Raw genomic sequence first — 57,671 nt, forward strand, 5'->3', positions numbered from 1 at the left:
ATCCAGATCAATATTTAAAATTAGATAGTTGAAATCATTTAAACATACTACCACCCATTATTACCAGCCGTCAGCATAGTAAACTCAAATGTCAATATAATATTAAGGAATAACCCACCCCTTGTAACTGGTTGATTAATTTGTAATTAAATAACACTTACCACAAGAAAAATATAACTGACTGGCTTGATCGTTAATTAACAATAAACCTTAGAATTAGACAATTTATAATCTGACTATTTATTACTTAATAATAGCAAACCCTAATTAACATCAACCATTCCTAATAAAACAATAAAGTTGCGCAAGACAAAGCATTGACTATATTTATTTTAAAAATAAATAAAGGAGCAGAACGTGAATAGGAAAAATACTTATTTCATCTCGTTGATAGCCTTCTATGTCTACTTGCTGTTTGGTTCATTTAGCTTTGCGGCAGGTAATGAAAAAATTAAAGAAGGTGAAGCGCTTTATAATCAGAACTGTGTTTTTTGCCATCAGCCAGATGCGATTGGCAAACCGGGGTTTGCCCCATCTTTATCCAATCCTGAGTTACTTTCAATTTCCTCCGACAAGTTCCTAATGTCCACAATTCGTGATGGTCGAAAAGGGACAGCCATGGCCCCTTACGCTCATCTTAACCGTGACGGCATTAGCGCCATTGTTACCTATTTACGCAGCCATGAAACCCTGCCCAATCGTTCTGCCGCTGTTGAGGCACAAAGACCTGCACAGGGCGATCCTCGTAAGGGAGAATTATGGTTCAGAGATATCTGCGCGACCTGTCACGGCATTAAAGGGGATGGTTACCTTGCTGGTGGCTCTGGTTCAGCCATAGGGAAGATCGGCTTTTTAAGTAAGGCAAGCGATGGCTTTATTCGTGAAACCATCAAAAACGGTCGTTCCAATACCCGCATGTTGCCATTTTCTGGGCCGGACGGATTGGCAAATCTAAGTGAAACAGAAATCGAAGATATCATTAGTTATATGCGCACATTAGGTAAGTAAAGGAGTTATATACCATGAAGCGAAATAAAGTATCACGCCGAAACTTTTTGAAAGGTAGTGGATTTATTGCAAGTACCGCAGCAGGTGCTGGATTGTTTGTGGCACATAACCCTGAGCTAGAAGCTGCACCACTAACAGGGGAGCCCACCAAAAGAACTACAGCTTTAGCACAATGCCCATATTGTGGCGTTGGCTGTGGCACCATTATCCAGGTTGAAAATGGAAAGATTGTTTCCATGCGCCCAGATAAAGACCATCCAACAAACTATGGTTTGCAGTGTATCAAAGGGTTAACGGCAGCAGAGCCAATGTATGTTGACCGCATGGAAGGTGACCCGTATGTGCGCAAGGATGTGTGGGAGGAATGGAATAAACCGGATCACGGTGATATTGAATATATAAGTAAAACCAAAGGCTCGTTTGATGAAGAGCATTTTATCCGGGTACCCTACCATGATGCTTCCGATATGGTCGCTCGTAAGATCGCTCATTTTGCCAAGAAATACTCAGGAAACTCCATCTCCCTTTATGGTTCTGGTCAGCTAACAATGGAAGGCCAGTACCTAGAAAACCTGTTTATGAAAGGAGTACTGGGGTCAAACACCATTGAAGCGAATGCGCGCATGTGTATGACGTCAGCAGTAACGGGTTATTTTGCTACTTTAGGTTCAGATACCCCACCACTGGCTTACGATGATATCGAATTGGCCGACATGGTGATGCATTTTGGTCATAATGCCCGAGAGTCACACCCGATTATTTTCTGGCGTATTGCCGATCATAAAAAGAAGAAGGATATCCCAACTGTCGTTGTTGATCCCCGTGCCACCGGAACCAATAAAGGCTATGCCGACATCAACGACAAGAACAATGTTCATGTGCCTCTGCTCAATGGTGACATCAGTTTTTTGAATGCAATTGCTCATGTATTACTTAAAGAGCATAACGACGTTATCGACTGGAAGTTCCTCAAAGCGCATGTGACCGGCTGGCAAGAATATATTGATGGCGTTAAAAGGAATTATAGCCCAGAGCAGGTTCAAGATCGCATGGGTGGCGTCAACCATGATGTTTCACCAGAAAAAATCCGTCGCGTTGCCGCAATGTTTGCCGATGCAACTCGCAAGCGACTCGCACGCAGCAAGGGCAAGCAAGAGGGTGAAGGGTATGGCGGTGTCATCATCATGTGGGGTATCGGCTATAACCAACATATTCATGGTCAGCACAATGTTATCTCTATTATTAACTTGTTAACATTAACCGGTAATCTAGCCAAACCGGGGTGCGGTCCCTTCTCTATGACTGGCCAGCCGAATGCGATGGGTGAACGTTTTACCGGCGGGCTGACTGGACGCCTGCCCTTTAATGAAGGTTTAGGTAACCTCAAACATCGCGCCCATATGGCTAAAATGTGGCGGGTACCAGAGAAAAACCTAGATAACGCCGCCAGTTCACCCAACCCTGGTTATGCTGTGGGGATGATGGAACGTGCCCTCAAAGACGATCTTAAAGCCATGTTTCTGGTTTATGCGACCCACATTGACTTACCTGATCAATACAATCTGGTGCGCCCAGCACTGGCAAAAACCTTTAACGTCGTGCAGGAGATCTATCGCCATGCACCGAACAATCTTTATGCTGATGTGATCTTCCCTGCATGTACCTGGGGCGAAGTCAACGGCGTTTATATTAGCTCGGAGCGTCGGATCAATATTACAGAAAAAGCAGCGCAAGGGCCTAAAGGTTGCCGTCCTGATATGGATATGGTGATTGATAAAGGCAAGGAAATAGCAGAGTTACTGGGGATGGATGGCAATAAGATCTTTCCTTATAAACGAGGCAAAGACGGCGAATACGATGCCGAAGAAGTCTTCAGGGATGTTTGTCGTGCCTCTGTGGGAACGGATGCTGATCTCACTGGAATCCTGGATCGTGAAAAACTCGACGGCATCAGCCCATATGAGCAGCTTAAAACCCTCCGCGGTATACAGTGGCCGGCCCCTAGCTATGAAGCGGCGAAAAATGGCGGCACACAACGCCGTTACATGATGCAGGAAGGTCTATGGGAAAATCGCCCCTATGGCTACTTCCGAACTAAAGACGGCAAGGTGCATATGAAACTGTGCCAGCAGGATTATAGTCAACGTAAAGAGATCACCAAAAAATTGATGGAATTTGGTGTCAAGAAAGATCATTACACCATTGATAATCAAGATTTAATTATTAAAGCCCGAGATATGGCCTTAACACCGGATCTCCCTGATGAAGAATTCAGGGGCCAACCATGGCAAAACGTTCCTAAAGACAAATTCCCATACTGGATGGGTCTCGGCGTGGTTTATGAGCACTTCCATACTGCCAAATCAAACCGTAGCCCGACAACGCGACGACTGGTACCAGAGATGTATGTCGAAATGCATGCAGAAGATGCCAAAGATCTCGGGATTAAAGATGGTGAATGGGTGCGTGTTGTGAGCCGTAGAGGTTCGTTAGAAGCCAGAGCACAGGTCGGTGGTACGGATAGTTTAGTGAAACCCGCTCGAAATAGTGTGCCGCGCGGTTATATGTTTGGCCCTTGGAATCTGTCAGTGGCAGACAGTGCCGATCCCAAGAAAAACAAATGGCTAGCAAATGGCATCAGTAACCGTTGCTGGGATCCTGTATCCGGACAGGTCGACTTTAAAAAACTGGCTTGTCGGATAGAAAAAATATAATAGCAATGCTGTGGCAGAGTCTTTATCACTGTCACCGAGTTAGTCGTAAGGCATTAGTACTTTCATACCTGTAGTGGAATAGTGAATTTTGGTGCATGAGTACTAATGTCTTTGGGGAGTTTGTGGTTATTTATACCCAAGCACCTTGAGGCAACATGGGTATAGAGGTAGTCATTTGAATAGACGACGTTTTCTAAGGCAGCTTAGCTTATTAGCCTCCGCAGGTGTTTTCTTTAAAACGTCGTTGGTTAAGGCTGCTTTTAAAGCAAAACAGTTCACCCAACGTTATTTACGTCCCCCAGGGGCACTCAAAGAAGAAGATTTCATCAATCGCTGTATACGCTGCAATCAATGTGCAGAAATCTGTCCTAATAACTGTATCAAGTTTTTTGACTCCGAAAATGGACTTGAGTCTCATGGTACCCCCTATATTACACCACGAGAAAAGGCCTGCATTTTATGTATGAAATGTGGCGATGTTTGTCCAACAGGGGCGATTCAGCCGATAAAACGTCAATTGGAACCCATTGTACAACAAGTGAATATGGGGGTTGCTCGGGTCGATAAACAGCTGTGCTTATCTTGGCAGGGAAAATCTTGTGGGGTCTGTTACCGGGCCTGTCCACTATCAGATGTTGCGATAAAAGTTGGCTTCATGGAGCAACCTGAAGTACTCGACGCTTGTGTCGGGTGTGGCCTGTGCGAACGCAGTTGCATTCAGATTCCACAAGCAATTAAAGTCATACCAAGTCATACATTAGATGCCTTGAGGAGATCGTAATGTCGGATGAGATTGATCTTAAGCACCAAAGTCAATCGGCGGGAAAAATAAGCCAGCCATTTTTTCTTTGGCGTCATCTGAATAAATTACGCTGGTTATGTCTGGTCATTGTTTTTTTAATGTTGATTTTGATCCCGCTGCTTAGTCTTTACCAACATTTTGTTGCGGCACAGGGCTACAACCATTTAACTGGCTCAGAAAAATTTCTCTATGATTCCATGGCATTTATTACCGCCCCTTTAGTCAGCGATCCTGAGCATGAGCTTGATGCAATAAAGGGAACAACATGGTCTGGTCAGTTATTTGGCCTGAAGTTAACGGATCCATTGGCACTCGTCGGGCAAATTGCGGCTGGAATCGAAATTTACTGGCCATTTGCCCTTACGGCAATGATCCCGATTATCTTTACTCTGCTATTTGGACGATTTTTCTGCGGCTGGATTTGTCCTGCGACTTTTTTATATGAGCTAAACACCAATATGGCTGTTTGGCTTAACAAGATCGGCATACGAACGGGGAATCGGCGTTTTAACAGAATGTTTAAGTACCTGATACTGATCGTTGGCATCGTACTGTCAGCTCTGACAGGCAGCATTTTTTTTGCCAGTATTTATCCACCAGCTGTGATTGGTCGGGAATTATATTTTGCTATTGCTCTGTCGGGGTTTGGAGGCGGAACACTCTTTTTTATCCTTACCTTGTTGTTTGATTTACTCGTTGCTAAGCGGGGTTTTTGTCGATACCTATGCCCGGGTGGTGCGCTGTATTCACTACTTGGTCGTTATCGGGTATTTCGTATCAGGCGTATTGTTGAGAGGTGTAATGACTGCTCTAAATGTAATGCGATTTGTGAGTTTGGCCTCAACCCAATGGAGGATGACTTCGGGCAAGAATGCAATAATTGTTCAGCCTGCATCGCGGTCTGCCCTAAAGATGCGATGACGTTTGCTGTTGCGGTGAAAGATTATAAATATCAAGGGCATGGTCATCACAGTCGTCACTATCGCAAAAACCAGGGTGATAACAGGCTTGGTGATATCGAAGTAAAAAACCTCAACGATTGAGGATCGATCATGGACAGAAGAGCAATGGACAGACGATCATTTCTTTACCGCATATTTAAATCACTCTGGCTAACCGCCATTGCGGCTGTTCCCTATGGTATCGGCCGTATGCTCATGCCAGAAAAGAATCAGTTAGCCTCTTTGAATAAATCTCAGTTAAACCATGACAAATTAAGACCTCCCGGTGCATTAAATGATGACATTGCTTTTAAAAAGGCGTGCATCGGATGTAGCTTGTGCGCAGAAGTTTGTCCCCCTGCCTGTATTCAGTTTTACCACCTTGACGGTGCCAACAATGCCAATACTCCCTACATAGAACCCGCCCTAAGGGCGTGCATTTTATGTGGGAAATGTATGGAAGTTTGTCCAACGAATGCCCTAACTGTCACTGAAACAAGAAAAGTAAACATGGGCCGTGCTCAAATAGAACGTTTAGCCTGTTATCCCTGGGTTGACCGAGGTATTTGCGGCGCCTGTGTCTCAATTTGTCCTTTGGGTGAGACGGCTATTAGTTTTGAATTTGCCAATATGTACCGTCCTGTCGTTAATGATGGCTGTGTCGGTTGCGGTTTATGTGTTGAAGTCTGCCCACACCCGAGTTTACCAATACGTGTAATTAAAGAAGCCGATGCTATTGTATAAATAGGTGGTCAATGATGTTAAAGCACACTGTTAACTTATTATTTTGCTGTTATTTACTGATGCTCAGTATCCCGAGTTATAGTCACCATGTATTGGGACGTCCTTCATATAGCCTAAATGAAGACTCGAATACCCCGCCCAGTATGGCTGTTGAAACTCAGATCGGTAATTATTTCATCACCTACATGGTTTTTCCTGCCTTTCCCAAACCGAATGAACCGGGACGGGTTAACTTGTACGCCACCCGTATTGATAACGGCCAGACACTGAATACATCAATTACTTTTTCTGTTCGTGATGACCGTTGGTTTGGTAGCAAAGAACCCAATGAAACTATCGGTTTACAAGAAATAGATGATGGGGTTTACCGGCAAGGTTTTTTATTCAAAAAAGCGGGTGACTACGTTATTCGTGCTCATTTTGAAGCGGATGGGGAACCCTACGAAATAGACTTTCCACTTCAAGTTGGCTCTGGCAATTCTGTTGGCCCAATAGGGGCTGCTATTGGTTTTTTAATCTTTTTCTTGATCTGTATAAACATAGTGCAACGTAAACGTATTGCGCGTTCTAAAATTCAGCAGGGGAAGCAAACATCATGATTATGACCCATCCAGGCTTACCCATTGAGCTGGCCATCATCATTGGCATTAGTATGTTACTGTTAGGTTTATGGGCCTTAAAAAGTAAAGCGCCAAGTCACACTACCACTGCCAGCACATCATTAGCCCATGTCCCCATAGTAGGGACATTTTTTAAGTATATAAGCCAACACACCTGGCCGCTCTTGCTACTTAAAATAGTATTTGCGCTTCTATTTGTTTTGATTGTAGTTGCTGGGTTATGGGGCACCCCGATTGTTGAACGTAATCTTGCAACGACATTGACCTGGAATTTCTGGTGGACGGGTATCATTATCGCCATATTGTTCAGTGGGTCAGCCTGGTGCGCTATCTGCCCCTGGGATAATATCGCCAGCTGGCTGGTCAATCACAAATTATGGCATCGCTCCAACTCTAACAGCAGGCTGCAACTGAGAGTGCCCAACGTTCTGCGTAACATTTGGCCTGCCAGCCTATTATTTATTGGGTTTACCTGGCTTGAATTAGGCGTTGGTATTGTAGCCAGCCCTTATGCTACAGCATTACTGGCACTGGCGATGGTCATTTTGGCAACCACGACTCTGGCGCTGTTTAAAGGCAAAGCTTTTTGTCGCTATATGTGTCCGGTTGGCAGAACCGTCGGCGCCTATTCTCAGCTCGCACCTGTGGCATTGCGCCCCATAAATAGTGATACCTGCAGAAGCTGTAAGACATTAGAGTGTTATCACGGTTCAGAGAGCATTGCTCCTTGTCCAACCCAGCAGATCATGGGGCGTTTACAAGAAAATACCTATTGCACCTCCTGTGGGAATTGTACGCAAAGTTGTCCCTCTCACAATATTAGCTGGCAGATACGCTCACCAAGTAGCGAGGCGATCAACGATGCCCGTCCTCATACGGATGAGGCATTCTTCATGTTGATCCTTTTGGCTCTGACCCTTTTTCACGGCTTAACCATGCTTGACCACTGGCAAATCTATATTAGTCAGATAGCGCAAAATATTAATGACAGCGGCCAGCTCCTTTTGAGTTTTACCATTGGCCTGATAGCGTGCTTACTACTGCCCATTTTATTGTATGGTGTGAGCATCTGGTTAACGTCAAAGTTATGCGATGAAACTGCCGAGGTCAGTTTTAAAAAGTTATTCTCCGGCTTTGCTTTTGTCTCACTGCCGTTAGCCTTTTCCTACCATATTGCCCATAACCTGAATCACTTTATTCGTGAAAGCAGTAACTGGACAGAATTGCTTAGCAATCCACTGGGTATTGATACCCAGCCATTAAGCATGATGGAAAAACACATTCGTCATATGGCAATGATGATCCCTGAAAATATGTTATTCGCCTTGCAAGGTCTGTTAATGGCTGCTGGTTTCTTTATTGCCGTACAAGTCATTCGTCATCGGGGAAGTCATCTATTTGCAGCCCGAGGCATACAGTTACTGCCCATGCTGTTGTTCGCAACGTTAATTTCCGGCATTAATCTGTGGATGCTTGTACAACCGATGACCATGAGAATGTAGAAGGAATTGTATCGTGAATAAAGATAATCCAATAGATCGCCGGAGTTTCTTTAAACATAGCTTTGCAAAAATGGTTCAGACTGGCAACGATATTATCGAACAAAAAGCGATTGAAAAAGCGAAGGGCTGGATCCGACCTCCTTTTGCCGAGCAGGAGCTGGATTTGTTAATCAACTGCAGCCGTTGCGGCGATTGTATCAGTGCCTGTCCACACCAAGTCATTTTTCCTTTACCACTGAAACGTGGTGCTGACGTTGCTGGAACGCCAGCGATGGATATTATTAATAAAGGCTGTCACCTCTGTGCTGACTGGCCATGTGTAACGGCCTGTAATGAGAAAGCGCTGGTATTTCCGATAAATAAAATAGATGAAAAGGATAGTACGGGTGAAACAGAAAATTCTACGGAAACATCCGTAGGATCAGCAGAAGATAAAAAACGTCCGGATGCGCAGGATTGCCCTCCTATGGCCAAAGCCGCCGTCAACAGTGCTACATGTTTGCCCTACTCCGGACCTGAATGTGGAGCCTGTAAAGGCAGCTGCCCAATCCCCGACACTTTAGTCTGGCAGAATGAAAAACCCAGCATCATACATGAGAACTGTGTCGGTTGTGGATTATGTCGAGAAGCCTGTATTACCAGCCCTAAAGCCATTGAGATCAGCCCCATTGTAATTAACAGCAAAGAACAGCCGGATCGCAACCTGCGGACTCAAGAGAATGTTTAACCTTTGCAAAAGACTATTGCATCGTAAAATTGTTTTTGGCAGCACCTTTGGCGTCGCCCTTTTTTTTATGTTCATCGGTGTGGTGTGCTGGGGGGCATTCAACACGGCGCTTGAAGTAACTAACGATATGAATTTTTGTATTAGTTGCCATGAAATGGAGGAAAATGTTTATACAGAATATATCAACACCATACATTATAATAATCGTTCGGGAGTAAGAGCCACCTGTCCCGATTGTCATGTTCCAAAAGAGTGGCAACATATGTTGCTAAGAAAAATATTCGCCTCTCGGGAATTATTTCAAAAGCTTATCGGCACGATTGATACGCCTGAAAAATTTAACCTTAAGCGATTAGAATTGGCCCAGCATGTCTGGCAAAGCATGGAGCAAACCAATTCCCGTGAATGTCGTAATTGCCACAACTTCAATGCCATGGATATCGCATTTCAGGAAAGCCGTAGCGGCCTGGTTCACACCTACGCACAACAACGAAATAAAACCTGCATTGATTGCCACAAGGGTATAGCCCACCAACTTCCTGATGGCGTACTTCCCTACAAGGGAGGCAATGATGATGACCACCAGTATTATGAACAACAACAAATCGATTGTTATCAGTGTCATGAAGGGATGCCCAAACCCAATACCGATGATTGGGAGCTTTAATCCAAGCTCAACCAAAGCAAACATTCCGCCAATCAAAATGAAGCAGAAGCAAGAGCGTCTGAAGGTTATACCAAATCCATTAATTATCTGATCAATTCAGCGAGAGTTAATGGAATTAGTATTACATAAAAAATCCGGAATCAGTTACTGATTCCGGATTATGTCAGGCTCATAGGATCGTTCAACTGATCAGCATTACCCTAGGGTACTTTTTATTGTTAGAAAGCGACAGTTAAGATTTGTTACTGACCTTCCATCTCAAAGCCAGGTGTAAAGACTTCTACACGACGGTTTTGAGCACGACCATCTTCTGTATCGTTCGCTGCAACTGGCTCTAGTTCACCACGACCTTGCGCCTGAATTCGACTCTGTTCAATACCAAAGTGTGTTGCTAAATAACCAGCAACCACTGCTGCACGTTCTTCAGATAGATTTTGGTTATACGCTTCTGCACCACGGCTATCAGTGTGACCGATAACAAATAGTTCAGTTTCTGGGAAGTTAACCAGACGCTGCGCAATAGGTTGTAGCTGATCAATATCTTGCTGAGATAACGTATCGCTATCAAACGCAAACGGTAGTGCAACTGTAATTGGTTCTACTTGTACCATTGCTGGAACAGGTGCAGGCTCAGGTGCTGGTTCAACAACTGCAATCGGTGCAGGAGCGCCCCAACCATACACTAAGCTGATGCCATAGAAATGAGTGTCCCAGCTAGCATCAATGCCTGAATCTTTAAGTTCTACATCATGGTAATATTGGTATTCAAGGCGTGCCGATAAATTCTTATTAAAGAAGTATTCCGCACCTACGCCCGCCGTACCAATGATACCATCATCAGAAACGTCAATAGGGCCACTACTATCAGCGAAATAATAGAAACCACCCGCTTTAGCAAACAAATCAATAGAGTTAGTCACGTTCCATGTGAACTTACCAACAAGATCAATACCTTGCTGCTCAATTGATGTATTGGTCCCTTTAATGTCAGCTTCACCAAGGTAGGTATAACCACCTTCAACGGCAAACCACGGCACAATGTTATATCCTAAGAATACACCACCACCCCAATCCTCTTTATCAATTTGAGCTGGACCAAGACCAGAGAAATCACTGTAACTCGTACCACCGACTCGAGCACCTGCATACCACGGATTTTCTGTTGCAGCATTAACTACACCAGAAATGAGTAACGCAAGCGGAAGTATGTAATTCATTTTAGACATTTTTCAATCCTTTTATTATTTTAGTGCCACTACCATGTACACTTTTAGGCTCAGTTCTTATTCTTTACAAGCCGACTTTCTATTTCTTCCATATAGTTCAATTTTTCTTAAATCATTTCAGCACGATAGTTATTATTGTTCTATACTTTATCCTTGCATTTACCTGAAACTTATTAACTTAACTATCAATTACTTAAGGGGTTATAAGAAGCGCTTACAATTCAACGTATTCACCTACTTTATCTAAGTTTAATATTTGAACAACCATCAAATATCCCTAACGTTAATAAGTCATTAAAAACAAAAAAGTGAGTTTCACTGCACGTTTATTGGCTAATGCTGTTTTCTTAGCACTAAAAGTACATTTATTAACAATTAGAACTGTCGAAACAGTTTTAAACATGATTAATGCCAAGTAGAATACCCCTTAATATGACCATGTTTGATTTAATCACAGACAAGTAGAATATGAATGTAAATGTTTCTGATACACCTTTTGAAAACATCGATGACCCAATAAAAAATAAAATCACCGTTGGTGTTGTAGGAGGTGGAGTTGCTGGTTCAACCGTAGCACTTCGTTTAGCCGAACTTGGCATACCCGTGACTCTATTCGAAGAAGGTGCGACCTTAGTGAATGGTCCCCCTATTTGTCACTTACATGCTGGCGGTAATTTATATCGCGAGATATCAGACGAACAATGCGTCACATTGCTTCGCCAATCGATAGATACACTGCGCGTTTTCCCTCATACCGCAAACATCCGACCAACCGTTATCGCTGTACCATTACGCGATTCAGGTAATCCTGATACATTATTACCACGCTTAAAGTTACTTAAAAATGTATATAAAGAACTTATCGAGCAAGACAAAGGAAATGCTGTACTTGGTGATCCAAATGAGTACTTTAAAGTTTATCAACAACAAGATTTGATAAACCTGGCCGCTAAAAGTTTACCGTTAATGCCAATTTCACTGGATGACTGGATGATTCCAGTGGCTAAAAATTTGAATTTAAATGAGTTCAAATACCCCATTATCATGGTTCAAGAATACGGGTTAAGTATATTTAGAATAGCCGCAACGGCATCTTTAGCCTTTGAAAAATTACCAGCCTGTACGGTTTATACTAAAGCCAAAGTAACGAATATAGAAAAAAGTAATCGTGGGAACCAACAAACTTGGAACATTTCCTTTCAACGTTTTAATGAGCAACTTAATGATCATCAAACGGAGAATATAACCGTTAATTATCTCGTAAACGCTTGTGGTTATCGAACTGGATCATTAGATGATATGGCAGCCGTTACACGAAACCGCATGGTTGAATTTAAAGCCGCTTATGTCACTCAATGGCCAACATGTGAAGGTGTTTGGCCAGAGGTAATCTTTCATGGCGAACGTGGAACACCCAATGGTATGGCGCAATTAACACCCTACCCTAATGGATACTTCCAGCTTCATGGAATGACAGAAGACATAACCTTATTCAAAAAAGGGCTCGTCAGTTCAACTAAGCAAAGTGCTCAGCCAAAACTTGAAGAACACTTCATTAGTAAGCTTAAAACACAGTGGAAATCGTTTGAAGTAACAGCTCGAACGCAGCGAGCAATCAATCACATGGCACAATTTGTTCCAAATTTCGGTGATGCAATTGTAGGTGGAACCCCTCTTTTTGGTGCACAGCAAATTCCAGGGAATGACCCAACATTACGTGCAGCAGATGTTTCTTTCGAGGATCAACGTTACGCCCGCTCTGAAATTGTAAAAGCGTCGTCTGCTATATCTGCAGCAGATGCTATTTTAGACAAACTGGTAGAAGAAAGCCTGATTACTAAAGATATATTCGCTAGCTTATTGTCACGTGAAGAACAGTTTCAAGTTACGCATGCACTTAACACTACAGATGTCGTTCAAGTTGCTGAACAGTTAGCCGAAAGCAGACATTTCCCGAAAGCTTTAGCTCAGCCCGTTAATATCGCCAACAATCAAAAATAGTTTATAAGAACGACAATGACAGGAGCGTGTCAATCGCTTCTGCATTTTAAGCATCATAGATGAGTCATATTGTTCTGCCTTTATAACTTTACATTCAAATCATTTCATTAGCAGTGCTTCTTCATCAATACAATTTTGACCTACCCAGAATTGCGTTTTACCAATAGGCATACCACGGTAATGATTATTATCGATACGTTGGTATACTTTATTACCAACTAAACCAATAGTCAAAACAGAACATAATATCAATATAAAATGCTTTTCCGTTATCCTTGTTATGGCTACGTTGTTAACTTCACACCTCTTAAAATGCTGACAAGACGCCCAAAATAGTGCAATTGATATTGCACCAGTTAGCTGGCTTAGAGGTGAATCAACGACACCAGAAACTAAACTATATGCAAATCCAGATAACATAGAAAGGCCAGAAACTCTTATTAAACGGTGTTTAGTTAAATATATCGTTTTAAAAGCATAAAGAAGCAGTAACGAATAACTGATTGCTGAAATTACTCCCCAATTAACAAGTATAAGTAATATTGAGTTATGTGGACGACCAAAGGTCGTTGAGTTACATATGAAAGCATCACCACCATGCCCCAAAAATGACACCATTTGTAGCGCTTCGATCCAAACCGCTAGACGACCAGCATCTGTTGTTCGGATATTAGTCCAAGCATCAGGGCTTATGCCCAAAACTAAATATTCAGGTAGAGGTGACAGTAAAGCAAGTTTAATGATAAAGCCAGCGATAAGGGAATGAAAAAATACTGATAAAATCATTTTTCGTAATGATTTGTCGAACCACGCCCAAAGTAAAATTGCCGTGATACTACTAACTGCAATTCCTCTCCCATCAAGAGCTATAATAATTGCGAAGTTCAAAGCCAATGGTAATATAGCAAGTATATAAGTTTTAGACTGACGAATTGCAATTATTGTAAAGTACATTACTGGAATGATTATCCAAGATTGTACTTGATTAAGCATTCTAGGATTAGCAAAACTTATAATACTATGAAAAGACAATTCAATATCATATGCGACTGCTACCCAATGCCCTAAAATAACAGAAAAAAACAAAAGGTAGCTAATTAGCGTAAAATAGATAAAAATCCGAGTTCGGCCTTGATAGCAAACCATGGATATTACGGCACAAAACAACATTAGACCAATAAAATAAAAATAATCTTCTTGTGCTCTATAGAAATACAAGCCAAATAGATTCGCTATCGCTGCTGAAGAAAAAAATATTACAAATAAAACTTTAACTTTTTGACTCAGACTATTGAACTGGTGAATTATTTTATATCTAAATTCGTGATGTAATAAAACATGAATACTCATAACAATCAAAAGAAAACAAACAAATATCCTTTTATAATCATACAACCCTTTGATGTCATCTTTCAGTACAAATAAATTAAAGCTAAAGAATGCTATACCTATTAGGCTAGTCACAAAGAGTACAATGATTTTATTCGTGATTTTATTCATTGTATCCTCCATGATTTCATTACATAAAACCTATTCTAGACCAGATTTAGGAATATACCTCCATCGATATATTAATAGGTAGATACGAATGAAAACCATGAGAACTGCATTCACCTTTATCTGCGATATACACCCAATTTATCTCAACTGACTTGAGTATAGTTACCATTGTGATTTAGTTATGATTTAATCGATATCCCTTTTCAATATTACAGATAAGAGAAGTATCACTCTTACTTCACTTCTCTCACCCGCTTTAAGATCCAATGAAAATAATAACAATCATTGCGTTAAATCGGTATTAATCCAGTACTTAGAACCAGACACATTAGCATCAAGCAGCAAACCTTTTTCGCCTATTTGATAAATAGCCATTCCGCCATTATATTTCGCCGTTAACTCTGCACTCTCAGTACCCGCAACGGCACCCATTTCTGAGGTAGCTTCCCAACCATCTTTCACAAAACCATCAAATGTTTTTTGATCTTCGAAAAAGATAATTTGCTGATAGAACTTTCCGCCAAGCCCTGCAGCCAAGCCCGCACCAAACATTTTCATGTATGTACGTTTACTTGTCTTACGATTTACCGCGACACCTGCACCTTGGTTAGTATGCAACATCAATGAGAACTTTCGAGAATCAAAAACGGCATAACCATAAGCCGAATCAAACAATACTTTTGCCGAAGGTTGCTTATCAAATAATCGAGCTAGTGCAGTATCAGACATAGTATTCAATGCTTTTCGAGCTTCTTCTGGTGTCTCTGGTTCTAGCATTTCATCCAGTTTAGCTTCACCAGATTCCCATGTTTCTTTCGAAAAATCTGATACGCTATCCCATGCATCTTTGCTGGTATCACCGATAGCACTACCTAAATCCGATGCTGAATCTTTTATTTTGTCCCAGCTAGCATGAACAGGTAAAACAGATAAACCCAAAGCGATAATAATAGCTCTATATTTCACGATACTGCCCTCATATAAAAACGGTAGCCATAAGGCTACCGATTTGTAAATTAGTAAAGCTGAAGTCATTACTTCTGCTTAGGACGGAAAGGTTTAATCACTTCCTCATTGCATTCAAGGAATGGACCTTCCATCAAATCGATACAATAAGGTATAGCAGGGAATACCGCATCTAGACACTCGCGGATAGATTTTGGCTTACCCGGAAGATTGACAATCAAGCTATCGCCACGAAGACCAGCCGTTTGGCGTGATAAAATTGCAGTCGGTACAAACTTCAGCGATTCAGCACGCATTAGCTCGCCGAAACCAGGCATCATACGATCACACACAGCTTCTGTTGCTTCCGGTGTTACATCGCGCTTTGCAGGGCCTGTACCGCCAGTCGTTACAATAAGGCTACAATCTTGCTCGTCAGCCATCTTGATAAGCGTTGCTTCAATTACGTCTTGCTCATCAGGGATCACTTGGTATACAGGCTCCCAAGGCGATGTTAAGTAGTCGTTCAACGTATCGATAATTGCCTGGCCAGAAATATCTTCGTAAACACCTGCACTAGCACGGTCACTCACTGTCACAATACCGATTTTCGCTTTACTCATCTGTTATCCCTTAGACCTTAATAGATCTTATTTTGTTAGTTATTGGTGCATTGTAATCCATAATTGCCGCATAAAACGGATTACATTTATCACAATAACCAAATGAATGATTTGAAATGCAATATTAAGGAATAATCGCGTAAGGATAAAGAAAAAGAAGGTGTTTATACCCAAGCAACCTCAAGATTTAGATTCACAGTGTCTTCAATGAGAGTCTTGAAGTCATCTGGGTATACGTTAGAAACGATCATTCTTGCAATCAATGATTAATTAGCTAGAACATTCATAATGCAGATGCTAAAAATAAAACATCATTTTTTATTTCATGTCCATTCATAGACTGTGATTTAAGATTAACAGCATAAAAGAGGTCGTAATGAATACGCACAAATTGGCCAAACAATTAAAATACTCAGTTCTATTTGCTTTGGCTCTAAGTACACTTTCAGGCTGTGCACAGCTCGATGAATGGAGTAAACCCAATGTTAACGGACTACGTCAAGATCCTAGCTTCGATGTGAATGCGATTGAAAAAGGGGGCATCTCGAATATTACTATCACCTCTTCATTAAATTCCAATGAAATTACGCCTAGCGCTATTGCTCCACAATTGACTGCCGCCATTCGAGAGAAACGTTCCGACATTACAGTAAACACGAATGGACAATACAAAATTAATGCGGATGTGCTAACCAACGATATACGAAATAGTACTAACAGCAGCGATCAACTTTATAAAGTAACAACACGCTCAATAAAAGTGAACTACACCATTACAGATAAGAAGAGTAACCATACAGTCTGGACTGGAATAATAGAAACATCCCAAGATACATCGGCATCATATAAGCTTAAAAAAGATGATGGAAAAAATGAAAAGACGAGCGATAAAATATTAAATGCTTTAGTTGATAGTATGGTTGAACCTGCTGATCAGCCATTTCCCTCACCGCCAAACTTAAGTGATGTTATGCAATCAAATTTTGAAGGGTTTGCACTTAATCTGCCACAAGCTAAATAAAGTTTCACGAAATTATACCAAATATAACGTGTAGGCATTCAATCTTTACTTGATCTTAAAAACGGTAGCGATAAGGTTACCGTTTTTAAATATTCAAAATTAGCAATTAGCAATTAGCAATTAGCAATTAGCAATGGAAACATCATTTTGGGCTGCAAACTGCTTGGCCAATGCATGCTCAACCAACGCTTGTCTATAAGCAACCAGATCAGAGATTAAACCCAATTTAATATCATGCTGCTTCGAGAAAACATCTAAATCCAAACGTCGAGCCATTGTGCCATCATCATTCATTATCTCTACAATGACACTCGCAGGCTCATAACCAGCCAACATAGCGAGATCACAACCAGCTTCTGTATGTCCTTCTCTGACTAATACCCCACCGTCACGTGCCATTAGTGGAAAAATATGGCCAGGTTTCGTTAAATCAGCAGGCACAGCATCTGCTTTTACTGCCGTTTGTATAGTCAATGCACGATCATGCGCTGAGATACCGGTTGTAACACCTTTTGCAGCTTCAATCGAAACGGTGAAGTTTGTACCATAGGGATCAGAACTGTCTTGTACCATTAACGGTAATTCTAAATGCCGGCAACGCTCTTGAGTTAACGTTAAACAAATAAGACCTCGACCGTTTTTCGCCATAAAGTTGATATCACCAGAAGAAACACATTCCGCCGCCATAACAAGGTCCCCCTCATTTTCTCGACCTTCATCATCCATCAAGATAACCATCTTACCTTGGCGAATATCTTCTATGATGTGTTCAATTTTACTGATTGTCATTGTGACGTCCTTTCCCTATTTAATTACGCTGGTTTACAGTAACGAATGGATGAACGAGACCTTGCTCAAAACACCCCATATATAAACCAAATTGTCCGTGACCATCTTCATTAATGTAACGCGTTAGAATCTGATTAATTGCAGGATAAGTCAGCTCAGACCAAGGTACTTGGCTCTTATCGACAAATTCAATTTCTGATGTCTCTTCGCCAAAAGGCATAATAAAATCAATAAACCTTGCGCGGAAAATAATATAGACTTGATTCATGTGCGGTACACTAAAAATAGAATAAGGTCCTAGCACTTCAACTTCAGCTCCAGTTTCTTCTAATACTTCACGTGTCGCTGCTTGTTCAACGGTTTCTCCATTTTCCATGAACCCAGCAGGAATACTCCACTTTCCAACCATGGGTTCAACAGCACGTTTACCAAGTAAAAATTTACCTTGATGCTCAATAATACAGCCCGCAATAATCGTCGGGTTCTGATAAACCACATGCCCACAAGATTGACATGTTGGTCTCGGATGAGTATCACCAGCAGGCACCATAGCCTTCACACCTGTTGAGCCACATTGAGAGCAATATTTAATGGTTTTATGTAGCATGGTTGCCTCCTGCATGCGCTAGATAAGATAAACGAGGTCTCGCTCCTACCTTATTTAATAAACCTTTAATCGTTTAATTTTTAATCTTCTTTATTTTCACTGTCATATTCTTCAATAACACTCGCGGCTGTTCTAAATGCATCGATAGCGGCAGGTACCCCGCAATAAATGGCGGTTTGTAGCAGAACTTCACGAATTTCTTCTTTCGTGCATCCGTTATTTAAAGCACCACGAACGTGTAGCTTCAATTCATGAGGGCGATTAAGTGCGGTAATCATTGCAAGGTTAATCATACTGCGGGTTTTCAACGGTAATGTATCGCGCCCCCACACTTCACCCCAGCAATATTCTGTCACTAACTTTTGCATTGGCATTGTAAAGTCAGTCGCATTCTCTAAAGAAGCTTCAACATATTCAGCACCTAATACTTTCTTACGAATTTCTAATCCTTTCTCAAATTTATCAGACATTATTCCTCCCTTTATTAACTATTTATCGCATTCCATTTACTCACGAATACACCATTAATTATTGAGGCCTACCATTCGACCTCAATAATTTAAAATAACTGCTTATATTTAATACCGCTAAACCTTATAGACCGCCCATTAGCATGTACTTTGTTTCCATATAATCACAAATCCCTTGTCGAGCACCTTCACGACCGAGACCTGATTCTTTCACACCACCAAAAGGGGCAACTTCAGTAGAAATTAACCCTTCATTAATACCCACCATCCCGAACTCTAGGCTTTCACCCATACGCCATGCACGCTTTAATGAGCGCGTATAGACATACGACGCCAAACCAGAATCAGTACTGTTAGCACGAGCAATGACTTCATCTTCTGTTGTAAAGCTAAATACTGCAGCCAGAGGACCAAACGTTTCTTCAGTAGCAACACGCATTTCATCGGTAACATGTGTAATAACATGTGGAGGGAAGAAGTTCGTTGATGGATCCGCTTTTTCACCGAATGCTAAAGTTGCCCCTTTTTCTAAGGCATCTGTTACATGACTTTGTACTTTTTCAGCAGATGCTCGATTAATTAATGGACCGATTGTCGCGCCATCGGTAAAACCATCAGCCATTTTTAGTGTTGATACTCGCTGAACCAGCTTTTCAACAAAGACGTCATACACTGTTTCATGTACATACAAACGGTTTGCACACACACAGGTTTGACCTGCATTACGGAACTTGGCAACCATAACGCCATCAATAGCGGCATCCAGATCGGCATCGTCAAAAATGATAAATGGTGCATTACCACCGAGCTCTAGCGATAATTTTTTCACTGTTGGAGCCGACTGTGCCATTAGCAACTTACCAACCGCCGTTGACCCCGTAAAAGAGATTTTCTTTACCACTTTACTCTTTGTCAGCTCACCACCAATAGCCACAGCATCACCCGTGATAACGTTGAATAATCCTGCTGGTAATCCTGCACGTTCGGCAAGTTCAGCCAATGCAAAAGCACTAAATGGGGTGTCTGGCGCTGGTTTTAGTACAACAGCACAACCTGCCGCAAATGCAGGGCCACATTTACGAGTAATCATTGCTGCTGGGAAATTCCACGGTGTAATCGCGCCAACAACACCAATAGGTTCTTTTGACACGACAATTCGAGCATCGGTTTTGTGGCTCGGAATGATTTCACCGTATGTACGTTTCGCTTCTTCGGCAAACCATTCAATAAAGTTAGCAGCGTAAACCACTTCACCCTTGGCTTCTGCAAATGGCTTACCTTGCTCAGTTGTCATGATTGTCGCGAGATCATCGACATTTTCTAAAATAAGCTCATACCATTTACGTAACGTATTTGAACGCTCTTTGGCTGACACTTTTTTCCAACTTAAAAATGCTTGCTGGGCAACTTCAATAGCGTGCAGGGTTTCTTCATGCCCCATAATAGGTGCATAACCAATAACCTCGCCCGTCGATGGATTAGTAACAGGCTCTACATTGCCATTTTCAGCTGTTACCCATTGACCTGCGATATAACATTTTTGCTTAAACAAACTTGGATCATTCAGATTCACTTGGAATTTCCTTTCGACAGTGCACAAATTAATGGCTTAAATTTTAATAACATCGTATTCATCACAAAAGTGAACACTGTTCACAATGCTATGTTATTAGCTCATTTCAGGCAAGCTTGCCATCTTACTTCGGCAATACAATAACGGATGTTGCTCATCTGTATTCGCCAGTAAAGCATTAATGACTTGCCCAACGAGAATAGCATGGTCACCACCGGCATAGTCGTTCCATAACTCACATTCAAGAACGGCTAATGCCCCTTTAATAATAGGTAAGCCATGCTCACTTTTCTGTATATCTAACCCTTCTGATTTATCGATACCCTTTTTGGCAAATTGGTATGCCACAGCCTGCTGGTCATCCGCTAATATATGAATTGCGAACTTCTTTGTATCACGGATAACAGGATAAGAATCAGATGTATAACTTGGGCATACCAGCACCAATGCTGGGTCCATCGACAGCGCACTGAAAGCACTCGCAGTAAATCCGACGACATCACCCATATCGTTAAAGGCTGTAATAACAGTTACGCCCGTTGGAAATTGACCCATAATATTTTTATAAAGATCGTGTGAAACCATGATATTACTCCTAGCGCATAATAAATGGGTCAGCCATTGGCTCTGACGAGGTATTAATCCAAACAGTTTTTATCTGTGTGAACTCATTAATAGAATCGATACCACATTCACGCCCATAACCACTTTGTCCGTATCCGCCTATGGGTGCCGATGCTGATACTGCTCGGTATGTATTCACCCATACAATGCCAGAGCGAATACCTTTAATCATGCGGTGTGCTTTCGCGAGGTTTTGCGTCCAAATACCCGCAGCAAGGCCATATTTAGAATCATTCGCCATTGCTAAAGCTTCAGCTTCATCTTTAAATGGAATAACCGCCGCAACAGGACCAAAGACCTCTTCTTGCATTAAGGTGTCGTTGTTGCTGTTACATTCCAGAATTGTTGGGGTATAGAACCAACCAGATTGAATATCAGCACGCTTTCCACCGGTGCGTAATTTAGCCCCTTCGGTTAAGGCAACATCAACAAAACGTTCAACAATAGCGAGCTGAGAAGCCGTTGCCATCGGTCCCATTTCAGTTTCAATATGACTAGGGTCACCAACAACAATACGTTCTGCACGTTCAGTTAAACGCGTGACAAATTCTTCATAAATATCTTCTTGAACAAGAAGGCGCGATCCAGATACACAGCTTTGCCCTGCTGCGGCAAAAATACCTGCAACAGCCCCATTAACAGCACTGTCGATATCAGCATCATTAAAAATGATATTTGGTGATTTCCCACCAAGTTCAAGTGATAACTTGGCATAGTTTTCGGCTGAATTTCGAATAACATGCTTAGCACTTTCACTTCCGCCAGTAAATGCAATTTTCTTCACTAAAGGATGGCGAGTTAGTGCGTCACCACAAGGTAAACCGTAACCTGTAATAACATTAAGAGCACCTGCAGGAAAACCCGCTTCTAATGCCAACTTACCTAATTCAAGTAAGGTTGCTGAGGCATGCTCTGACGGCTTCAATACCACGGTATTACCCGTTGCTAATGCCGGAGCAATCTTAATTGCGGTTAAATATAACGGCGAATTCCAAGGAATAATGCCGGCAATAACCCCTAACGGTTCTCGCACGGTATAGCCAAATAAGTCTGGCTTATCTAACGATAATGTCTCACCTTCAACTTTGTCGGCAAGGCCTGCATAGTAATAGAAAAATTCTGGTAAATAGCCAACTTGACCTAAGGTTTCACGAATCAACTTACCATTATCTTTACTTTCTAACTGCGCAAGTTTTTCTTTATTTTCACCCACTAAATCACCAAGCTTACGCAGTAGTTTTCCGCGTTGACTTGCGGTCATGAGTCTCCACTCATCAGATTCGAAAGCGGCGTGCGCAGAACGAACAGCATCATCTACATCATTAGCATCTGCGAAAGGAAATTCACCCCACACTTGCTCTGTTGCAGGATTAATACTTTCAAATGTTTTTCCGCTTTTTGCGTCAATCCATTGTCCATTAATTAGCATCTGAAATTGTTCACGCACCATTAGCTACCTCCTGTAGTGTTACCTGTTCTTTTTGATGAGAAAGAAAATCCATGAGCATATCGTTCACCAAACTAGGGGCTTCCACGACCATCATGTGGCGTTGCTCTTCTAAAATAATGACTTTGGCATTAGGCATCCGTTTTGCCATGTCATACGCCATTGTTGGTGTAGAACCAATATCGAGGTCACCCGTTGAAATTAATGTGGGCACTGTAATTTTCTCAATAATACCAAACCCATAATTATCACTTTGACCAAATAACTGATAGGTTCGTAAATAACCAATTTTGTTATTCGTGACTATACGCTCACGGAATGCTTTTATTTGTGCAGGATTTGCACCGCGATACTCTTTACTAAACCAACGATCAATTGCAGCATCCACATTGGCAACCGGGCCAAACTTTTCAACTTCAACACAACGTGACAACACATTTTCGCGTTGAGATTCAGTGCGATTAAATACGCTATTTAGTACTATCAATTTAGCTACACGATGCTGATACTTCAGCGCAAAAGCTCTTGCTACTAAACCACCCATAGAAAAGCCAATAACAGTTACTGGCTTATTAAGCTCTAAGTGAACAACTAATCGTTCTAATTGATCGGCATAATCATCTAATGTGGCGCCTTCTGTTGGGTTTTGACTATTACCATGCCCCAACATATCGTAGCTAATAACTTGATAGTGTGGAGATAGCCCTGCAACCTGCCCTCCCCACATGGATTTATCCAGACCTACACCATGAATGAAGATGACGGGGTCGCCATCTCCACATGAAAAGTAGCTGGTTCCCTCAACTAATTTCATGTTAAATATCCTTATTACTGCTGCTCGTTAGCAAGATCTTTCAAGTCTTCATAACGATTACCAATGCGGGGATGTACACGACCGCCATCAGATGCACCTAATACCACAACAATCTCGTTTGCTGCTGGCGCATCTGCAATATTCATTTCCAGAGTAATATAGTGTGAACGCATGCCTTCATCGTCTTTATGCATCATAGGTACTTGAATTGAAGTACCGCCCGAGCCGCGTTTATTGGTAAAGCATAAATAGCTTTTCGCGTTAACAGCATCACGATAGTGATTACCAAAACGTAATGTATGGATCACCCCTGAAGCATGCTCAATTTCGCCTTCCATACCTACAACGGCTGATTTTCCGTACGCTTCTATGTTTTCACTTCCGCCCATGATTCCGACTAATTTATCGACAATTAGTGCACCTAATTCAGAACAACCATCAAGAATTTCAGGCTTCAAATCATCAACAAAACCTTTTCCATGCCATGGATTTTCAATCACTGCCGCAACAGCTGCCATTCTCACTGGACGATCTGCCTTTTTACCGCCTTCAATGATTACTTCTTCCACATAAGTACAAATTTTTCTGATTTTAAAAGCCATTGGTTGTTCCTTTCTGTTGTTTTGTCATTCACCAGTCTTATTAGACATGTTGAATCTCTGGGTTATCAATCTACGTATTATGGTATACCACGCAAATTGTGAGAAATGAAAGCATAAGTTAACAAGAATAATTTAAAATGGCATAAAGAAAAGGCAAAATACATTTAAAAATTATAGCCTTAACACGAAAAACCAAAATTATCAGCTAACAGAGGAATTTATCATTAATCTAACAACGATCACAATTTGTTAAATTTATTAACAGAGTTGTTTGTATGGTAAATACTTAAAAATATCGATAAACAAATAAATAACAACAACTTAAGCAAATTACTATGTAACAACAGTGTTAAATTTAATGGTTGAAGTGTGTTTTTACGGTGTTATGGTATACCAAGAAATCAGGTAAGATATTCACCTCATAACGATGGTGAACAATAATAAGGGGTGTCGAAAGTGAAAGCTGCTTATTGGCGGCTGCAGTTTTACTTAGACACGATCATACAGCGCATAAAGGAGCAATCCTGCTATGATATCCAGTAACAAAATGGTTAACCAACACGGATTTTTTAAAGGTGTTAACCAAACGATCACCGTCGCTTCATTAAGTATGGTATTCGCATTTGTACTCTTTTCAGTGGTACAAATTGATCTCGCCAACTCAGTCTATAGTGGTGTAAAACAATGGATAACCAGTAATTTAGGTTGGTATTACATTGCTATCGTTTCTGCCATCTTTGTATTTTCTGTTTGGGTAACATTCAGTAAATTTGGCAATATTCGTTTAGGAAAAGACACAGACAGACCGGAGTTTAACAACTTCACGTGGTTTGCAATGCTATTCAGTGCTGCGGTTGGTACGGGTTTAATGTTCTGGAGTATTGCAGAGCCATTAACCTATATCCAAGGCAACCCTTTTGCTGAAATGGCCAATGTTGCTGCAAATACACCAGATGCAGCCCAAATAGGAATGCGTATTACCACATTTCATTGGGGTCTAAGCGCTTGGAGTGTGTACGTACTGGTTGGTTTAATTTTGGCTTACTTTGCCTACCGTAAAGGGCTTCCTCTCACCATTCGCTCTGCTTTATACCCAATTTTAGGGGAGCGTATTTATGGGCCTATCGGCCATGCCGTAGATATGCTTGCTATTTTCAGTACACTTTTTGGTACAGCCACCACATTAGGTTTGGGTGTATCGCAAATGAATGCAGGTCTTAACTACTTATTTGGTATAGAAATCAACTCTATAAACCAATTAACTCTGATTGTTGTTGTTGGATCTATTGCTACATTCTCGGCAGTATCTGGGCTACAAAAAGGAATAAGATTACTCAGTGAATGGAATATACGCATCAGTCTTGTACTTTTTGCTTTTTTCCTTATCGCAGGTCCTACGGCTTATTTGTTTGGCTCTTTCTTTACCAACATGGGTGATTATCTTTCAAACTTTATTTCAATGTCTTTATGGGTCGATCCAGATCCAGAACGTCAATGGCAAGGTTGGTGGACAATCTTCTATTGGGGATGGTGGCTAAGTTGGGGTCCTTACGTGGGTATCTTCATAGCTCGAATCTCTAAAGGACGTACAGTAAAAGAGTTAATGTTAGGCGGAATTTTATCAAGCACGTTGGGCGCATTCACATGGATCACCATAATGGGTGGCACTGCAACCTACCTTGAATTATACAGCGCAAATGACTTAGTTAGCGTAGTTAATCAAAATCTTACTATGGTGTTATACAGCACAATTGAAGCCATCAATGTTAGCTGGTTAACCTGGCCTATGGCTGCCTTAGCAACAATCATGATTATCTCATGGTTTGTTACATCAGCAGATTCAGCAACACTTGTCATGTGCACCATTTTATCGATGGGAGACAAAAGTCCACCAGTAAAAATGCGCGTAATCTGGGGGGCAGGTCTTGCGGCTGTTGCAGGTATTCTGTTGGTTGCTGGTGGTTTAGAAGGGCTACAAGCAGCATCAATTGCAGCGGCTCTCCCATTCTCGTTAGTTCTTATTGTTATGGCCTACTGCCTAGTAAAAGATTTGTACTCCAGTACCAAATATCAAGAAACACCCAACATTATACCGCCCAAATTAAAGCCTGAATTGGCTTAAGAGATAGCGTTACAACATACAAACATTATATAAAAAATTTAAACCAAAAGATTGAGGCTGAACTTTCAGCCTCAATCAACACACTGTAATAAGGATGATTACCATGAAATTTTCTCTGTTTTTGCACATGGAACGCTACGACCAGGACAAGAGCCACAAGCAATCTTTGGCAGAACTGACTGAGCTCGTGCAGATCGCTGAAGAAGGCGGTTTTGAAGCAGCATGGATTGGTGAACACCATGCGATGGAATTTACCATTGCACCTAACCCTCTTGCTTTTATTACATACCTTGCCACCCATACAAGTAAAATTCGCCTTGGGGCCGGTACTTTTATTGCACCTTTCTGGCACCCTGTAAAACTGGCAGGTGAAGCAGCACTTGCTGATATTATGTGTGATGGTCGTTTAGAGTTTGGTATTGCTCGTGGCGCTTACCAAGCAGAGTTTGACCGTTTAATGAATGGTATGCCAGCAGCTGATGGCGGTAAGTACTTGCGTGAAATGATCCCAGCACTACAAGGTCTATGGACTGGCGATTACGCACATGAAGGTGAACTATACCAATTCCCAACATCCACTAGCGTACCAAAACCACTGCAACAGCCTCACCCACCAATGTGGGTTGCTGCTCGCGATCCGGATTCACATAATTTTGCTATCAGTAATAATTGCAATGTTATGGTTACACCACTTCAAAAGAATGATGATGAAGTGCAAGAGCTAATGACCAAATACAACGAAGCATTAAGCAACAATGCAGTCGCTCAGGCAGACTCTCGTCTAATGTTATTACGCCATACATTCGTTGGTGATTCTGAGCAAGACCTGCAAACAGGTACAGATGCCCTCCACCACTGGTATTCAATGTTTATGGCATGGGCACGTAATAACCAAACACCTGAAGCCGGCTTTGTTAATCGCTTAACAGAAGAAGAACTTGGCGATAGTTTTAGCAAAGAAACTTTGCGTAATAACCTAGTGGTAGGATCGCCAGAAGAAGTAACAGCACGCCTAAAATATTATGAAAAACTGGGTGTTAGCCAATACAGCTACTGGGCAGACAACAGCCTAAGTTTTGAAGAAAAGAAAAAGTCATTACGTTTATTCATTGAAAAAGTCATGCCTGCTTTTCAATAATATTAATGTCCATGATTCACGCTAAGTGACATCTGCTTTGCCCCACTTTATGGTGGGGCCTTTTTAAAACCTAGCCATCAATGGATATTCCACACTGTAGGACACATCAGATGAAAGGATATTGGATTGCTCATGTAACGGTACATGATCCTCAAAAATACACTCGATACACCGAGTTAGCTCCTGCCGCATTTCAGCAATTCAACGCAATATTGTTGGCCCGCGGTGGACGTTACCAACAACTTGAAGGGGGCGACAATCAGCGCCATGTTATTATTGAATTTCCCTCTTATGATACAGCTTTAAACTGCTACCACTCTGAAAACTATCAACTAGCCGCCTCTTTTAGACAGCACATCGCAACGGCACATATTACCATTATTGAAGGGCTATAATCTGGTATACCAACCATATCAATTGATAGCAGTTATGGGTACTATAGAAAAAGTATAAATGCTCATCGTATTTAATTAATTAGTTGATCGACCTTTCTAGCTTTAAGCGTATGATTAGCTGATATAAATAAGATCATAGTGTTTTTTATCGTGAATATTAATCTGACGCATAAAATAACGCTGCTGCATTTATACTGTTATAGATATGAAGATTAGATACTTATCTACCGGATAGTATCAATACTAAATAATTAGAACTTGCGGGTAAGTTAAGCAAGCAGATGAATAACAGCCGTGTTTGTCTATAAGAATAATGAGAGAGAATTATGCTAAGGCAGCCTGCCAACTTAATGAAGATTGACAACAATAGAGTGACTCTTAGGGAAAAGGTACTCGTCACCCTTCGCCATGCTATTTTAAACTTCCAATTTATGCCAGGTGATCGCCTCGTTGAGCGTGATCTTTGCGATCTTCTTGGTGTAAGTCGTACATCTGTTCGTGAGGCATTACGCCACTTAGAATCAGAGGGGCTCGTTGATTACCTTGAAAATAAAGGCCCTATCGTTACACAATTAACGCTTGAATCAGCAAAAGAAATATATGAATTACGTGCCAGTTTAGAAAGCCTTATTGTTCAGCTTTATACGCTTAATGCATCCGATACTCAGCTACAAATGTTAGAAACAACATTACATTTACTGACTCGTCGATTAACGATGGGCAATGTTGCAAATATTTTAGACAGCGTAAATGATTTCTATGAACTACTTTATGAAGGTTGTGGAAACCAAACAGCAGCCAAGCTGTTGCGTCAACAGCAAGCACGGGTAAACCTGTTACGTGCAACATCGGTATCGCAAGAAAATAGATATATGGAAAGCATTGAAGAAATGAGTGCTATTGTTCAAGCAATCAAGAGCCGAGATTTACAAGCTGCTCATCAAGCATGTATTAACCATGTTCGTCGTGCATCCGAAGTTGCCTTATCTGCGATGGCAGCCAAGGAAGGTGTCACTCACACCCCTCAAATCTTTGTGTCAGAACAACACATCTAAACAACATATCAAACCAACGAGTGCTATTGATAGAATAGCGCTCGTCCGTTGCTTCTCTCTAACTGCGCACCACTAGCACCAACGGCGAACTTCGCTGCAATACTTCTTGTAATCATCTCCAAATATAGCGGTAAGCACTTCCTCTTCAGGCTCGATTTGAAAGTTATTCATGAAAAAGAAAAAGATACCAAGCATCAAAAAACACGATATTGCGCCAAAGTAAAAGACTGCGGCTAATTGAAATAGCACTAACCCTAAATACATAGGGTTACGAGAATAACGGTATATTCCAGAGGTAATAAGACGAGATGCCTTTTGTGGTTTTCTTGGATCAATCGATGTTCTAGCTTTTGCAAACGAAACAATGCCAGCTAACCCAAGGATAGCGCCTAAAAAACAAGATATAAGAACAACAAAAGATTGTCCAGGAAAAACGAACACCCAAAGCGGCCAATACATTGTCAATAAATACATTCCGCCCAAAGATAGCAACAGCAATAGCGGTGGTGGTAGTTTAAGACTCATAAAGAAACTCCATATATATCGCTGAATTCAATAAATTAGTGCAACTCTAGTACAATAAATCGACGTTATAAACTAAGTATATAGCGCCATACCCTATCTATTGATGCACGGTGCAAATAATAACAAGCATACAGATTTAACTTAGAAATACGGCGATAAGTCGCATAAATAGTACAAGTATTTTACCGATATTATATTGCCAGAACTAAGTAAGACTTATAAAATCAGCCCGCTTTCTCATTTACTGTTTTCCATGTGTTATCGAGATAATTTTTATGCAAGAATTGAAATACCTCCAAGGTTACTCTTCTGATTTGACTAGCCAAGTACAGCAACTGATTGATAGTCAAAAGCTTGAAGCATTATTACTAAAGAAGTATCCCGAGAATCACAACATTAAAACAGAAAAAGCCCTGTATGATTATGTTGTTGAAATTAAAAACCAATACTTAAAGAAATCGGCCCCTATTAGTAAGGTTGCATACGATAACAAGATTAACGTTATTCACCATGCTTTAGGTCTTCATACATTTATCTCTCGAGTACAAGGTGGAAAACTAAAATCTAAACACGAAATCCGTGTTGCTTCAGTATTTAAAGACGCACCATTAGCATTTTTACGAATGATCGTCGTGCATGAACTTGCTCACCTTCGAGAAAAAGATCACAACAAATCTTTCTATCAATTATGTTGCCACATAGAGCCTAATTATCACCAATTAGAATTTGATATGCGTTTATACCTAACTCAGCTAGATATTTCTCGCAGTTCAAAATACCAGCCCCATTAATACACCAAGTAACCACAAAGTAGATGACTCTGAGTAAGCTCAGCGAGCCTTTTGAGATAATTTGGATATAAACATTAAACATATAAATAACTGAGCAAAAAATGAACTACATCGCCCCTTCTTTTACATTGTTCAGTACGTTAATCTTACTACTTTCGGTTAAACCAACATTATCGATTTGTGCTAAAAACAACGATAAAAGCTGGCGTACTATTGCTACATTTTTACTCTTTTTAATTTTTGGTTCAGTTACTTATACTATTTTACTTTTATTTTCCCCCTTCAGCCTATTAGAGCTTTTTATCGCTCCAATTTTCGTTATTGGTAGTTTATTTACTCTATTCGTAACGCACCTTAGCTTAAAGAGTATTAACCAATACCAAATCATGGCAATAAATGAACGCTTTAACGCTCAACATGACACACTAACAGGGCTCAAAAATCGCCAGTTCATGTGGCAACACATTAAACTTAAAACCCTGAGTAAACAAAAATTTGCCTTAATGCTTATCGATCTCGATAACTTTAAGCAAGTAAATGATGCATTTGGTCACTTAGCAGGTGATGCTTTATTGAAAGCCATGGCTACCCGTATTCAAGCAATATTTAAGAAAAAACACACAATAAATAATAGTGTTGAGCTTATTCGATTGGGCGGTGATGAATTCGCTATCATTCTAGATTACACAAAGAAAAATGAAGTTACCGACTGTATTCAGCTACTACAAAACATCTTAAAAAAACCTTTTTTCATTCGTGGAACTATGGTTCATATTCAAATGAGTATTGGTATTGCCTGTTACCCTGAGCATTCTTGCAGTATCACTGAATTGATAAAGTCGGCAGATGCGGCCATGTACAAAGCGAAGAAACAAGCGTCTGGTTTCTGTTTTTACTCAATAGATTACGAGCGAAGTTCTATACAGCACATTCAGCTTAACGATAAAATTCGCAACGCACTCGCTAAGAATGAATTTTCATTGCATTACCAGCCTATTTTTGAAAATGATGGTCGAACAGTTTATAGCTTAGAAGCATTAATTCGCTGGCAACAGCAAGATGGTAGTTATATCTCTCCTTCTTTATTTATTCCTGTCGCAGAAAAAGCGGGGCTAATTTCATCCATCACACAATGGGTGATCCACGCTGCTTTTACTCAGCTTGAAATATGGCAAGACTCAGGACATTACCGACACATTCAGATTAATTTATCTGCGTGCGATTTACAAAATGATGGCATTGTTGATTACTTAAAAGAACAATTGGACACTTTTAATATAAACCCCAATCAAGTCATATTAGAAATAACAGAAAGTGCCATGATTGCTGATATTACCTTGGCAAAAAATGCACTCAGAAAGCTTTACGCACTTGGAATTACACTAAGTGTTGATGATTTTGGTTCAGGTTATACATCATTGACTATGTTAAGTGATATGCCAATAAAGCAGATAAAAATTGATGCTCAATACGTGATTGAGATGAGTCGTAAGAATAATAATTTTGCCATCATTTCATCCATTGCTTTTCTGGCGAACAGTATCGGTGCTAAGGTCGTTATTGAAGGTATTGAAAACCAAAAAGTACTGACTAAAGTTTCAACATTAGAAACCGCCCTGTTACAGGGTCACTTCCTTAGCCATCCCATGAAAGCAGAACAACTTGAACCGATGTTTTCATCAACAATTAAAATAATGAGCTTACAACCTTAGAAGCCGATTGGAATAATTGGTTTTTTCATGATTTCTGATTGAAAGCCTGACAATACTTCGGGTTTTAGCCTACAATGTTCAGCTAGAAAAATGATTAGGTGTTTACATGAAAATTTGTGCTGTTGAGTTACGAAGCAACGAGGCAATTATTTGCCTTCTTTCTCTAAAAGATGGTCTGTTCGATCTTCCTCAGTGTCGTACTCAGAAGTTCATCATGCAGGACTCTCTTGATAACGAACAAATGAGAGATTTCCAATTCGCATTTAAAAAGCTATTGGATGATTACAAAGTTGAGCGTGTTGTTATTCGTACTCGTGAAACACGTGGTAAGTTCGCAGGTAGTTCTGTTGGCTTCAAACTAGAATCAGCGATTCAGTTAATTGAAGGTCTTGAAGTAGACTTCATGACAAACGCTGACATTAAGCAAAAGCTTAAGCGTAATCCGATGGGAATTGATTTCCGTGCAACGGGTCTACGTCAGTTCCAAGAAGCGGCATTCACAACAGGTTACGCTTACCTAGGTAAGTACTAATCGATTAACGCTGTGGCTGCAAAGTGGATGTGTTAACCGACACATCGACTATAAGAACATATGAAAAAGGTACCGCATAAGCTGTACCTTTTTCTTTTGTGGGTATTCAATGATTTGATTGAGTTGAACCTGCGACTAATCACGCCTCAAAGGTCGAATCACCGATTCTAACCCTTCAATTTTAAAGTCCAGTGCCAATGCCATTAGCGTGCCTAGCTCTCCCTCAGGGAACCCCTGCTTTCGAAACCACAGCAAATATTCTTCAGGCAGGTCGATTAATACTCGTCCACTGTACTTCCCAAATGGCATCTTCATATTGGCCAGCTTGATTAGGTGTTCTTTTTGAAACATATCTTTATTTATCCACATTAAACTGATGCTAGGATCTCTAAGCACTTACACTGCTGTAACTGCTTGTATGCGAATATTATACGCTTGCAGTCCATTGATGACTAACCAACGGCTTACCATTTTGTGTTACGGTACCGGTGTACACATCACCCGCGATTATTTTACCCACACCTCTGGGTGTACCTGTCATCACAATATCGCCATCCGTTAATGCCATGAAACTTTGTATTTCAGCTAATATCTCATCTGGCTTATATAGCATTAACTGAGTATCACCTTCTTGAATTAACGTTTCATTGATACTTAGCGTTAAAGCAAGTAAAGACGCTTCAGGTTGTAATGACACAAATTCACTGAATACGGCAGAACCATTAAACGCTTTGCTTCGCTCCCACGGCAGAGATTTCGATTTTAAAACATTTTGTACACTGCGCTTTGTTAAATCAATTCCGAACGCCACAGCACTGAACTTACCATTTTGATAAAGGAAAGAGATCTCTCCTTCATAATGCAGTTCATCACCATTATGTAATGCAAGTAAGGATGAAGATATAGCAGAGTTAGGTTTTACAAATAGCACCATTTCATTTGGTACTTCATTACCCAGTTCATGAATATGCTCTACATAATTTCGCCCAACACAAACCACCTTACTTGGTGTTATAGGTGCTCCATCTAACGTAATTTGATTCATTCTAATCCCTTAATAGTAACGACTGTCACTCTGCTTTAAAGGCAACGATATCACTAAACACATCAATACCACTAAATACATCGATACTCAAGCAAGCGTATAACACGCAAGATTAACAGTCTATTCAGGGTATTGAATACAGAAGAAAGCACATTGAGTTACTTTGGCAGATCTAGAATTATGCACTTATTGCTTAGATCCAGTGTTAAATATCGCTATAGCAAAAAACCGCAGTCTATTTATTCAATCGACTACGATTTTTTACAATGAGGTATATGGTTTCACAGTAATAGCGTTAGTTTTTTTTCATAAAAAAGAGCTGCACGTTTACAGGTACGCTTGTCGCGATAGAATTAAGCTTTGCCACTTGTTGTAATGCGGCAACACCACCATCTAGCTTAAAAGCCGCAGAATCAATCACTATAGGGTTAATAGAGTTAACTTGTAACCCACCATTTTCAAGCCCTGTCACTTGCAAGCTAGCCGTTAATAGTTGTTTCTTACCGTGTAAATCGAGATCAAATTCAACCTCAATCGGCATCGTCTTTCCAGCAGACAAACCTGATAAGGCATCAGAATCTACAGTCGCGCTTAGAGTCGCAACAGGGAATTGTTCTGTTTCAAATAGCATCTCTTTCATTCGATCATCACGAATTGATATCGCAGTATCGATGCTAGTAAGATCTATCGAGATTTTAACGTCACCTTTATCAGTTACTGAACCACTCACATTTCTAAATTGATGCACTTCTATTACTGCTGCATTTTTTACCGACATAAAGTTAATATTCGAACCTGTCGGGCTAAGTGTCCAATCAGCCAACACCGATGATGAAAAGCTGACTAATGCGATACCTGTTGATAGAAATATATATTTTAAAAGCTTCATAAACCGCCCTGTGATTATTTAAACTGATTTCATGACTATAGGCTAAAAATAACCCACCAAAGCCTTTTCATCTAATTTTTAGACGTCACTCTAATTACGAAACTCAAATTTTTGCCACAAAAAAGCCTGCAATCATGCAGGCCATTTATAAAAAAATATGAAGCAATAAGCCTTTACTTGAACAAAACCTATTAGCTCGCTTTCTTTAATTCAGATATTGACACTGATGACGGTAACAACTCATCAACAATCAATTTCAATAAAAAGGTTTCACGTTCTATCGACATGCCTTTTTTATCACTATTGGCGATCGTTTCTTCATTATGGACAATTGCTTCATGAATATTCATCCAAACAGGTTTCATCCCATTTTTGATTTCATAATCTTCAAAGCGTGTTTCACCTAATTCAGCATCAATGGTACATACAAAACAATATGATTCCATATGAACGATATCAAATTCAGGCTTATGCCAAGGTCGGTATTCTTCATAAATACCAAATGCACGGATATCACGAATATTTTGCGCACCCGTTTCTTCTTGAAGCTCTCGAATCAAACCCATTTCTGCATCTTCACCGTCATCAATACCACCACCGGGCAAGGTGTAATCATGGTAACGAGCGGTATAAAGCATAAGGATATTTTCACCGTCAAGAATGATACCGCGAGCCGCTTTACGATAAAAAACAGTGCCATTTAAACCTACAATATCAGGGTGCACAGAAGACTTTAATAAACGCATAGCTTGTAATAATGGCATTAATTTTGTCGCCTAATTCAATTCGAAACGAGAAAAGTCGGCTATTCTAACGTAAAAACTCACTCGTTTCAGATAATCTGTAAAATGCCGTATTACCAACTAAACAATTTTTGAAAAAAACCTTCCACACTCTTAACGCAACTTGGTTGTAGGTTTCCTTTCGGATCCCATGCTGGCAACTTACTTTGCCCCACACAACTGGCTGAATATGTGCCATTCTGTGATTGACTGTAAGTGAAGTTCGTAATTTGAGCCGGGCGACGCAACACTAATGCTTCAGGATCACGCTGCTTAATATAATCAGAATACAATCTTAGAGCTCCCGAAGAGCCTGTTAGATTAATGCCTTTATTATCATCTCGTCCCATCCAAACAGTAACAACTTCTCGTCCATCGATACCAACATACCAACTATCTCGACTTTTATCTGTTGTGCCTGTTTTACCCGCTAAATGTGATGAGGGAAACTGCGCGTTCAAATAGCGACCAGTACCAGTCGAAACTACTTTTTGCATACCATACATCGTTAACCAAGCAGCTTGTGCAGGTACTGCTGGTGATGATTTTGGCCAATGTTGATAAATGATATTGCCTTTACCATCTGTTACGGCACTTAATGCCGTAAGGTCGGCTTTATGACCACCACTCGCAATAGTTTGATACATCTGAGTCACTTGTAATGGCGTTAATGTAAACGCGCCCAATAACATAGAAGGTAACTTGGGCACTTCTTTTCGATCAACACCCAGCTTATCAAGTGTATCAATCACGGTATCGAGCCCAACAGCTAAACCAAGGTTCACGGTGGGAATATTGTAAGACTTAGCCAAAGCCTGATACAACGGTACTTCACCGCGATATTGGCGATCATAGTTACGTGGCGACCAATTTTCGCCTTTTGCCCCTTTTAACGTAAGCGGTCGATCTTTCAAGCTTGTTGCGAGAGAAAAACGTTCTGGCTGTTCAAGTGCAGCAAGATAGATGGCAGGTTTAACGATAGAACCAATCTGGCGCTTGGCATCAATTGCACGGTTAAAGCCAGCATATCCCGGACGACTTCCGCCTACCATTGCTCGAATTTCGCCAGACATACGATCAGCAATAACAACGGCAGTTTCTAGTTCTTTACCTGCTTTTTTCTCTAATTTGGGCACCGTTTGTCGAACCGCGAGTTCTGCTTTTTCTTGCGATAAAGGATCGAGCGATGTGAATAACCGTAAACCTTTATCAGGCTGATAATCATCTCCAACATTCGCTTTTAGTTCTCGTTTAATTTGCTCAAAATACGCAGGCTGTCGATTAGCAATCTGACCTTTTTCTTGTAAATCTAATGGTAACTGTATTGCGGCTTCATAATCTGCCGACTCTAGCTGTTTTGAATCAACCATCAAACTGAGAATTAAATCACGACGTTGTTTCGCACGCTCAGGGTATCGCCATGGATTATAATATGATGGACCCTTTACTAGCCCCACCAACAAAGCTTGCTGATCGACACGTAACTCAGACAAAGGGCGTCCAAAATAGAAACGTGCTCCCAACGCAAATCCATGAATAGCATCTGCCCCACTTTGTGCTAAATACACTTGGTTTAAGTAACCATCAAGGATCTGATCTTTGTCATAACGATAGTCAATGATTAACGCCATGTACGCTTCTTTAAATTTACGCCATAAACTACGTTCGCTACTTAAGAAAAGGTTTTTAGCAAGCTGCTGGGTAAGTGTACTACCACCTTGAACGGTTCTACCCGCTTTTAGATTAGCTAAAAACGCACGCGCAATCGCAACAGGAGACACACCATCATGCTCATAAAAATTGCGATCTTCCGTAGTAAGTAAAGCTTGAATTAATGGCTCCGGCATTTCATCTTTCGGTAAATAAATACGCTGTTCTTCGGCTTTTGCTTCTAACATACCCAGCATTTTAGGCTCTACACGAAGAAAGCCTAATTCTCGGTTTGACTCGACTTCTGAAATGCGTTTAATCGATGCATAGTCAAAATCAACCACAACATGCCGAGCACCTTCAACGCCTTCTTTAAATTCAAAAGGACGGCGTACAAATTCAACGCGCTGACGGCTTACCGAATACTCACCACTTTGCCTTGGCGCAGCGACTTTTCTGTATTTTAAGACTTTAAGTTCGTTGACTAAATCATCAAATCGAATCGGGGCACCCGGTTGCAGAGTCAGTTCTCTCGCATAGACAACCGAAGGTAACTGCCAAAGCTGCCCTTCAAATTTATCGCTTACGGTTTGGTTGAGTGAAAACCCCATCCATACAATGCCAACCGTACCCATTATTAGGGCACCAATCAGCGTACGCTTAACCCAGACACGTTTCGACTTCTTTGACGGCGTAGAAGGTGGTGGTGGTGAAGGTGACAGCTTCGAGTCTAATGACAATGATTCTGCTTGTTTGTTTAGATCCGGTGAGGTTTGGGATTCAAGTGGTGTGTTTGGATCACGGTGTTTGTGTTTATCTGACATAGTCATAAATAGTACTTATTACTCAGATAATGCCTGAGTCTTACCCTGCTGTGTTAATGGCTCCACAATCTATTGAGGGAGCTCTAATGGGCGCATAATAAGAAATAAGCGCCCTATAAATGTCATGCTTTTGTCAGAGCACGATGTTGCCAAGATTTGCACAGACCCAAGCACTTTAACGTCACTTGGGTATAATGATGGTAATTCAATAGAAAATCCCTCAAAATACGCGCCCGTTTATCGTTAATACGATGAATAACATCCTGTCTTTTATTGAACAATTGCTGAGAATAACTATGGAACGCGACTACAAACTTGAATGCCTGTTGACTATGCCACGCCACGAGCTAGAAGAATTTAGTCACCGTGTTATTAGCCGTATGGTACCTGAAGAGGTTATGCAGGAATTGTTCACGTTCGATCAAGAAGAAATCGATAGTGACGAGCGTATGCGCTCTGCTCAACTAGATGCCATGTTACGTATGACATCTATCGCATTAGGTGAAGTGAAAGTTGCGTTCTCTGATTCAGAAAATGCAAATCAGAATGCTATTCGTATGACTCGCCTTATTCTATGGCACTTTTATGCGATGTCATTCAACCTTGAAGCAGCAGTCACACTTGAACAGCACTGTGAACAAGTTGAAGTTATTTTAGTCGATGCACCTGATAATGCTTTTGGATGGATTAAAGTACTGACTGAGCTACTGCACAAATATGCGGAACTCAGCGAAAAGAAATAACAATCACTGAATTTTCCAGAGCAAATCTAACAAAAAAGCCGCATCAGCGGCTTTTTTCATGGAACAACGCAACATAATAAGACAAAGCTAACAGGCAATAGATGCTTGATGCTGCAAGATTAAGTCATTCATTGCAGATTCTGCACGTTGCTGAGCATGCTCTAGGGTATCTTCATGGATCATTGGCTCTACAACTTCGTAGTAGCATTTTAACTTGGGTTCTGTTCCAGAAGGGCGCACTACAACGCGTGCCCCACTGTCTAGATGGTAAATCAATACATCACTCGCGGGTAAATCAATATTTACAACCGTTCCATCTTGAAACGTTCGCTTAGATGACTTCAAATCATCGGTTTGCAAAACAGTTTGACCTGCAATCTGCATTATAGGGTTAGCCCGTAGCTTATCGCCAATAGGCGCCGCCGCTGGGTCTAATGCAATACTTCGCTGAGCATTAAGGTACAGACCATGCTCACGATAAATAGCCTCAAGCTGATCCCATATTGTTTGACCATTACTGGCTAATTCTGCGGTTAATTGGGCAAATGCCACCAAAGCCGATAAACCATCTTTATCCCACACCTCACTGCCGACGGTATAACCTAAGGCTTCTTCATAAGCGAACAAGAATTGGCTGGTTTCTGTTTCTTGTTGCATGCCTACATTCGTTAACCATTTAAACCCCGTTAGTGTTTGATAAAAATTAGCGCCAGCAGATTTCGCTATTTGCTCTAATAAGCTTGAAGATACGATAGTAGCACCGACTAGATTTTGCTCAGCTTTTGCATGCGATAACAAATAATGACCAAAGAGCACGCCAACTTGATCCCCCGTTAGCATTTTGTATTCACTATTATCTAGCTGTACAGCAACAGCAAAGCGATCAGCATCCGGATCATTCGCACACGCTAAAGTCGCACCATGTTTTTTGGCTTCTGCTATCACCATATCCATCGCACCTGGTTCTTCAGGGTTGGGGAAGTTAACCGTTGGGAATGCACCATCAGGCTCACGTTGTGCAGCGACACTGTACACATGATTAAAGCCTGCATCGTGTAACAGGGTTTCTGCCATATTGGCACCGACACCATGCATGGCGGTATAAGCAAGGCTAATGCCATCAGGTTGAGTATTATTTGAAAGTAATGGGTTTTCATTCATGGTTCGACGATATTCTTGATAGAAGTCATCATCAAGCCACACTAATAGCCCTTGTTGGTGGGCTATTTCTAAATCCATTAAATGCAGTTCTTTTTGTGCGGCCAGATCAATTTCAGCGGCAATACCGGAATCATGCGGAGGAATAATTTGCGCCCCATTGCCCCAATATACTTTAAAACCATTGTAAGCTGGCGGGTTATGACTAGCGGTTACCACAATACCTGCTGCGGTGCCTAGGTGCTTGACGCCAAATGCAACTAGAGGTGTTGCCGCAACGCGTACCGTAAGGTAAACCTTTATACCATGCGCCGTTAACGCTGATGCCGCATCGCAAGCAAATTGCTTTGAGTCGGGTCTACCATCGTAACCAATCACCACCCCTCTAAATTCAGCGTCATGTTGTTGTGCTTTTAAATAATGCGCTAAACCAATGGCAGTTTCTTGAATCACTAAACGGTTCATTCGATTAGGCCCTGCACCAACAATCCCTCTTAACCCTGCTGTACCAAACTCTAAACGACCGTTGAATCGATCTTCTAACTCGGCTGACTCTTGCGAATCAATCAGTCGTTGTAGTTCATCTCGAGTGTTAGGATCAGGGTCTCTTGATAGCCAACGAGAAATTATAGTCTTCATTCTGTCTGTTCCTACTACGTTAATATCTTACCAAAATACCATAAATGATATTCATTCGCATTTGGTTTCTTTGTATATACATGTTAATAATTGAAACAACAAATCAATTTCGCTAAATACAGTATAGAAGTTATCGTCACAACCAAAAATGAAGATAAAGCTCACCTTAGCTAACTCGGTATTTTTACAATTGAGCTAAGTAAAAACACCCCGTCTTAAACCTTAACAATGACTAAAAAAGCCGACATAATTGTTAATTAAAACCCGCAAAAATATATTTTTTCTAGTTAATTCAACTTTTTAACCGTACAAAAGTTAAATTCAAATAATAAGTGAAAAACGCCTAGCTTTTAAGGCAAAATAATATGAAACCCAACTAGTATTGAATGTGAATATTCAAATACTAATTGAACATTTTTTATATTTAATAACAGACAGTTAGAATTAATATTATTGAAGTGTCAAAAAAACACCACAAAAAAATATGGGTTGAACTATTGTTAAATTAGCTTGGGTTATTAGACAAGCAATATTAAAAACTTACAGGAGTATTACCATGCAGAATTTCAAACAGTCTCTAATCGAATTTTGGAAAGACGAAGAAGGCTTAACAACGGTTGAGTATGCTATTGCAGGATCACTTGTTGGGGCAGCTGTTGTTGGCGCATTTACTTCTCTTGGTGAAAAAGTTACATCTTCAGTTAACGCAATGGCAACTGCTATTTCTTAACTTCAAGTTTACTATTAATTTGATAATTAAGTAGGCTAAGCATATGAATCTAGTGATTCTTAGCGTTGTGATTTATTCTGCTCTTTATGATCTTAGAGAGAATAAAATACCTAATAGTGCTGTTGTTATTTTAGCATTATTTGGGCTAACTCAAGCAATAATTTCATCATTATTCATAGGGTCACTAGATTTTCATCACCTTACCGATGCCTTAATAGGGTTTATAGTCGGCTTATTGGTTTCTATTATATTGCATTATCTAGGTCTATTTGGAGCCGGTGATGCAAAATTACTCGCAGCACTGGGTATTGTGGTTGGTTTTCCAAACATATTATTATTAATTTCGATGTCTGTTATTTTTTCCGGGGTACTATCATTATTATTAATGATTTGTAAGCACGAGTTCATACCCAATTTTAGACGTTGGGCGAATATTATTTTTTATCAATTCTATCAGTCACCTCAATCTGATTCCATTGCGGTAAATGCCGTTCCTATGGGTGGTGCTATTTTACTTGCTACGCTCTATTGCGAATTTTATATGTTTTAACATTAATAAAGAGGCTAATCTATGACACATCCTGCTTCTTCTGCTATCACTGAATCAACGACTTCGAATAACTTGCTTCCTAAGCCTCGAACCATTGAACAGACAGGTATTCCTCCACGATTACTTGAGAGTTTACTGTTAAAGCATTTATCACAAGCCATTGATTTAGATGTACCTCACCTTTCACGGTCAATGGCATTACCCGGTAATCTTATCGATATTTTAGCGCAAAAGCTCAAGGCAGAAGCGCTTGTTGAAGTACGGTCTGATTTAAGAATAGATAAAGGTATTCGGTATGCATTAACCAAAAAAGGTATGCTATATGCCCAACACGAACTACAACGCGATGGGTATCTTGGGCCGACCCCTATTCCTCTTTCACTTTATAAAAAGATTGTTACCTCACAAAGCTTAAATAAAGAATCGGTTACCCCTGATAGTTTAAAAAAAGGGCTAAGCGATTTAATATTGCCAGAAAAATTGATAGGTCAGTTAGGTCCTGCACTTAACTCTGGACGAGCCATCTTTATTTACGGTTTACCGGGTACGGGTAAAACCTATGTTTCTCGTCGCCTTGTAAGAATGTTCAAATCCAATGTCTATATTCCTCATTCAGTGTGCATTGGACATCAAATTTTACAAGTTTACGATCCGATTATTCATGAAAAAGTTAACTCGGCTCCAATAACGCCAGGAATAACATCAGCACCCAGTTTACGCCTAGATAACGGGCATGATGAACGGCTACTTTTATGTAAACGACCTGAAGTCGTAGTCGGTGGTGAGCTAACCGATAAAATGTTTGAGGTATCTTATGACATGGCTCATAAGATAAACCGCGCCCCGCTTCAAATGAAAGCCAATAATGGCATTTTTCTTATTGATGATCTTGGTCGTCAAAGAGTCTCTGTTGATACGATACTAAATCGCTGGATTGTTCCTTTAGAAGAAAAAATTGACTATCTCGCCATGGCTTCAGGTGAACATTTTGATATCCCATTTGAACAAGTATTAGTTTTTTCATCTAACATTCACCCAGCCAAGCTTGCCGATGATGCATTCCTTAGACGAATTGGGTACAAAATTGAATTTGAGCCCATATCGGTTAATGACTATCAATATCTTTGGCAACAACAAGGCTTACTTCATGGGTTAAACATCCCAAGTGAAAGCCTTAACCATGTAATAGACACATTGCACAAGAATTATAATATTCCGTTATTGCCTTGCTACCCAAGGGATTTGGTGACCATGTGTCGCAATCAAATTGATTTTTTCCAGCTTGATAAACATATAACGCCATCACTCATTAATAGTGTATGGGGCAGCTATTTTGTTGATCGTGCTGAGCATGATGTATTAGGAGGTACACATGGCTAAAGGCAAAATATTTCTGACCTTATTCATTTCAATCATGATGGGGCTTGGGGCGCTGATATTGGCTAACAACTGGCTACAATCAAAACAAGCCAACCTCAATTCGCAAACCAAACCATCAGAACCCGTTACTCAGGTTGAAGTTCAAATAAAAGAAGTCATGAAAGAAGAACCTAAAGTGCCAAGAGTAACGGCTCAACAAAGAATTCCGCTTGGCACAAAAATAGAGGCAAAGCATCTTAGTATTGAATATTACCCGACTGATTTAGTGTCGACTAAGGGGTATGAAACACCAGAACAGGTAGTCGGTATGCTTGCTCGGAATGAAATATTTGAAGGTGACCTATTACGCAAAGAACGCCTTGTAACACCTGGGGAAGGAACAACGCTTGCCGCTTTAATCTCACCGAATATGCGTGCCGTTACCATTCGAGTCAATGATGTTATTGGTGTTGCTGGCTTCTTATTACCCGGCGATTTTGTCGATGTTATCTATACCAAAGAAAAATCAAACAACGCTGTAACAGTATTAAAGAAAATTAAAATTCTCGCCGTTGATCAAACCGCCCGAACAGATGATTCAAAACCCGTTATTGTACGCGCTGTCACACTAGAATTAACGCCTAAACAAGCTGAATCTTTAGTCACAGCCAAATCTAAAGGCGAATTACAGCTTTCATTGCGTAATCCCAATGATATTGAAAAAATTAAAACGAAACGTGTTTATCGCCGCACAACCGATGCAGTAACCATTATAAAAGGGACTGACACAAGTCGTGTCAATGTACGTATATAGTCACATGGAGTCAATAAAATGGAATTTACAGGTATAAAATCCCCTTACAAAAAATGCATCGTTTTTTTGAGCCTTCTGTTGGTTAGCTTATGCTTTACTACGAATGTGAGTGCCACTCGAACTGAAAGTATTTCAGTTCCGCACAATAAATCACGTTTAATCGAAATTCCAGGAAGAGCGAAGAAAATATCGGTTGGTAACCCTGCTATTGCCGATATTTTAATTCTTCGTTCTAACAAGATTTATGTGTTAGGCAAACAATTCGGCACCACTAACGTAATAATTTGGGATTCAAAAGATCGATTAATCACAGTATTAGATGTTGAAGTTACTCACGACTTAAACGCGTTAAAATCCAAGTTATATGAATTCATGCCAAATGAAAAAATTTCAGTTTATACCAGCCAAAATAAACTAGTACTAAGTGGTGAGGTATCTAGTGCTGATAAAATCGCCACCGCGGTTGAAATTGCAAATACCTTCACAGCTGACGGTGAAATTATTAATTTAATGGCTGTTGGTGGCTCACATCAAGTTATGCTAGAGGTTACCGTTGCCGAGGTACAACGCTCGTTAGTACGTGAATTTGATTCTAAATTTGTATTTGCTCGTCAAAGCGGAAATTGGACATGGGGTGGCGCAAATGGTGGAGCGAGTGTACCGAGTAATGTCGGAATCTTAGACCCGATACTAGATGCAGCTGTTTCAAATCCGCTTAATATTGATGATAACGGTTTATTTGCAAGTTTCTTAAGCAGTAACACTCTCTTTGCTGCCGCTTTTGACATAGCAAAAACAAATGGATTAGCCAAAGTATTAGCAGAGCCCACCTTAACCGCCATAAGTGGTGAAGAGGCAGAGTTTATTTCTGGTGGTGAATTCCCTATACCAGTTCCGAACGATGAAAATATTACCATTGAATTTAAAGAATTTGGTGTCGCTTTAAAGTTTCTTCCTACCGTTATGTCTGCTGACAGTATTAATCTCGCATTAAATATCGAAGTGAGTGAAATATCGAACCAAAATGCCGTTTCTATAACACCTGGAGGTACTAATTCTCAATTTTTTGTTCCTTCTCTTTCAAAGCGTGGAGCCAAAACGACGATTGAACTTGGTAATGGACAAACAATCGGTATTGCAGGGTTACTCAATGAAAACATTACCGATGTTGTTGATAAACTGCCGGGGTTAGGTGATTTACCCATTATTGGCCAATTATTTCGCAGTCAATCATTCCGTAAAGGTGAAACTGAACTTGTTATTCTTGTTACCCCTCGTCTAGCTAAACCAGTTCGTAAACAAGATATTACTTTACCAACAGATAATTTTGTTGAACCCAATGACTGGGAATACTACTTACTGGGTCGTATGAGTGAGCTAAAACGTAATGAACCCGCAGAAAATAACTATACACAAACGTCTACCTCTTCAAATTACAGTATTGCACCTAAGGCTGGATCTGAAGGTCGATTCGGACATCAATTATAAGGAATAAGATGATGAAAATAATTATGTTTGCGACCTTTATTATGGCTGTTTCTGTCTCAAGCTGTGCGAACGAATTTAATTTAGGCGATAGCCGAAACAAAATGATCCGCATGCAAACTGTCGATCCATTAGCTGAAAATAAAGTACCTGTGGGCTCTCCTCCATATAGCGGTAAAAAAGCATCAAAAGCAATCGCTTCCGGCAATGAAGGGAAGGAAGGAAAAGATTTAAAAAATAAAACATTAATCGACGAATCATAAGACAGCCAGTAGATGTATTGCAGAGAATAAGGAGTTTCCATGGTTATTAAACGGATTAATGCATCGCCCTATCGCGCTCAGAAAGGCGTAGTGGCAATTTTTGCAACATTAGCCATGGTCGTTTTAATTGGTGCGGGCGCACTTGCTCTTGATGTCGGGAATTTGGTTTTATCCAAAGGTAAGCTGCAAAACATTGTTGATTCTGCAGCCCTAAGCGCCGCAAAAGCTATTGATTTAGGAGGCGATCAAGCTGAGGCTATTGTGGCTGGAAATGAAGCCATTAATAATAACCTTACGTTAGATGGTTTTGGTTCTATGACCATTGATAACACTGATATTCATTATGAATTTTCAGATTCACTCCCCTTCGATTCATCCACAAATACAGCGACCTCACCGTATGTCAGAGTTCGTATCGAAGATGTTGATGTTGCTGATTACCTTGTCGCCATTTTTAATATCGATATGTCAGCAAGATCATCAGCTGTCGCAGGCCCAAGTAGCAGTATTACAACAACCTGTAATGTTGTTCCACTCAGTATTTGTGAAGGAAGTGAGAGTAGTACCACTCTCTCGGGCTACTCTGAAGGGTCATTACATGTATTAAAAGCCTCAAGCACTAAAGACTCAGCCATCGGATCTGGTAACTTTATGCCTATGGCACTAAAAGATGCAGATGGTAATACGATACCAGGTGCAAGCTCTTATGGAGATGCACTCGCAGGTAGTTTTGATACATGTTTAACAGTCATTGAAGATGAAATGATAACTTCAGAGCCTGGAAATATGGTTGGTCCTACTCGAGGTATCGATACACGATTTGGTATTTACGAAGGTACATTCAAAAACGATGAAAACAAATATCCGGCCGATAAAGATACCTACTACGACAGCAATAATTTAGTAGAAGTACAAACTGTTCAAATAGATGACGGGGATGGCAATACCATTGAAGAGTATCAAACCACACTATCTCACGATGCTATATATAGTTTTGCTGATTATAGCGCTAATCAAGATTTTGAAAGCTGCCTATCTGACTCTGCATGCCAGTCACAAGGGTATTTTCGCAGAGTATTAAGTGTACCTATTCTTAAATGTGATGAGATAGACAAATCAGGTGGGCGCATAGATATTCCTTTAAAAGGACTTGGCTGTTTTTTCTTAGTACAACCATTAAGTGAAACGGCTCATGTAGATGAGAAAGGTGGAGGCGGAAATAGTTCGTGGATTGTCGGCGAATTCATTAAAGATTGCCGAGTTAACACAGGCAACCCGGGCATAACACCAAGCCAGAAAGGTCCTTATAAAATTGTACTCTTTAATGATCCTGACAGTGAGGATTCATAATGAAAAGGATGCGAATTCAACAAGGGTTAGCCATGGTAGAATTTACGATTATTCTACCCGTTTTATTAATATTACTTCTATCGATATTAGAACTAGGCCGTGCCTTTTACCTCTATTCAGAACTAGAAAAATTAAGCCGCGATAGCACTCGCTACCTTGCCAATGTAATTGGATCTGGCACAACAGGCGTTTATTCATTAACAGATTCACAGGTAGCTAATGCCAGCAACCTTATTGTATACGGTACAATCAGTACTGGTAACGATAGTTTACTCCCCTCGTTAACGACTGATCATGTATCTGTCACTTTTAGCAACAATTATGTACAAGTAGAGGTCGCATATCCTTTTCAACCCGTATTAACAACACTACCCAATTTTTTTTCTGGTGATGATATTTCTCTCAACTTTACGATGACGTCCAGTTATACGATGAGGGTGCTGTAATGAAATCACTAACGTTAAATAAAAAACAAGGTGGAATAACCATTGTCGAATTCAGTATTGTAGCAGTTTTATTTTTTATCATTATCTTTGCCATTATTGAATTCGGACGTTTAATGTTTACGTGGCATGTGCTTAATGAAACCAGCAGGCGTACAGCACGATTAGCCAGTGTTTGCCAAGTTACCACCGCAGAGCAAGCCGACATACTAACAGCTGCTATTGTTGATAATGTTCCACTTCAAAATTTCACATCGAACAACATACAAATAAAATATTTAGGCAGTGATGGCAGTGCAATAACGGGCTCATTATCAGATGCATCAACATTTCTTACCATTGAATATGTAGAAGCAAGCATTGTTGAATATCAAATACATTTAATTATTCCCCTGGCTACCTTTGGTATTGATTTTTTTGCCCCTAGCTTCACAACTCAATTACCTAGAGAAAGTTTAGGCGTTACTCGCACCGGCTTATCTGACTGCTAAAGAATGGTGACATATGAATAATTTACAAGCAGTAGAAAATAAAAACAAGAGTGCTAAACAGCCCTTAGCTACCCATTTAAAAGGCTGGATTATTAGTAATAATAATCAGTTCACATCACACCTATCCGCTTACATTTCACAGTGGTCAAATGCAAAATTTATCAGTATCGCTAGCTCAGAAGTCGAGCAAAATTTAAATCAATTAAAAGAATCAAACACACCTGATTTAATTCTAATGGATGGAAAAGATGACTGGCAAGTACTTACCGTATCATTAAAACAGGCACTAAAACAAAACTCACTGATACCCGATATTGTGTTACTGGTTGACCATGCAGATACAATCATAATGCGTCAAGCACTTAAATTTGGCGTTAAAGATGTATTAACAATTCCATTTGGTGAAGAAGAACTGGATCAGGTGTTTTTTGATTGTGCAGCGATAAAGAAGAACAACGTTACATTAGGAAAAGTAAGTGTTTTTATTAATGCAAAAGGCGGAATGGGTGCATCCATAATATCGACAACTATCGCACATATGGTGACGTTACAGCATACCTCACCACCAGTGCTCATAGATACAGATGCCCAATTTGGCTGTATCTCGGATTTACTCTCAACCAATTCAAAATTTACACTCAGTGACGCCTTAGAACAAACAGACGAACTTGATGAATACGCTTTACAAGGGCTGCTATCAAAACATAAATCAGGGTTACGTTTTATTGCCAGTCGTAAAGACAAATTATTTGACACTATACCCACACATTCCCCTCTTGCATTTAATCAATTCCTAACTAAATTGAGGGCTAACTTTGAACATATAATTATAGATATGTCGCGCGGTATAGAAAAATTTACTTTACCAGCCCTATCAGAAGCCGAGTATATTTTTATCGTTGTGCAACAGAATGTACCAGCAATCAGAGAAGCTGCAAATTTAATCAAACAAATAAAACACCTTTTAGGGGTTAATGACAATAAGTTTAAGATTATTGTTAATCGTTATTCTAAGAAGATTGAAATAACACCGGATGAAATAAAAAAATCACTCCATATTGATGAGCTTTTCTTAATCCCTAATGACTTTCAATCTGTAAGCGCTTCAACAAATTTAGGTGAGCTACTTGCCACCCATTCTAGCAAACAACCGATTATTAAAGGAATGAAAGAAATCTCGAACAAAATACTCAATAAGAACGAAATGCAATTGAAAGGTATGAAACGGTTATTTTCATTCATAAGGAACTAGATATGTTTTTTAAAAAGGAACCACCATCAGAGCTCATCATTGAAAATAATCCTGTTAAAGTGAAAGCTGAGATTAAAGCTGATACCGAAGTTAAAGAACAAGAATCAAGACCACAACAGCACTCTATCAGTAAAAGTGATCGCCGAATTAAAAAAAATCTTCTAGAAGAATTATTTAACTCACTCGATTTATCACTGATAGAAACCCTCGATAGAGAGCAAGCAAAAGAACAAATTTTCGATGCTGCCTCTACCTTGCTACTTGACCAAAATGTCCCTTTAAACGCAGATGGACGAATAAGAATCATCAACGAAATTATTGATGAAATACTAGGGCTTGGTCCCTTAGAACCTTTATTAAAAGACCCTACAATTTCAGATATTTTAGTTAACGGTCATGACAGTATTTATATTGAACGGAAGGGTAAATTAGAAGCGACAGAAGCCCAATTTAGAGATGATGCCCACTTATTAAATGTCATTGACCGCATTGTTTCACTTGTCGGACGTCGTATTGATGAAAGTTCACCAATGGTTGATGCACGACTCAAAGATGGTTCAAGGGTAAATGCAATAATACCTCCTTTAGCTATCGATGGCCCTTCATTATCTATTCGACGTTTTGCGGTTGAAAAGTTGAATATAGAACAACTCTTAGACTATGGAAGTCTAAATAAACCCATGGCAGATTTACTGCAAGCCATTGTTAAAGGGCGTCTGAATATTTTAATTTCAGGTGGTACCGGTTCTGGAAAAACAACGACGCTAAATATTTGTTCAAGTTTTATCCCCTCTAATGAACGTATTATTACTATTGAAGATTCCGCAGAATTACAACTTCAACAACCGCATGTTGTAAGATTAGAAACACGACCTCCAAATATCGAAGGTAGCGGTGCAATAACCCAACGAGAACTGGTGATCAACTCATTACGTATGCGTCCAGATCGCATTGTAGTTGGGGAGGTTCGAGGTGGCGAAGCCGTTGATATGCTTGCCGCTATGAATACAGGCCACGATGGTTCAATGACCACCATTCACGCTAACACACCACGAGATGCATTAGGACGTATTGAGAATATGTTTGCTATGGCTGGTTGGAATATGCCCATAAAGAACGTTCGCGCACAAATAGCTTCTGCAGTTCATATTGTTGTGCAATTACGAAGAATGGAAGATGGTAAACGCCGTATTACCAGCATTGTAGAACTGAATGGCATGGAAGGTGACGTCGTTACCATGACCGAGCTGTTTTGTTTCAAACGTATGGGTATCGACAAGCAAGGTAATGTATTAGGTAACTATCAAGCCACGGGTAATGTTCCTTCATTTGTTGAAGCCTTTAAACATATGGGTATCAACCTGCCTTATTCGCATTTCACACCAGATAGTAGTTTACGGGGGCAATAATGGGGTTTGATATAAAAGTATATTTACTGGTCTTTTTTATAGCTGCCGTTGTGGTTTCACAAACCGTGCTCGTGTCTTCTACTGGTGCACGGGCAAAACGTTCTCGCTTGTTAAAAAATAAATTGGAATTAATAGCAGAAACGAGCGCTGGTCACAATCAACAATCATTACTGCGTAAGCATTACCTCGACAAGCTGACCCCAAGAGAACGTCAACTTGAAAACAATGCTGTTGGTGAATATTTATCAGAACATTTAACGCTAGCAGGCCTTGAATGGAAAGCATATAAAACTATATTTTGGTTAGTCATAATAAGCTTTCTATCTACAGTTATCAGCTTAGCTCTTACAAAAAGTATTACTTTCTCCGTATTAATGCCATTTTTAATCGTACTTTCATTTACATTCTGGCTTAAATATAAAGCAGAAAAACGGTTGTGCTTATTTGAAGAACAGTTTGTTGAAGCCTTAGATGTAATGAAACGAGCACTATTAGTTGGCTACCCCTTTACCGAAGTAATGAAAACAGTAAGCCAAGAGATGCCAGCACCGGTATCAGTAGAATTTGGGAAAACATTTTCTGAATTAAATTACGGTGTTGATATAAAAGTCGCATTAGCAAACTTAGCGCAACGGAACCCTTCTGTGAGCGTGTTGGCATTTAACAGCGCCGTTATTATTCAAAAAGAAACGGGGGGAAATCTAGCCGAGACATTAGAAAATCTATCTGAAGTTATTCGAGGTCGCTTTCGATTACTCCGTAAGGTACGTTCATTATCTGCAGAAGGCAGAATGTCGGCATGGATTCTTATGTGTGTCCCTTTTGTTTTAGTCATCATGATTTATCTCTCAACACCCGATTACTTAGATCCTTTATTTGAATCTGATCGAGGTGCAAACCTATTGATGATTACAGCAGTGTGCATGCTAGTAGGAATGATTTGGATTCGTAAAATATTGCGTATCGAGGTCTAATATGGATTATCTTATTACCCTTATTACAGGTTTTGTCTCTGATGAAAACCTTGCACGTTGGATATTTCTAGGGCTAGCTTTTATTAGTGTGGTTACATTCACCCTGTGTTTAGCGCTGCTTATTACAAATTTATTTAATCCTCTAAAGAAACAGTTACACAGTCTCTCTCATATAAGTAGGGATACAACCAACAAAAGCGCAGAGTCAAGTTCCCTTGAAAATACGCTAGAATCAATGGATAAATATATCTCCCCTTCCTCGATCAAGGAGCGAAATCAGACTAAAACTTTACTAATGCATGCAGGCTATGAACAAAAACAAGCCTTAACCAATTTTTACGCCATAAAAATAATCTTGGTGATTATTGCCCTCTTCGGCGTATTAATTTCATCTAAATTTCTACCCGAACTCTCTACTCAAAAAATACTGTTCTATACTTTGCTTGCAATGGCTATCGCTACATTTTTACCCAATTTCATTCTTCAAAAAAAAGCAAAAAAGCGAATCAGAAAATTATCTAATGCTTTCCCTGATGCGCTCGATTTGCTTGTTGTAACCACAGAGGCTGGGCTTGGTTTTTTAGCTGCATTAAATCGTGTTGCAAATGAAATTGACGCTATCTCACCAGAATTAAGTAATGAATTGCAAATTGTATGTAGAAAAGTACGACTCGGTGTACCTATGCCTATCGCATTAGCACAATTTATAGAACGTACCGGATTACTTGAGCTTCAAGGGTTGGTCAGCATCATCAGTCAATCCGTTAAACTTGGCTCAAGTATGGGTGACACACTACGAGAATATGCCATAGAGTTTAGAGATAGACGAATGCAAAAAGCTGAAGAAGAAGCAGCAAAAATTGGAACTAAAATGATATTCCCACTCGTTACCTGTATCTGGCCTGGCTTTTTTGTTGTTGCTGTAGGTCCTGCGATTATCGCGGTGCTAGAAGTCTTTGGCAGTAAATAAAGAATCAATTCAAAGGGAGAGATTGAATGACAATATTTAGAAAAAAGACCCAACGACTTATACTCTTAACGGTACTCGCACCACTTATTTTGCTTGGGTGTGCAAGTAACGAAAAAACGGTTGAAACGACCAACCCTAACTTTGACCACGAACTTTATGATGGCAAAGCAACACTAGGGTTAAATGGTGATTTTCCACCAGAGTCTGCAGCAGAAGCAATCGCTAGGGGTGACCAGGCTTATTTAAACAAAGATACTGATCTCGCTCTTTATGAATATATTCGAGCTCTCAGTTTTCCAGCCCAAGATAATATAGATCAAGCTTATTATAAAATTGGGTATATTCACCAACAACGCGGTAATTATGAACTAGCACAAATTGCTTATAATCGTGCCGTTATTATTAAAGATGACAACATTCAATATTCTGCAGCATTAGGTATTATTGAACTCAAACAAGGCGAAAAAAAGAACGCAGAAAAACAGTTATTGCGTGCCATAAGAATGGATCAACAGCGTTTCAAGAATGAAACATGGGACCCGACGAAACCTGATTTTGTACAACAATTAGAAATTAACCAAACATCACCATTAAATGCCTACATTGCTTATGCCGTAATTAAAGACTTGAATGCACGTCATGCTGAAGCTCAAGCGCTTTATCAAGCCTGTTTACGCATTAATCACAAATCTCGCCAAGCGCTAACAAACCTCGGATATTCATATTATTTAAGCGGAGATTTAAAACAAGCAGAAGTGATCAATAGACGCGCAACAACCATTTACCAAACAGACAAACGCGCATGGTCAAATTTAGGGTTAGTCTACATTCGCAGTAAACGTTATAGCGATGCACTTGACGCACTTCAAAATGTAATGCCCGTGGCAGAAGCACTGAATGATATTGGTTATTTCACGATGCTAGAAGGTGATTATGAAGCTGCTGTTAGCTACTTAGAACGTGCCATTAATGCAAGCCCAACCTATTACGCAAAAGCTCACCACAACTTAAAACAAGCTAAAAAACGTCAGATAGCATCTCCACCAGTCAAACTGACAAACAAATGGGGAAATGAGCAATCTCAGGCAACGGTATATTCCGTCGGAAACTGATCACAGAATAAGCGAACCTGTGACTTATCGTTAGCTAAAAGCCTAAAAAACCCGAAGTGAATATATGCCACTTCGGGTTTAGTATTTAAGTCTAACAATAACTAAGTTGCAGTGAATCCTGCAATTAAAATTGTATTACCACATTAAATCATCAGGGATCACGAAATCTGCATATGGGTCATCTTCATCTACATCTTTTTCGTCAACAATATTGTTTAGAACAACAATGTCTTCATCACGTAAGCTAATTTTATCTGCGACAACGCCAGGAATAACTTCAAAGCCATCACCAAAACGAACAATCGCCAAGCGACCTTTTACCAGCTCGTTTTGTGTTGTTTTATCAACATAAATATTTCGAACTAATGCACCATCAGTGAAATTATAGCTAATATCACCCTTAGTACGATCGATGCGATTCATTTCGATAAGCTGTTTAATCTGAGCGACAAACGCTTTCTTCATTGCTTCATCATCTCTTTGGCGATTCAGCTCTTTGTCTTGCTCTAGTTGCGCTGTGCGCTTTTCTTCAACGGCAGCTTTTGCTTCTCTTGATTGTACACGAGACTTTTTAGACGTTTTTGCTGCTTTTTTTAGTTTCTTTTTGTCAACAAGACCTGCTTTCAACATTTGCTCTTGTAAGCTTAGCTTTGCCATCGAGACTCCATAATTTCTATCAATTTGATCTATTATGCGTATTATCGCTGGCGAGGTAGAAATGGGTCAAGAATACATTCCGATTAAACGCTCTAAATAGCCAAAAAGTTCACATTACTGCTGTAACGCTTGCTTAAGAAAGTCGATTAAGGCTGTAATTCGCTGTGGTGAGAACTTACGATTAGGGAAAACCGCATACACCGCACCATCATCTTGTCGAAACTCGTCTAACACACTCACTAACGTTCCATCGGCTAAGGCTGGCTTTACATCCCAAATAGATTTCATCGCGATGCCTTTTGATGTCAGCGCCCAATGCTTCACCACTTCCCCATTATTACTGGAAAATGCCGCGTTTACAGCAACACTGTAGATTTGATTGGCTTTATTAAACTGCCATTCGGCCTGTGTTTCTCCTTCACGGCTGATCAACAAGCACGCATGATCAGCCAGTTCTTCAACACTTTGCGGATGACCATGTTGAGCCAAATATTCCGGTGATGCCACCAGCACGCGATGATTATCCGCCAAACGACGGGCGACCAAATTAGAATCTTTTAGCGCCCCAAATCGAATGGCTACATCAATACTATCTTTGACCAAATCACTGATCTTATCGGTGAGATGCAAATGAATCGACAATTGCGGATACAACGCCATAAACTCATCCAGTAAAGGCACTAAAACATTTCGACCAAAATCACATGTACAAGAAATGGTAATACTCCCCTGTAACTGCTGCTGCTTTGACAAATGGTTTAATAACTCATCTTCTTGATCAGCCGCTAATAAACAAAATTGGTAGAAATGTTCGCCTTCATACGTTAACTGTTGGTTACGTGTTGTTCTAGAAAGCAAGCGCGCATCATATTGCTTTTCTAAACGTGCCAACACTGCACTCACATTCGCAGGTGAAGCATTTAAACGACGTCCCGCAGCGGAAATGCTCCCGCTGTGCACTATTTCAATGAATGTTCTGTAATCTGCAATACCCGCCACAACACTAACCTTTCTCTGTAATTGTTCAATCAAGCGATATCTTACAATAAACAAAGCAAATAAAATTACTTTCAAATATTTTTTGTAGATGTTTACTGTATGTACTAGCTTTTCGAACCACTATTTCCTGTCACAATCATTCCATCGAACATTACACGACGGATTATTATTATGACTCACCCGCTATTCACACCAACATCGATGTCAAATAACTCTCAGCAACCAATCGCGCTTTCAAACCGAATGGTAATGGCACCAATGACACGCGCTAGAACCAGCCAACCAGGTAATATACCCAACGAAATGATGGCTGAATATTATGCTCAGCGTGCATCTGCAGGCTTAATCATTACAGAAGCTACGCAAATTTCAGATGATAGCCAAGGCTATTCATTCACACCTGGCGTATATACTTCAGAGCACATTCAAGGCTGGCGAACAGTAACCGATGCTGTGCATCAGGCAGGCGGTAAAATATTTAACCAACTGTGGCATGTAGGTCGAGTGTCGCATACTCACTTTCAGAACGGCGAAGCACCAATAGCCCCATCAGCTATACAGCCTATCGATACACAAGTTTGGATTGTTAAAGACGGTGAAGATGGCACAATGTTTCCGTGTCCAATGCCCCGTGAAATGAACACCGATGATATTAAGCGTGTTATTGCCGATTTTGCACAAGCCGCAGAAAACGCGTTAGAAGCAGGTTTTGATGGTATAGAGATTCACGGCGGAAACGGGTATTTAATCGACCAATTTCTTCGTACTAATTCTAACAAACGTACCGATGAATACGGTGGCAGCCGTGAAAATAGACTGCGCTTTTTGATGGAGGTAGTGGAAGCGGTATCTGCGCGTATTGGCGCTGAGCGTGTGGGCGTTCGCCTTGCACCCTTTGTCACATTTAAAGATATGGATTGCCCTGATATCGTCCCAACAATTTTGGATGCTGCAGAGCACCTTAATCAATGTGGTATTGCGTACATGCATTTATCTGAAGCTGATTGGGATGATGCACCTATTATTCCAGATAATTTTCGAGTAGCGCTGCGTGAACGCTTCAGCGGAACCATTATTGTCGCGGGTCGATATGATCTTAAACGTGCAGAATACATTCTAGATGCTGGGTATGCCGACTTAGTTGCCTTTGGGCGTGCATTTCTCGCCAACCCAGATTTAGCACACCGATTAGCTAATGATATTGCCTTGGCTGAAGCAGATAACACAAAACTTTTCGGTGGTAATAAAAGCGGTTATAGCGACTACCCTACAAGCATGTAATCATCAGAAGTTAGACTAATAAAACCAAGTAAAACTAAACAGAACCAAACAAAAATCAGTAGTATCACGCTACTGATTTTTCTATTTTTGATAGCTGTTGAAAATAATGGTCTCAAAACAAGGTAAGCTTGCTCCTCATTGATTCAGGCTTAGAAAGGTAAACAATGCTTCAAGGTATTCATCATGCTGCAATTATTTGCTCAGATTATGAAAAATCTAAGCAATTTTATACCGCTATTCTCGGGCTAACAGTGATTGCTGAAAATTACCGAGCAGAACGTAATTCTTACAAACTGGATTTAGCATTACCAAATGGCAATCAGGTAGAATTGTTTTCTTTTCCAAACAACCCTCCGCGACCTAGCTACCCTGAAGCTAGAGGGTTACGTCATTTAGCTTTTACCGTCGAATCGATAGACACTTTCGCATTGCATTTACAAAACGCAGGCGTGGAAGTCGAACCTATTCGTACCGATGAATATACAGGAAGACGCTACACATTCTTCAGCGATCCCGATAACTTACCTTTAGAATTATACGAAGCTTAAAATTAAAACTGCCACGTAATGTGGCAGTATTTATCGACGTTAAAACTCAAATATAAAATAGCAAGCTGTTCTATTTAGGAGTGACATTAAATAACAAATAGGCATCATGCACGCCTTGAATCAACATTTGCATACCTATGACGGTTAAGATCAACCCCATCAAGCGTGTCGTAATATTAATACCGTTTTCACCAATCATATCGACCAATTTAGGCCCATATAAAAAGCATACGAATGTAATAAGGCACAAAATAGCAAACGCAGCGATAGTAACAATAATGTTCAGCATACTGCCAGATGCAGAATAATTCATTGCTGTAGCAATCGTACCGGGGCCAGCCAAAATCGGTAAGGCGAGCGGTGAAATGGCAATGTCTGCTGGCTGTACTTTCTCGCCCTTGTCAGGAGTTGCCTGTTCATTGGTGTGTAATTTAGAACTGCTACCTTGCAGCATGTGATATCCCACTAAGAAAACTAGAATACCGCCAGCTAATCGTAGGGCTGGTAATGTAATTCCGAATATCTCAAAAATGCCCTTACCCAAAAGACAAAATGCAGCAATAATAAAAAACGCAGCGACTAGTGCTTTTATTGCCGTTTGTCGGCGTTGCTGTGGAGTGAAATCTCCTGTCATACCCACAAAAACTGCCGTATTGGCAATCGGGTTCATCATCGCAAAAAAACCCATAAACACGGTAACCGCAACAGTAACAATATCGTGCATAGCACTTCCTTCCTCAGCTGTTTACTCATGTAATTCACACAAGCGAATATTAATATTTACTAAAAAACTTTCTTTGCGCGTTAAATACTTATACCACCAGCTCATTGTAATGGCACGCACTTCACCCTATACGAGTAGCTACAAACAAAAAACGCGGGCTATTTTTCTTATTCAACAACAATTGTCGCTAAAGTCACTCTTTTGAGTATCACTTTTGCGACAATGTATTGATAAATGATATACATAAAAGAAAAAATGGCACATTTACTAATAAAGGGATTGTTACTTTGAAT

Annotated in this window: 57 protein-coding genes and 1 pseudogene (1 of these 58 running past the window's edge); 36 read left to right on the plus strand and 22 right to left on the minus strand. The window is 40.3% G+C overall.

The genetic code is table 11. The features are described from left to right. Positions 1 to 357 precede the first annotated feature (357 nt). From C9J48_RS04860 to C9J48_RS04900, 9 genes are all read left to right on the plus strand, one after another. Entirely contained in the window at positions 358 to 1,008 is a 651-nt protein-coding gene (locus C9J48_RS04860) for a c-type cytochrome (RefSeq protein ID WP_006229367.1), read from the plus strand. 14 nt (positions 1,009 to 1,022) lie between these two features. Next, entirely contained in the window at positions 1,023 to 3,722 is a 2,700-nt protein-coding gene (locus tag C9J48_RS04865; protein WP_006229366.1) for a molybdopterin-dependent oxidoreductase, read from the plus strand. Positions 3,723 to 3,897: 175 nt separating this feature from the next. After that, complete coding sequence (locus C9J48_RS04870) at positions 3,898 to 4,503, plus strand: 4Fe-4S dicluster domain-containing protein (protein ID WP_081450078.1); 606 nt, start codon at positions 3,898 to 3,900, stop codon at positions 4,501 to 4,503. After that, positions 4,503 to 5,567, plus strand: coding sequence for a 4Fe-4S binding protein (locus C9J48_RS04875; RefSeq protein WP_006229364.1), 1,065 nt, complete (start codon positions 4,503 to 4,505; stop codon positions 5,565 to 5,567). Before C9J48_RS04870 ends, C9J48_RS04875 begins: the two co-directional genes overlap by 1 nt. Before the next feature lie 9 nt (positions 5,568 to 5,576). Then, a complete protein-coding gene (locus C9J48_RS04880) occupies positions 5,577 to 6,209 on the plus strand; it encodes a 4Fe-4S dicluster domain-containing protein (RefSeq protein WP_036802631.1) in 633 nt (210 codons plus the stop codon). An 11-nt stretch (positions 6,210 to 6,220) separates the two neighbouring features. Beyond that, a complete protein-coding gene (locus C9J48_RS04885) occupies positions 6,221 to 6,808 on the plus strand; it encodes a hypothetical protein (RefSeq protein WP_036802629.1) in 588 nt (195 codons plus the stop codon). Further along, positions 6,805 to 8,331, plus strand: a complete 1,527-nt coding sequence (locus C9J48_RS04890; protein WP_006229361.1) for a 4Fe-4S binding protein — start codon at positions 6,805 to 6,807, stop codon at positions 8,329 to 8,331. The genes C9J48_RS04885 and C9J48_RS04890 overlap by 4 nt, the downstream gene beginning before the upstream one ends. Positions 8,332 to 8,344: 13 nt before the next feature. Continuing rightward, positions 8,345 to 9,058, plus strand: coding sequence for a 4Fe-4S dicluster domain-containing protein (locus C9J48_RS04895; RefSeq protein ID WP_006229360.1), 714 nt, complete (start codon positions 8,345 to 8,347; stop codon positions 9,056 to 9,058). Then, on the plus strand, positions 9,051 to 9,725 hold the full coding sequence (locus C9J48_RS04900; protein WP_006229359.1) for a NapC/NirT family cytochrome c: 675 nt from the start codon (positions 9,051 to 9,053) through the stop codon (positions 9,723 to 9,725). Before C9J48_RS04895 ends, C9J48_RS04900 begins: the two co-directional genes overlap by 8 nt. A gap of 242 nt (positions 9,726 to 9,967) precedes the next feature. Here C9J48_RS04900 and C9J48_RS04905 read toward each other — a convergent pair whose 3' ends face one another. Next, positions 9,968 to 10,951 (minus strand): OmpA family protein, encoded by a 984-nt coding sequence (locus tag C9J48_RS04905; RefSeq protein ID WP_006229358.1) that lies wholly within the window; start codon positions 10,949 to 10,951, stop codon positions 9,968 to 9,970. A 468-nt stretch (positions 10,952 to 11,419) separates the two neighbouring features. Here C9J48_RS04905 and C9J48_RS04910 point away from each other — a divergent pair, with 468 nt between their 5' ends. Then, positions 11,420 to 12,952, plus strand: coding sequence for a hypothetical protein (locus C9J48_RS04910; RefSeq protein WP_006229357.1), 1,533 nt, complete (start codon positions 11,420 to 11,422; stop codon positions 12,950 to 12,952). A gap of 99 nt (positions 12,953 to 13,051) precedes the next feature. Here C9J48_RS04910 and C9J48_RS04915 read toward each other — a convergent pair whose 3' ends face one another. The 3 genes from C9J48_RS04915 to mog all read right to left on the minus strand — a co-directional run bounded on the left by C9J48_RS04915 (position 13,052) and on the right by mog (position 16,020). Further along, positions 13,052 to 14,452, minus strand: coding sequence for an O-antigen ligase family protein (locus tag C9J48_RS04915; protein WP_006229356.1), 1,401 nt, complete (start codon positions 14,450 to 14,452; stop codon positions 13,052 to 13,054). Positions 14,453 to 14,734: 282 nt separating this feature from the next. Beyond that, positions 14,735 to 15,421 carry a lipid-binding SYLF domain-containing protein gene (locus C9J48_RS04920; protein ID WP_207383097.1) on the minus strand — a complete coding sequence of 229 codons (687 nt, stop codon included), beginning with the start codon at positions 15,419 to 15,421 and terminating at the stop codon, positions 14,735 to 14,737. A gap of 65 nt (positions 15,422 to 15,486) precedes the next feature. After that, complete coding sequence (gene mog, locus C9J48_RS04925; RefSeq protein WP_006229354.1) at positions 15,487 to 16,020, minus strand: molybdopterin adenylyltransferase; 534 nt, start codon at positions 16,018 to 16,020, stop codon at positions 15,487 to 15,489. A 376-nt stretch (positions 16,021 to 16,396) separates the two neighbouring features. Here mog and C9J48_RS04930 point away from each other — a divergent pair, with 376 nt between their 5' ends. After that, positions 16,397 to 17,041: a hypothetical protein gene (locus C9J48_RS04930; protein WP_006229353.1), complete on the plus strand. Its 645-nt coding sequence runs from the start codon at positions 16,397 to 16,399 to the stop codon at positions 17,039 to 17,041. 192 nt (positions 17,042 to 17,233) lie between these two features. On the opposite strand, the pseudogene ribB reads toward C9J48_RS04930, so the two are convergent. The 8 genes and pseudogenes from ribB to C9J48_RS04970 all read right to left on the minus strand — a co-directional run. Next, positions 17,234 to 17,830 (minus strand): annotated as a pseudogene (gene ribB, locus C9J48_RS04935) (3,4-dihydroxy-2-butanone-4-phosphate synthase); the annotation flags it as partial. 19 nt (positions 17,831 to 17,849) lie between these two features. Beyond that, on the minus strand, positions 17,850 to 18,437 hold the full coding sequence (locus tag C9J48_RS04940) for an NUDIX hydrolase (RefSeq protein ID WP_006229351.1): 588 nt from the start codon (positions 18,435 to 18,437) through the stop codon (positions 17,850 to 17,852). 80 nt (positions 18,438 to 18,517) lie between these two features. After that, positions 18,518 to 18,907, minus strand: coding sequence for a carboxymuconolactone decarboxylase family protein (locus C9J48_RS04945; RefSeq protein ID WP_006229350.1), 390 nt, complete (start codon positions 18,905 to 18,907; stop codon positions 18,518 to 18,520). A 124-nt stretch (positions 18,908 to 19,031) separates the two neighbouring features. Beyond that, entirely contained in the window at positions 19,032 to 20,480 is a 1,449-nt protein-coding gene (locus C9J48_RS04950) for an NAD-dependent succinate-semialdehyde dehydrogenase (RefSeq protein WP_006229349.1), read from the minus strand. A 96-nt stretch (positions 20,481 to 20,576) separates the two neighbouring features. After that, a complete protein-coding gene (locus C9J48_RS04955) occupies positions 20,577 to 21,065 on the minus strand; it encodes a flavin reductase family protein (protein WP_006229348.1) in 489 nt (162 codons plus the stop codon). Between the two features lie 10 nt (positions 21,066 to 21,075). Continuing rightward, positions 21,076 to 22,554 carry an aldehyde dehydrogenase gene (locus C9J48_RS04960; protein ID WP_006229347.1) on the minus strand — a complete coding sequence of 493 codons (1,479 nt, stop codon included), beginning with the start codon at positions 22,552 to 22,554 and terminating at the stop codon, positions 21,076 to 21,078. Further along, entirely contained in the window at positions 22,544 to 23,365 is an 822-nt protein-coding gene (locus C9J48_RS04965) for an alpha/beta fold hydrolase (protein ID WP_006229346.1), read from the minus strand. The genes C9J48_RS04960 and C9J48_RS04965 overlap by 11 nt, the downstream gene beginning before the upstream one ends. A 14-nt stretch (positions 23,366 to 23,379) precedes the next feature. After that, a complete protein-coding gene (locus tag C9J48_RS04970; protein WP_006229345.1) occupies positions 23,380 to 23,967 on the minus strand; it encodes an amino acid synthesis family protein in 588 nt (195 codons plus the stop codon). 529 nt (positions 23,968 to 24,496) lie between these two features. Between C9J48_RS04970 and C9J48_RS04975 the strand changes: the two genes are divergently transcribed. The 4 genes from C9J48_RS04975 (at position 24,497) to C9J48_RS04990 (ending at position 28,677) form a co-directional block, all read left to right on the plus strand. Next, positions 24,497 to 26,089, plus strand: coding sequence for a BCCT family transporter (locus tag C9J48_RS04975; RefSeq protein WP_006229344.1), 1,593 nt, complete (start codon positions 24,497 to 24,499; stop codon positions 26,087 to 26,089). A gap of 103 nt (positions 26,090 to 26,192) precedes the next feature. Beyond that, complete coding sequence (locus C9J48_RS04980; protein WP_006229343.1) at positions 26,193 to 27,227, plus strand: LLM class flavin-dependent oxidoreductase; 1,035 nt, start codon at positions 26,193 to 26,195, stop codon at positions 27,225 to 27,227. 110 nt (positions 27,228 to 27,337) lie between these two features. Then, the gene (locus tag C9J48_RS04985) at positions 27,338 to 27,622 is read left to right on the plus strand and encodes a DUF1330 domain-containing protein (RefSeq protein WP_006229342.1); all 285 of its coding nucleotides are present in this window, start codon (positions 27,338 to 27,340) and stop codon (positions 27,620 to 27,622) included. A 326-nt stretch (positions 27,623 to 27,948) separates the two neighbouring features. After that, positions 27,949 to 28,677: a GntR family transcriptional regulator gene (locus tag C9J48_RS04990; protein ID WP_036802624.1), complete on the plus strand. Its 729-nt coding sequence runs from the start codon at positions 27,949 to 27,951 to the stop codon at positions 28,675 to 28,677. Positions 28,678 to 28,749: 72 nt separating this feature from the next. On the opposite strand, the gene C9J48_RS04995 is transcribed toward C9J48_RS04990, so the two are convergent. After that, entirely contained in the window at positions 28,750 to 29,202 is a 453-nt protein-coding gene (locus tag C9J48_RS04995) for a methyltransferase family protein (protein WP_006229340.1), read from the minus strand. Positions 29,203 to 29,477: 275 nt separating this feature from the next. On the opposite strand from C9J48_RS04995, the gene C9J48_RS05000 reads away from it, so the two are divergent. The 3 genes from C9J48_RS05000 (at position 29,478) to C9J48_RS05010 (ending at position 32,237) form a co-directional block, all read left to right on the plus strand. Continuing rightward, positions 29,478 to 29,993 (plus strand): YgjP-like metallopeptidase domain-containing protein, encoded by a 516-nt coding sequence (locus C9J48_RS05000; RefSeq protein ID WP_006229339.1) that lies wholly within the window; start codon positions 29,478 to 29,480, stop codon positions 29,991 to 29,993. Positions 29,994 to 30,094: 101 nt separating this feature from the next. After that, positions 30,095 to 31,705: a putative bifunctional diguanylate cyclase/phosphodiesterase gene (locus tag C9J48_RS05005; RefSeq protein WP_006229338.1), complete on the plus strand. Its 1,611-nt coding sequence runs from the start codon at positions 30,095 to 30,097 to the stop codon at positions 31,703 to 31,705. Positions 31,706 to 31,811: 106 nt separating this feature from the next. Then, the gene (locus tag C9J48_RS05010; protein WP_006229337.1) at positions 31,812 to 32,237 is read left to right on the plus strand and encodes a DUF3010 family protein; all 426 of its coding nucleotides are present in this window, start codon (positions 31,812 to 31,814) and stop codon (positions 32,235 to 32,237) included. Between the two features lie 135 nt (positions 32,238 to 32,372). Here C9J48_RS05010 and C9J48_RS05015 read toward each other — a convergent pair whose 3' ends face one another. The 5 genes from C9J48_RS05015 to mrcB all read right to left on the minus strand — a co-directional run bounded on the left by C9J48_RS05015 (position 32,373) and on the right by mrcB (position 37,427). Beyond that, positions 32,373 to 32,588, minus strand: coding sequence for a DUF3820 family protein (locus C9J48_RS05015; RefSeq protein ID WP_036802952.1), 216 nt, complete (start codon positions 32,586 to 32,588; stop codon positions 32,373 to 32,375). Between the two features lie 76 nt (positions 32,589 to 32,664). Further along, the gene (locus tag C9J48_RS05020) at positions 32,665 to 33,282 is read right to left on the minus strand and encodes a fumarylacetoacetate hydrolase family protein (RefSeq protein ID WP_006229335.1); all 618 of its coding nucleotides are present in this window, start codon (positions 33,280 to 33,282) and stop codon (positions 32,665 to 32,667) included. 295 nt (positions 33,283 to 33,577) lie between these two features. Next, the gene (locus C9J48_RS05025) at positions 33,578 to 34,171 is read right to left on the minus strand and encodes a YceI family protein (RefSeq protein WP_107281060.1); all 594 of its coding nucleotides are present in this window, start codon (positions 34,169 to 34,171) and stop codon (positions 33,578 to 33,580) included. A 191-nt stretch (positions 34,172 to 34,362) separates the two neighbouring features. Beyond that, positions 34,363 to 34,917 (minus strand): NUDIX hydrolase, encoded by a 555-nt coding sequence (locus C9J48_RS05030; protein WP_036802948.1) that lies wholly within the window; start codon positions 34,915 to 34,917, stop codon positions 34,363 to 34,365. Positions 34,918 to 35,027: 110 nt separating this feature from the next. Then, entirely contained in the window at positions 35,028 to 37,427 is a 2,400-nt protein-coding gene (gene mrcB / locus C9J48_RS05035) for a penicillin-binding protein 1B (protein ID WP_373456037.1), read from the minus strand. A gap of 296 nt (positions 37,428 to 37,723) precedes the next feature. On the opposite strand from mrcB, the gene C9J48_RS05040 reads away from it, so the two are divergent. Continuing rightward, the gene (locus tag C9J48_RS05040; protein WP_006229331.1) at positions 37,724 to 38,170 is read left to right on the plus strand and encodes a hypothetical protein; all 447 of its coding nucleotides are present in this window, start codon (positions 37,724 to 37,726) and stop codon (positions 38,168 to 38,170) included. A gap of 87 nt (positions 38,171 to 38,257) precedes the next feature. Here the strand turns inward: C9J48_RS05040 and C9J48_RS05045 are convergent, their stop codons facing one another. Next, positions 38,258 to 39,967, minus strand: a complete 1,710-nt coding sequence (locus tag C9J48_RS05045) for a phospho-sugar mutase (protein ID WP_006229330.1) — start codon at positions 39,965 to 39,967, stop codon at positions 38,258 to 38,260. 556 nt (positions 39,968 to 40,523) lie between these two features. Between C9J48_RS05045 and C9J48_RS05050 the strand changes: the two genes are divergently transcribed. Genes C9J48_RS05050 through C9J48_RS05115 form a run of 14 tightly spaced genes read left to right on the plus strand, consistent with a single transcriptional unit; the run spans position 40,524 to position 53,169 of the window. After that, positions 40,524 to 40,697: a Flp family type IVb pilin gene (locus C9J48_RS05050; RefSeq protein WP_006229329.1), complete on the plus strand. Its 174-nt coding sequence runs from the start codon at positions 40,524 to 40,526 to the stop codon at positions 40,695 to 40,697. Positions 40,698 to 40,740: 43 nt separating this feature from the next. Then, the gene (locus C9J48_RS05055) at positions 40,741 to 41,247 is read left to right on the plus strand and encodes an A24 family peptidase (protein WP_006229328.1); all 507 of its coding nucleotides are present in this window, start codon (positions 40,741 to 40,743) and stop codon (positions 41,245 to 41,247) included. A gap of 21 nt (positions 41,248 to 41,268) precedes the next feature. Continuing rightward, positions 41,269 to 42,627, plus strand: a complete 1,359-nt coding sequence (locus tag C9J48_RS05060; RefSeq protein ID WP_006229327.1) for a DUF8689 domain-containing protein — start codon at positions 41,269 to 41,271, stop codon at positions 42,625 to 42,627. After that, positions 42,620 to 43,420 (plus strand): Flp pilus assembly protein CpaB, encoded by an 801-nt coding sequence (cpaB, locus tag C9J48_RS05065; RefSeq protein ID WP_006229326.1) that lies wholly within the window; start codon positions 42,620 to 42,622, stop codon positions 43,418 to 43,420. The genes C9J48_RS05060 and cpaB overlap by 8 nt, the downstream gene beginning before the upstream one ends. An 18-nt stretch (positions 43,421 to 43,438) precedes the next feature. Further along, entirely contained in the window at positions 43,439 to 44,908 is a 1,470-nt protein-coding gene (locus tag C9J48_RS05070; protein WP_006229325.1) for a type II and III secretion system protein family protein, read from the plus strand. 8 nt (positions 44,909 to 44,916) lie between these two features. Further along, positions 44,917 to 45,168, plus strand: a complete 252-nt coding sequence (locus C9J48_RS05075) for a hypothetical protein (RefSeq protein WP_131541630.1) — start codon at positions 44,917 to 44,919, stop codon at positions 45,166 to 45,168. 39 nt (positions 45,169 to 45,207) lie between these two features. Continuing rightward, entirely contained in the window at positions 45,208 to 46,518 is a 1,311-nt protein-coding gene (locus C9J48_RS05080; RefSeq protein WP_006229323.1) for a pilus assembly protein TadG-related protein, read from the plus strand. Next, positions 46,518 to 46,964: a TadE/TadG family type IV pilus assembly protein gene (locus tag C9J48_RS05085; RefSeq protein WP_006229322.1), complete on the plus strand. Its 447-nt coding sequence runs from the start codon at positions 46,518 to 46,520 to the stop codon at positions 46,962 to 46,964. Before C9J48_RS05080 ends, C9J48_RS05085 begins: the two co-directional genes overlap by 1 nt. Continuing rightward, positions 46,964 to 47,452 (plus strand): TadE/TadG family type IV pilus assembly protein, encoded by a 489-nt coding sequence (locus tag C9J48_RS05090; RefSeq protein WP_006229321.1) that lies wholly within the window; start codon positions 46,964 to 46,966, stop codon positions 47,450 to 47,452. Before C9J48_RS05085 ends, C9J48_RS05090 begins: the two co-directional genes overlap by 1 nt. Before the next feature lie 13 nt (positions 47,453 to 47,465). Next, positions 47,466 to 48,704 carry a CpaE/TadZ family protein gene (locus C9J48_RS05095; protein WP_006229320.1) on the plus strand — a complete coding sequence of 413 codons (1,239 nt, stop codon included), beginning with the start codon at positions 47,466 to 47,468 and terminating at the stop codon, positions 48,702 to 48,704. A 2-nt stretch (positions 48,705 to 48,706) separates the two neighbouring features. Next, on the plus strand, positions 48,707 to 50,113 hold the full coding sequence (locus C9J48_RS05100) for a TadA family conjugal transfer-associated ATPase (RefSeq protein WP_006229319.1): 1,407 nt from the start codon (positions 48,707 to 48,709) through the stop codon (positions 50,111 to 50,113). Beyond that, a complete protein-coding gene (locus C9J48_RS05105; protein ID WP_006229318.1) occupies positions 50,113 to 51,087 on the plus strand; it encodes a type II secretion system F family protein in 975 nt (324 codons plus the stop codon). The genes C9J48_RS05100 and C9J48_RS05105 overlap by 1 nt, the downstream gene beginning before the upstream one ends. Before the next feature lies 1 nt (position 51,088). After that, positions 51,089 to 52,057 (plus strand): type II secretion system F family protein, encoded by a 969-nt coding sequence (locus tag C9J48_RS05110; protein ID WP_036802618.1) that lies wholly within the window; start codon positions 51,089 to 51,091, stop codon positions 52,055 to 52,057. Between the two features lie 26 nt (positions 52,058 to 52,083). After that, positions 52,084 to 53,169 (plus strand): tetratricopeptide repeat protein, encoded by a 1,086-nt coding sequence (locus C9J48_RS05115; RefSeq protein WP_006229316.1) that lies wholly within the window; start codon positions 52,084 to 52,086, stop codon positions 53,167 to 53,169. A 135-nt stretch (positions 53,170 to 53,304) separates the two neighbouring features. Here the strand turns inward: C9J48_RS05115 and C9J48_RS05120 are convergent, their stop codons facing one another. Both C9J48_RS05120 and C9J48_RS05125 read right to left on the minus strand, forming a co-directional pair. Then, complete coding sequence (locus tag C9J48_RS05120; RefSeq protein WP_006229315.1) at positions 53,305 to 53,826, minus strand: DUF2058 domain-containing protein; 522 nt, start codon at positions 53,824 to 53,826, stop codon at positions 53,305 to 53,307. Positions 53,827 to 53,940: 114 nt separating this feature from the next. Further along, positions 53,941 to 54,825 carry a LysR family transcriptional regulator gene (locus tag C9J48_RS05125; protein ID WP_006229314.1) on the minus strand — a complete coding sequence of 295 codons (885 nt, stop codon included), beginning with the start codon at positions 54,823 to 54,825 and terminating at the stop codon, positions 53,941 to 53,943. A 171-nt stretch (positions 54,826 to 54,996) separates the two neighbouring features. Between C9J48_RS05125 and C9J48_RS05130 the strand changes: the two genes are divergently transcribed. Beyond that, positions 54,997 to 56,106 carry an alkene reductase gene (locus C9J48_RS05130; protein WP_006229313.1) on the plus strand — a complete coding sequence of 370 codons (1,110 nt, stop codon included), beginning with the start codon at positions 54,997 to 54,999 and terminating at the stop codon, positions 56,104 to 56,106. A gap of 164 nt (positions 56,107 to 56,270) precedes the next feature. Beyond that, a complete protein-coding gene (gloA2, locus tag C9J48_RS05135) occupies positions 56,271 to 56,654 on the plus strand; it encodes an SMU1112c/YaeR family gloxylase I-like metalloprotein (protein ID WP_006229312.1) in 384 nt (127 codons plus the stop codon). Between the two features lie 70 nt (positions 56,655 to 56,724). Here gloA2 and C9J48_RS05140 read toward each other — a convergent pair whose 3' ends face one another. After that, on the minus strand, positions 56,725 to 57,378 hold the full coding sequence (locus C9J48_RS05140) for a MarC family protein (protein ID WP_006229311.1): 654 nt from the start codon (positions 57,376 to 57,378) through the stop codon (positions 56,725 to 56,727). A gap of 287 nt (positions 57,379 to 57,665) precedes the next feature. On the opposite strand from C9J48_RS05140, the gene C9J48_RS28330 reads away from it, so the two are divergent. Then, positions 57,666 to 57,671, plus strand: partial view of a type II secretion system protein gene (locus C9J48_RS28330; protein WP_006229310.1) — the start only. Its footprint extends 570 nt past the window's final position; the window shows 6 of its 576 coding nt (coding positions 1-6); its start codon is at positions 57,666 to 57,668; the stop codon falls past the right edge of the window.

The sequence above is a fragment of the Photobacterium profundum genome, from assembly GCF_003026285.1.
In the GTDB taxonomy this organism is placed as follows: Bacteria; Pseudomonadota; Gammaproteobacteria; order Enterobacterales; family Vibrionaceae; genus Photobacterium; species Photobacterium profundum.

What these genes read in the sequence shown, in the direction of transcription:
- C9J48_RS04865 (WP_006229366.1), top strand. Translation starts at nt 1,023, where the DNA reads ATGAAGCGAAATAAAGTATCACGCCGAAACTTTTTGAAAGGTAGTGGA.
- C9J48_RS04875 (WP_006229364.1), top strand. Translation starts at nt 4,503, where the DNA reads ATGTCGGATGAGATTGATCTTAAGCACCAAAGTCAATCGGCGGGAAAA.
- C9J48_RS04880 (WP_036802631.1), top strand. Translation starts at nt 5,577, where the DNA reads ATGGACAGAAGAGCAATGGACAGACGATCATTTCTTTACCGCATATTT.
- C9J48_RS04885 (WP_036802629.1), top strand. Translation starts at nt 6,221, where the DNA reads ATGATGTTAAAGCACACTGTTAACTTATTATTTTGCTGTTATTTACTG.
- C9J48_RS04890 (WP_006229361.1), top strand. Translation starts at nt 6,805, where the DNA reads ATGATTATGACCCATCCAGGCTTACCCATTGAGCTGGCCATCATCATT.
- C9J48_RS04900 (WP_006229359.1), top strand. Translation starts at nt 9,051, where the DNA reads ATGTTTAACCTTTGCAAAAGACTATTGCATCGTAAAATTGTTTTTGGC.
- C9J48_RS04905 (WP_006229358.1), bottom strand. Translation starts at nt 10,951, where the DNA reads ATGTCTAAAATGAATTACATACTTCCGCTTGCGTTACTCATTTCTGGT.
- C9J48_RS04910 (WP_006229357.1), top strand. Translation starts at nt 11,420, where the DNA reads ATGAATGTAAATGTTTCTGATACACCTTTTGAAAACATCGATGACCCA.
- C9J48_RS04915 (WP_006229356.1), bottom strand. Translation starts at nt 14,452, where the DNA reads ATGAATAAAATCACGAATAAAATCATTGTACTCTTTGTGACTAGCCTA.
- mog (WP_006229354.1), bottom strand. Translation starts at nt 16,020, where the DNA reads ATGAGTAAAGCGAAAATCGGTATTGTGACAGTGAGTGACCGTGCTAGT.
- C9J48_RS04930 (WP_006229353.1), top strand. Translation starts at nt 16,397, where the DNA reads ATGAATACGCACAAATTGGCCAAACAATTAAAATACTCAGTTCTATTT.
- C9J48_RS04940 (WP_006229351.1), bottom strand. Translation starts at nt 18,437, where the DNA reads ATGCTACATAAAACCATTAAATATTGCTCTCAATGTGGCTCAACAGGT.
- C9J48_RS04945 (WP_006229350.1), bottom strand. Translation starts at nt 18,907, where the DNA reads ATGTCTGATAAATTTGAGAAAGGATTAGAAATTCGTAAGAAAGTATTA.
- C9J48_RS04955 (WP_006229348.1), bottom strand. Translation starts at nt 21,065, where the DNA reads ATGGTTTCACACGATCTTTATAAAAATATTATGGGTCAATTTCCAACG.
- C9J48_RS04960 (WP_006229347.1), bottom strand. Translation starts at nt 22,554, where the DNA reads ATGGTGCGTGAACAATTTCAGATGCTAATTAATGGACAATGGATTGAC.
- C9J48_RS04965 (WP_006229346.1), bottom strand. Translation starts at nt 23,365, where the DNA reads ATGAAATTAGTTGAGGGAACCAGCTACTTTTCATGTGGAGATGGCGAC.
- C9J48_RS04970 (WP_006229345.1), bottom strand. Translation starts at nt 23,967, where the DNA reads ATGGCTTTTAAAATCAGAAAAATTTGTACTTATGTGGAAGAAGTAATC.
- C9J48_RS04975 (WP_006229344.1), top strand. Translation starts at nt 24,497, where the DNA reads ATGATATCCAGTAACAAAATGGTTAACCAACACGGATTTTTTAAAGGT.
- C9J48_RS04980 (WP_006229343.1), top strand. Translation starts at nt 26,193, where the DNA reads ATGAAATTTTCTCTGTTTTTGCACATGGAACGCTACGACCAGGACAAG.
- C9J48_RS04985 (WP_006229342.1), top strand. Translation starts at nt 27,338, where the DNA reads ATGAAAGGATATTGGATTGCTCATGTAACGGTACATGATCCTCAAAAA.
- C9J48_RS04990 (WP_036802624.1), top strand. Translation starts at nt 27,949, where the DNA reads ATGCTAAGGCAGCCTGCCAACTTAATGAAGATTGACAACAATAGAGTG.
- C9J48_RS04995 (WP_006229340.1), bottom strand. Translation starts at nt 29,202, where the DNA reads ATGAGTCTTAAACTACCACCACCGCTATTGCTGTTGCTATCTTTGGGC.
- C9J48_RS05000 (WP_006229339.1), top strand. Translation starts at nt 29,478, where the DNA reads ATGCAAGAATTGAAATACCTCCAAGGTTACTCTTCTGATTTGACTAGC.
- C9J48_RS05005 (WP_006229338.1), top strand. Translation starts at nt 30,095, where the DNA reads ATGAACTACATCGCCCCTTCTTTTACATTGTTCAGTACGTTAATCTTA.
- C9J48_RS05010 (WP_006229337.1), top strand. Translation starts at nt 31,812, where the DNA reads ATGAAAATTTGTGCTGTTGAGTTACGAAGCAACGAGGCAATTATTTGC.
- C9J48_RS05015 (WP_036802952.1), bottom strand. Translation starts at nt 32,588, where the DNA reads ATGTTTCAAAAAGAACACCTAATCAAGCTGGCCAATATGAAGATGCCA.
- C9J48_RS05020 (WP_006229335.1), bottom strand. Translation starts at nt 33,282, where the DNA reads ATGAATCAAATTACGTTAGATGGAGCACCTATAACACCAAGTAAGGTG.
- C9J48_RS05025 (WP_107281060.1), bottom strand. Translation starts at nt 34,171, where the DNA reads ATGAAGCTTTTAAAATATATATTTCTATCAACAGGTATCGCATTAGTC.
- C9J48_RS05030 (WP_036802948.1), bottom strand. Translation starts at nt 34,917, where the DNA reads ATGCGTTTATTAAAGTCTTCTGTGCACCCTGATATTGTAGGTTTAAAT.
- mrcB (WP_373456037.1), bottom strand. Translation starts at nt 37,427, where the DNA reads ATGTCAGATAAACACAAACACCGTGATCCAAACACACCACTTGAATCC.
- C9J48_RS05040 (WP_006229331.1), top strand. Translation starts at nt 37,724, where the DNA reads ATGGAACGCGACTACAAACTTGAATGCCTGTTGACTATGCCACGCCAC.
- C9J48_RS05045 (WP_006229330.1), bottom strand. Translation starts at nt 39,967, where the DNA reads ATGAAGACTATAATTTCTCGTTGGCTATCAAGAGACCCTGATCCTAAC.
- C9J48_RS05050 (WP_006229329.1), top strand. Translation starts at nt 40,524, where the DNA reads ATGCAGAATTTCAAACAGTCTCTAATCGAATTTTGGAAAGACGAAGAA.
- C9J48_RS05055 (WP_006229328.1), top strand. Translation starts at nt 40,741, where the DNA reads ATGAATCTAGTGATTCTTAGCGTTGTGATTTATTCTGCTCTTTATGAT.
- C9J48_RS05060 (WP_006229327.1), top strand. Translation starts at nt 41,269, where the DNA reads ATGACACATCCTGCTTCTTCTGCTATCACTGAATCAACGACTTCGAAT.
- cpaB (WP_006229326.1), top strand. Translation starts at nt 42,620, where the DNA reads ATGGCTAAAGGCAAAATATTTCTGACCTTATTCATTTCAATCATGATG.
- C9J48_RS05070 (WP_006229325.1), top strand. Translation starts at nt 43,439, where the DNA reads ATGGAATTTACAGGTATAAAATCCCCTTACAAAAAATGCATCGTTTTT.
- C9J48_RS05075 (WP_131541630.1), top strand. Translation starts at nt 44,917, where the DNA reads ATGATGAAAATAATTATGTTTGCGACCTTTATTATGGCTGTTTCTGTC.
- C9J48_RS05080 (WP_006229323.1), top strand. Translation starts at nt 45,208, where the DNA reads ATGGTTATTAAACGGATTAATGCATCGCCCTATCGCGCTCAGAAAGGC.
- C9J48_RS05085 (WP_006229322.1), top strand. Translation starts at nt 46,518, where the DNA reads ATGAAAAGGATGCGAATTCAACAAGGGTTAGCCATGGTAGAATTTACG.
- C9J48_RS05090 (WP_006229321.1), top strand. Translation starts at nt 46,964, where the DNA reads ATGAAATCACTAACGTTAAATAAAAAACAAGGTGGAATAACCATTGTC.
- C9J48_RS05095 (WP_006229320.1), top strand. Translation starts at nt 47,466, where the DNA reads ATGAATAATTTACAAGCAGTAGAAAATAAAAACAAGAGTGCTAAACAG.
- C9J48_RS05100 (WP_006229319.1), top strand. Translation starts at nt 48,707, where the DNA reads ATGTTTTTTAAAAAGGAACCACCATCAGAGCTCATCATTGAAAATAAT.
- C9J48_RS05105 (WP_006229318.1), top strand. Translation starts at nt 50,113, where the DNA reads ATGGGGTTTGATATAAAAGTATATTTACTGGTCTTTTTTATAGCTGCC.
- C9J48_RS05110 (WP_036802618.1), top strand. Translation starts at nt 51,089, where the DNA reads ATGGATTATCTTATTACCCTTATTACAGGTTTTGTCTCTGATGAAAAC.
- C9J48_RS05115 (WP_006229316.1), top strand. Translation starts at nt 52,084, where the DNA reads ATGACAATATTTAGAAAAAAGACCCAACGACTTATACTCTTAACGGTA.
- C9J48_RS05120 (WP_006229315.1), bottom strand. Translation starts at nt 53,826, where the DNA reads ATGGCAAAGCTAAGCTTACAAGAGCAAATGTTGAAAGCAGGTCTTGTT.
- C9J48_RS05130 (WP_006229313.1), top strand. Translation starts at nt 54,997, where the DNA reads ATGACTCACCCGCTATTCACACCAACATCGATGTCAAATAACTCTCAG.
- gloA2 (WP_006229312.1), top strand. Translation starts at nt 56,271, where the DNA reads ATGCTTCAAGGTATTCATCATGCTGCAATTATTTGCTCAGATTATGAA.
- C9J48_RS05140 (WP_006229311.1), bottom strand. Translation starts at nt 57,378, where the DNA reads ATGCACGATATTGTTACTGTTGCGGTTACCGTGTTTATGGGTTTTTTT.